Source organism: Stackebrandtia soli (assembly GCF_965137155.1).
Taxonomy (GTDB): Bacteria; Actinomycetota; Actinomycetes; order Mycobacteriales; family Micromonosporaceae; genus Stackebrandtia; species Stackebrandtia soli.
In genome coordinates this window covers 1-57671 of sequence record NZ_CBCRZX010000010.1, presented here as the reverse complement: position 1 = coordinate 57671, position 57671 = coordinate 1, and the positions used below count along the sequence as shown (strand labels likewise).

The window sequence follows — 57671 nt, the reverse complement described above, 5'->3', positions numbered from 1 at the left end:
GTGAGCCCCTTCGTGTTCGTGGTGAGTGCGGTGCGGCTGGTGTGCGTGGTGTTCGTGGTGAGTGCCGCGATCACGGCGACGTCGTCGCGGGCGTCCGTCCGGGGTCTCCGCCGGACCGAAACCAGGGAAGCGGGGCATCCCTTCGGGCGGCCACGGGCTGGGAAATGCGAATGTCATGGGTGCTCCTTGACTGTCGATTGACTATCTCGATAGGTAACGATATATCGCTAACTTACGAATGGCAACCTCAGGGAACGATATGGGCGAGCGAAACCGGCGTTTTCCCTATTCGGGGCAGGGTGAAGCCCATGAGGATCAGCGCGGGAAGGAGATCCGCGTCATGGCGCGGCGAGGCGAGGCACGTTCAGGAGGTGCCTGAGGTGAAGGAGGATGCCCGGGGGCGGGCGTTAACCGAGACAACCGGCCGGGGACGAGTCGCCGACGGGGATCTTCTTCCCGACGGCCTTGGTGAGGGCCTGGATCAACTGGCCCGACTCCTCGTACTCGGCCGGAACGCGAACTTCGACCGCCAGCGAACGATCCACGGTCGTCCACACCGTCTCCGTCTCGCCTTCCTCGGCGTACCAACATGTCGGCGGCATCGGGAACACCGTCGCGTCGGTTTCGATCTCCACCGGATCGACCCCGCACAGCACCGACACCGCCGGATCGCCGTAGGCCGCCGAGACCTCGGCCGTTCCGGCCTCGCCGGAGACGATGCGCTGGTCGAGATCGTTGAGGTCCGCCGGGAGCGTCGCGATCAGCGCGCGGCAGATCACCGAATCCTTTTCGGACAGATCGGGGATCTCCAGGGTGACGGGCTCGGTCGACGATGGCTGTGGAGCCGTCTCCTCGGCCGGCGCCATGCCGCCGATGATCCAGAACGCGCCGAGCGCCGCCAGCAGCGTCACCGGAACGGCGACCGCCGTCGCGATCCGGGCGGCCTTGCGTCGATCGGCGTCGACGGTGGCGTCGGGGTCCTTCCGGGTCGCGTCCGTGGACTTCTCGGCCACCCTGCTGCTCCTTTGAACCGTTACAGGCGCACCACCGAGCACGTCAAGGTCCTGGTGATGCCATCGACCTGCTGCACTTTACTGACCACCATCTTGCCGAGCTCATCGACCGTGTCTGCGGCGGTCAGGACCACAACGTCGTACGGCCCGGTGACCGCGTCGACGTTGACGACCCCCTCGATCTCCAGGATCGCGTTGGCCACGTCGCGGGCCTTTCCGACCTCGGTTTGAATCAGGATGAACGCCTGAACCATTGGTGGAACTCCTTCGGTTACGGCTATCTGAGAGTGCTCTTATCTAATCAATGACCGGGCTGCGGTGGAACCGCGAGCGGTGATTTGGCTGCGCGCCGTACATGTCGGCGATGCCTCCGCCGCACCCGCCGACGCGTGCGGGAGACTGTGCGGCGTGGAAACCCAGCGAAACGAACTCGCCGCCACGGGGGAGTTCGGCCTCATCGACGCGATCGTCGACCGCATGCCCGCCGGTCCACACAGTCTGCTTGGGCCGGGCGATGACGCGGCCGTCGTCGCCGTGCCGGACGGTCGTGTCGTCGCGTGCACGGACGTGCTCGTCGACGGCCGACACTTCCGTCGCGACTGGTCGTCAGCGGAGGACGTCGGACACCGAGCGGCCGCCGCCAACCTCGCCGACGTCGCCGCGATGGGTGCCCGACCGACGGCACTGCTGCTCGGCCTGTGCGTCCCCCCGGACCTGCCGGTCTCGTGGGTCGAGGAGCTGGCCGACGGCATAGCCGCCGAGGCGGCCGTCGCGGGCGCGGGTGTCGTCGGCGGCGACACGGTGTCGGCCCCGTCCCTCACGATCGCCATCACGGCGCTGGGAGATCTCGGCGGACGCCCGCCTGTCACGCGCTCGGGGGCACGCCCAGGGGATCTGCTGGCCGTCAACGGTCGTCTCGGGTGGGCGGCCGCCGGACAGACGATCCTGTCGAGGGGATTCCGCTCGCCCGGCGCGCTCGTGGCCGCGCACAGACGCCCCGAGGTCGACTATGGGGCGGGCTTCCATGCCGCGCGGGCGGGCGCGACGGCGATGATCGACGTCTCCGATGGTCTACTCGCTGACCTCGGCCATGTCGCCGCGGCGTCCAAGGTGTCGATCGACGTCGATTCCTCGGCGGTGGAGGTGACGGACCAACTGCGCGACACGGCGCACGCACTCGGAGTCGACCCGCTCGCGTGGGTGCTGACCGGCGGAGACGATCACGCGCTCGTCGCGACCTTCCCTCCGGGATCGCCGCCGGGTGCCGGTTGGCGGCTCATCGGGCGCGTCGGCGACGGGATCGATGTCACAGTGGATGGTGAGGACTACGAAGGTGCGACGGGATGGGATCATTTCCGGTCGTGAGAGCTCGACCGCTCGGTGAGAGCCGAGCGGTCGTCGGGACGTCACTCGGGGCACGCAAAAAGCCGCCGGGTGTTCAAACCCGGCGGCATCACGTTCAGCGCGTCAGACGCGGGAGACCTTTCCGGCCTTCAAGCAGGACGTGCACACCTTGACCTTCTTGAGGTTGTCACCGGAACCGGTGGCCGCGCGCACGTTCTGCAGGTTCGGGTTCCACCGACGGTTGGTCTTCTTCTTGGACCACGGAACGTTGTGGCCGAAACCTGGGCCCTTGCCGCAGAGGTCGCATTTGCGGGACATAGTGCTCGCACTCCTGAAACGAATGATCTTGAGTTGTCACACCTGGTCAGTAGACAACCGGGCAAGCGTACCGGATGGCTCAGCCCCCGCCGATGACGGGTGCCGCCACCACGGCTTTCGCGTTCGAGGCGATGGCCGAGACGGCAAGCGGCGTCCGGATTCCCCGTGTCGGGAACGCCTGTCGGATCGGCAAAGTGGACGACATCCGCCCGGTCGCGGGGCCCGCTCGTATGACATGTGTCGATGTTTGGCCGTATTCTGCTCTTCACCCCACCCGCAGTGAAAGTGAAGCCATGACCAATCCGCCGTCGCCTTCCGCCCCCGAGGGTTGGAGCCCGCAACCGCCTCCCGACCCGACCGCCGCACCGTCTCCGTCGCAGGCTCTGCCTTCGCCGATGCCGCAACAGCAACCGTCCGAGGTCTCCGGCCCGCCGTCGGCGCCACCCGGCACGCCCACGGTCATGCCGCAGCCGGTCGATCCCGCCCTGGCCTGGCAGGCGTCTCCCCCGGTGTCGGGGCAACCGTTCGCGGTGTACCCGCCCGGTGCGTCGGTGCCGAGCACGCCCGAAGCCCCCAAGCAGTCCTCCCCGGTGCTGTGGATGTTCGGCATCGGTGGCGTCGTCCTGCTCCTCGTTCTCGCCCTCGGCCTCGTGCTGTGGCTGACGAACGACAAGCCCTCCGCCCCGCTCGCCGATGAGTCGGCGAGTCCGACGACGGAGCAGACGGAGCAGGAACCCGAGTCGGGCACGCCGTTGATCACGGACGTCGCGACCGGTTTGAGCTACCCGCAGCTTCCCGCCCCCTGGTCGGTCAGCCCCAACGCGGGATCGCACGGATTCCTCTCGGCGGCGGGCCAGCAGTTCCTGACGGAGGAGGCGTGGGCCGCGGTGTGCATCGTCGGGGAGCTGGATGCGGCGGACCTCGGCTACGAGGGGCCGGACTCCATGCAGCCGGTGTTGGAGAAGCTCGCCGAGCTGACCGACGACAACAACTACGGGACCCAGGACGGCGGCCCGCTCGAAGGGCTGAAGCGCGAGGGCGAACCGACCTTGACGGAAGTGACGATCGGCGATCATCAGGGCCTGCGGATCGATTACCGCCTCACCTGGACCGACGACGCGATCGGGGACAAGGGCGAGACGCTCATCATCGGGGTCGTCGACCTCGGCGATGGTCGCCTGGCCGGGTTCCTGGCGAGCATTCCCGACTTCGGCGCGGACCAGACCGAAGCGGTCACGCAAGCCTTGGAACAGCTTCAGTTCGTGTGATCTCATCGACGGTTCGGCGGGGCGGGACCGGCTCGGTCAGCCCCGCCGAATGATCATCCATTGGGGATTAGAGGGTCGGTCGTTATCGTTTCGTGCGTAGACGTCCCTATCCGGTGCGGGTACCTTGAAGGCTGTCCCGCGACACTGTGCGCCGCTCCCGTCGACCGTCCGGCACCCGTTCGACGTCTCGGCGTCGGTGCCCTCGCGCATTCCTCTCATCTGTATTGAGAAGATGGGGCAGTTTTGCGACCACTGTTGACACCCCATGAGAGTTGACCGATGACCTATCCGCCGCAGCAGCCCGAAAACGGCTGGTCCGACAACCAGCAGCAGCCGCAGCAGCCGGTCGATCCGTTCGCGCAGGGCGCGCCCGGACACCAGGCAGAACCGGTCGATCCCTTCGGGCAACCCCCGCAGCAGTACGCTCCACAGCAGCAGTACGGCGAGCAGCCGGCCCTGCCCCAACAACCGCAGTACGGGCAGGAACAGCACCAGCAGCAGTACGATCAGGGACAGTACGGCCAGCAGCAGTACGACCAAGGCCAGTACGGGCAGCACCCGCCCGCGCAGCAGCAGTACGGGCACGAGCAACAGCATGGCCAACAGCACCCGTACAGCGGTCAGCAGTATCACGAGGAACCCCCGACCGACCAGACACAGGCATACGTCGCGGACCCGCAGCAACACCAGCAGCACCAGCACGCGCAGCAACACCAGCAGCCGCAGCAACACCAGCAGCACGAATGGCAGCAGGCCGAGCACACCCAGGTCATCGGCGGCGGTGAGCACACCCAGATGATCAATCCCAATGGTGAGCACACCCAGGTCATCGGGCAGCACGGCGGCGCCCAGTACGGGCCGCAGTACGGCCCCGGAACCAACCCGCCCGTTCAGCCGCAAACGGCGCCCGTGTCGGCGAGCCCGTCCTCCGGCCAACAGTTCGTTCCCCCCGTGTCGGCGAGTCCCGCGTCCAGCCAGCCGTACAGCACGCCCGTGTCGGCGAGCCCGGCCTCAGGCGGGGGCTTCGGCCACCAGTACCAGTCGACTCCGCCGGGAGTGCCCGCGTCGCCGTTCGCGCCCGTTTCGGCGGCCCCGGCGAGCGCCGCTCCGGCATCGGCTCAGCCGTGGTCGCACCCGTCCGTCCCGCAGTTCACGCCGAAGAAGCGCCGCGGCCTGCCGTCGTGGGTGTACGTCGTCGGCGTCGTCGTCATCGTGGCCGCGCTGGCGGTGGGCGCGATCTTCTACTTCGGAGTCGGTAACAACGACACCCCGGTCGCCGATCCTCCGGCGTCGAAGGAACCGGAGAACGCGGCGGTTCTGCTCATCGAGGAGGGTTCCGGCCTCGGTTACCTGACGATGGCCGACCCGTGGGCGGATCTCGGCGAGTACAAGGACCTCAGCGAGATCGCGGGCTTCACGAGCTACGTCGGTCAGTACACGCTCACCGAGACCGGGTGGATGTCGCTGTTCGCCGTCGGGACGATGGACGCGAAGGCCTTGGACTACGAGACCGGAGCGATCCGCCAAGCCGTCTTCAAGTTCGCCGAACTGTCCGAGGCACAAACGGTGAAGCTGCTGGAGGAGACCGGCCGCGACGAGAACATCTCCGGCTACGGCCGTGACGTCGAACCGGTGTACACCCAGTTGCGCGTCGACGGTCGGAACGCCGGCTTCATCCAGTACCACGTCGCGTGGGAGGACAGCACCAACAACGAGACCGGCACGACCGTGACCCTCGGTCTCATCGACATCGGCGACGGCAAACTCGCCGGGTTCCTCATCGACGTTCCCGACACGGCGGCCGCGGCGCTCGCCGAGTCGACGGAGCAGGCGATGAACACGCTCCAGTTCAGCTAGTGGCCAGGCTCGCCCGTTTCGACGGGCGAGCCGCTCTGGCTTCGACGGCCCCGCTCCGCCACCCGGTGGAACGGGGCCGTGTCACGTCCGCCGCCGGACTGTGTGGTTTGCGCCGGTCACCGTGGGGCATTTAAGCTTCGCAACTGTGGATGAGGTGACCGTGATCGACGAACCCCCGCCCTCCGAACCGGTGGCGTTGACCGCCGTCGTGGTCCGGCGGTGGTACGAGACGGCCCTCGCGGCGTTCGAGGAGCACCGCAAGACGATCAACGCGCTCAACGTCTATCCGGTCCCGGACGGGGACACGGGGACCAATCTCGTCGGCACCATGCGCGCGGCTCTTGAGGCGGTGGCGGGTCCCGACGCGACCCTGCCGGACGTCACGTACTCCGCCGCGCGGGGCGCTTTGCTGGCCGCGCGCGGGAACTCCGGTGTCATCCTCGCCCAGCTGTTGCGCGGTTTCGCCGACGCCTGGGGTGTAGACACTGTGGATGGTCCTCGCTTCGCCGTTGGTTTGCGCCGTGCCGCGGAATCGGCTGCGGACGCCGTCGCCGAACCGGCGCCGGGCACGATCCTGACGATCGCCGCCGCCGCCGCGGACGCCGCCGACGCCGCGCGCGCGGCCCCTCTGCCCGTTCTCGTGCGTTCCGTCGCGAGTTCGGCGGCGGAGGCACTGGCTCGGACCACCGATCAGCTACCGGCGCTGGCCCGCGCCGGAGTGGTCGACGCGGGAGGTTTCGGCCTGGCGTTGATGCTCGACGCGCTCACCGAAGTGGTTGTCGGCAAGCCGACGGGTGCCGCGATCCGTGTCGTCGAGTCCGGTTCCCGGACGGCACGGATGCGCGTGGCCGCCGAGGTTCCGCGCGAGAGCGGTTCGACCGACTTCGCCTACGAGGTCCAGTATCTGGTCGACGCGACCGTCGACGCCGCCGAGCGGCTGCGCTGCGTTCTGTCGGGGTTGGGGGATTCGCTCGTCGTCGTGGGCGCGGCCGATGGCGACGAGGACGGCCTGCGGCCCTGGAACATCCACGTCCATGTCAACGACGTCGGAGCCGCCGTGGAGGCGGGTATCGAGGCTGGACGACTGCACCGGTTGTCGGTCACCCGGTTCGCAGACGGTCCCGCGTCCGATCTGGACCGACCGGCGTCACTCGCGGCCGAGCCGTTCGCGGTCGAGGTCAATCGGGGAGTGGTGGTCGTGCTCGACGCTCCCGCTCTGCGCGGCCTCGTGGAGGCCGAGGGCGCCCGTGTCGTGGTGGCCTCCGCAGAACTCGACGTCGACGCGATCGAGGCCGCGATCCGGGGAACCGGTCACACCGATGTCGTCGTGGTGACCCGATCCTGGGCGATCGAATCGACGGAGCGCGCGGCGGCCGCCGCGCGAGCGGACGGTTTTCGCGTCGCGGTCGTTCCGACTCGATCCCCCGTGCAGGCGTTGGCGGCATTGGCCGTTCGACAACCGGAGCGACGGTTCGACGACGATGTGATCGCGATGGCGGAGGCCGCCGGATCGTGTCGACACGCCGACGTGAGCGTCGCGGTCCGGGAGGGGTTGACGAGCGTGGGGCGTTGTCGACCCGGCGATTTCCTCGCCCATGCGGACGGGGATGTCGTACTGCTCGGGCACAATCGCGATGAGGTCGTCACCGGTGTCGTCGACCGCCTGTGCGCGGCGGGGGCGGAGCTGGTGACAGTCATCGCCGGGGCGACGCTGCCAAAGTCCAGTGTGGACTACGTGGCCGCGCATCTGGCGCGGGCCTGGCCGCTGGTGGAGGTGCAGATCTTCGACGGCGGTCAACGGGAACCGCTGGTGTGGATCGGAGCCGAATGAAAGCCACTATGGACACGAAGCTGCGCGACGTCCTGGGGGGCAAGACCGCCGCTGCGCTCGGTGACTACCTGGAGCTCTTCACCGTCGGAGACCTCCTGCACTACTACCCGTTCCGCTACGCCGAGCGGGGCGACCGCGCAGACCTGAACGCCCTGGAGATCGGCGAGCACGCCACCATCCTCGCGCGCGTCCGTTCGGTGACGACGCGGCCGATGCGAAATCGGCGGGGCACCATTTTGGACGTCCTGGTATCCGATGAGGACGGCAACACGCTGTCCTTGACCTTCTTCAACCAGCCGTGGCAGGCCCGCCAGCTGAAGTCCGGCCGCTGGGGCCTGTTCGCGGGGAAGGTCACCGAGTTCCGGGGGAAGCGACAGCTCAACAGCCCCGAGTTCCGGATGCTGGCCGATGCCGAGAGCGAGGACGAGGCCGCCGACCTGATCGAGGAGTTCGCGGGCGCGCTCATCCCGGTTTACCGAGCGGCGGGCAAGGTTCCGACGTGGACGATCGCCAAATGCGTGGCGATCACCCTCGACCGACTCGCCGAACCGCCGGACCCGCTGCCGGGCCGCCTGCGCGACGAGCAGTCCCTCATGGACCTGGGTGCCGCGCTGCGCGCGATTCACCGTCCCGAGTCGACCGGTCACCTCCACGCGGCGCGCAAACGTCTCAAGTGGCAGGAGGCGTTCTACCTCCAGACGACGCTGGTGCAGCGCAAACGGGCCGCGGCCGACACTCCCGGCACACCCCGTCCCGGCCGCGACGACGGTCTCCTCAGCGCGTTCGACGCGGCGCTGCCGTTCACGTTGACGGCCGGCCAGAGCTCCGTCGGCGCCGAGCTGGCCGCGGATCTCGCCGCGCCACATCCGATGCACCGGTTGCTGCAGGGCGACGTCGGCAGCGGCAAGACCATGGTGTCGCTGCGCGCGATGCTCCAAGTCGTCGACTCGGGCGGGCAGGCCGTGCTGCTCGCTCCGACGGAGGTGCTCGCGGCTCAGCACCACCGCACCATGATCGAACAGCTGGGGGAGTTGGCGCGCGGTGGTGAACTCGGGGCGCCCGAGCACGCGACCCGGGTCGCACTCGTGACCGGTTCCCTTCCGGCCGCCGCGAAACGGGCCGCGCTCGCGTCGCTGGCGGACGGTTCCGCGGGCATCGTGATCGGAACGCACGCCCTGCTCTACGACGGCGTCGACTTCGCGGACCTGGGTCTCGTCGTCATCGACGAACAGCACCGTTTCGGTGTAGAACAGCGGGACGCCCTGCGCGCCAAGGCCGAGCGCCCTCCGCACGTGCTAGTGATGACGGCGACACCGATTCCCCGCACCGTCGCGATGACGGTGTACGGCGATCTGGAGACGAGCCGTCTCACCGAGCTTCCGCAGGGCCGCACCCCGATCACGACCCACGTGGTCCCCGGCGGCGACGAGCGGTGGATAGCGCGGGCGTGGCAGCGGGCACGAGAGGAGGTCGCCGCGGGCCACCAGGTGTACGTCGTCTGCCCCCGTATCGGGGACGAGGACGGCGCCGACGGCGGCGCGGAGGACCGTCGACCGCCGCTGGCCGTCGCGGACGTCACCCCCGGTTTGACGAACGGTCCCCTGTCGGGGCTGTCGGTCGCGCCCCTGCACGGCCGGATGAGCGCCGACGACAAGGACGCCACGATGCGTGCCTTCGCGGCCGGTGCCACGGACGTCCTCGTCGCGACGACGGTGATCGAGGTCGGCGTCAATGTGCCGAACGCCACGATGATGGTCATCCTCGACGCCGACCGCTTCGGCGTCTCGCAACTGCATCAGCTGCGCGGCCGGGTCGGCCGAGGCAGTGCGCCCGGTCTGTGCCTGCTGGTGAGCGAGTCCGGCCCGGGCAGCCCGGCGGCCGAGCGCCTCGCGGCCGTGGCGTCGACGACGGACGGTTTCGCGTTGGCGGAGCTCGACCTGGAGCAGCGTCGCGAGGGCGATGTCCTGGGAGCCGCCCAGTCCGGCGCCCGGTCGCATGTGCGATTGTTGTCGCTGCTGCGCGACGCCGATCTGATCGGCGAGGCCCGAGCCGAGGCCGGCGCGCTCATCGCGGCCGACCCGGGCCTGGACCGGCATCCGCTGTTGGCGGAGGCGGTCGCGAGCCTCGTGTCGGACGAACGCGCTGAGTACCTGGAGAAGAGTTGACCCGCATCATCGCCGGAATCCATCGTGGACGGCGAATCGAGACGCCCCCGGGAGATCGGACCCGACCGACGTCGGATCGTGTGCGCGAGTCCCTGTTCGGCTCGTTGCAGGCGATGGTGGATCTCGACGGCGCGGCGGTCCTCGACCTGTACGCGGGTTCGGGGGCGGTCGGACTGGAGGCGGCGTCGCGCGGGGCGTCGCCGGTGGTGTTGATCGAGTCACATGCCAAGACGGTGGGGCTCCTCCGCCGCAACATCGCGACCCTCGGACTCGGCGCCCGGGTCAGCGTGACGGCCGGCGCGATTCCACAGGTGCTGCGGCAGCGACCACCGCGACGGTTCGACGTCGTCTTCGCCGATCCACCGTATGCCCTGGACAACGCCGCTCTCGCGACGACCTTGTCAACCCTTGTGGAGTTCGACTGGCTCGCCGAGGAGGCTGACGTCATCGTCGAACGCGCCACCCGTGGGGGAGCACCCGACTGGCCGGAAGGCATCGAGGGATTGCGCAGTCGCCGGTACGGGGAATCGACTCTTTGGTACGGTCGCGGCTTGTGGACTCAACGCTGAGCCCGGATGGGCCGATCACACTACCCCCCGCCGCCCGTCGTGCCGTTTGTCCCGGGTCGTTCGACCCGGTCACCAACGGGCACGTGGACATCATCGCTCGTGCGGCCCGCATCTATGACGAAGTGTTCGTCGCGGTGTTCGTCAACCCGTCGAAGGCGGGCCTGTTCTCACTGGACGAACGCATGGAGATGCTCGCGGAGGTGACTCCGCAGTGGCCGAACGTCTCCGTCACGTCCTTCCAGGGCCTCGTCGTCGACTTCTGCAAGAGCAACAACGTCGGCGTCATCGTCAAGGGCGTCCGCGCCGTCTCCGACTTCGACTACGAACTTCAGATGGCGCAGATGAACTACGGACTGGCCGGCGTGGAGACCCTTTTCATGCCGACGAACCCCGTTCACTCGTTCCTCTCGTCGAGCCTCGTGAAGGACGTCGCCAAGTGGGGCGGCGATATCACCGGTCACGTGCCCGAACCGGTGGCCGAAAGACTCGTGGCGCGCCTGCGCGAGTCGTGAGGCCGTCCCTACTATTGAACGATGGTGGGACGATCTACGAGTCCCCCGGAGGAATGGAGTAATCGGGTGGGGCCGTTGGACCGCATTGAGGACATGGTCGCCTACGTCGAGGCCGCCAAGGCGATACCGATGTCGCGCAACTGCAAGGTCGACCGGGCCGAGATGATCGGCATGCTGGAGGAACTGCGCGCGGAGCTTCCGAGCGAACTGCGCAAGGCCGACGCGATGCTCGCCGAGCGAGACAAGATCATCGACGCCGGCGAGCGGGAGGCGCAGCGCATCATCGCCGAGGCCGAGTCGGAGCACGCGCGGCTCGTGTCGAGCCATGAGGTGACCGTGTCGGCTGATCACGAGGCGAACCGGATCATCACCGAGGCCCGCAACGAGGCGCAGCGCCTGCGCGACGAGGTCGACGAGTACGTCGACACGACGCTGGCGAACTTCGAGCAGTTCCTGCAGCGCGCCTTGTCGGGGGTCGAACGCGGCCGCGACAAGATGCACGCGCTCCGCGAGATCGGTTCGTTCGCTCCCGCTCGCGAGGAAGAGGACAAGCCCCTCCCCGCCATCTGATGGTCGGGCAGGTCACACGGTGAAAGTCGGCGCCGTGGCCGACGCTTTCGCGGCGGCACCCACGTCGACGCGGCGAGGCCTGTTCGGGTAGTCTCTGACGTCGGCCTATAAGGGCCGAGTACGCGAAGTGATACGGATGAAAACGACACCTCCATTGGACCCCAAGGCGCCCCTGGTCGCCGATACGCGCACCATGTCGCGGGCACCAGGCACCACCAAGGAGTGGTCGGCCGACATCGACGTCACCGACAAACTCGGCTTGGACATGATCGCCATCCCGGCGGGCTCGCAGCTATCGGTGCGGGCGCGTCTGACCTCGGTCTCCGAGGGCATTCTCGTCACCGGCACGGTCTCCGCGCCGGTCGAGGGCGAATGCGCTCGGTGTTTGACCGCGATGGAGGACGCCATCGAGGTCGAGGTGTCGGAGCTGTACGCGTTCGAGGACAGCACGACCGCCGAGACGACCGAGGCCGACGAGGTGATGCGGGTTCAGGGCGACTTGCTCGACCTGGAACCGTTGGTGCGGGACGGTTTGGTGTTCGCGATGCCGACCACCCCGCTGTGCCGACCGGACTGTCGTGGATTGTGCGCGCAGTGTGGTGAACGCCTGGACGATCTGCCCGCCGACCACGGTCATGAGATCATCGATCCGCGCTGGGCGGCGTTGAAGAAGTTTGTGTAAGTAAGACGAGGCCGACGAGGCCGCCCCAGATGGGTGGCCAATCCAGTCGGCCCTGAACTGTTCGGAGTGAAAACGTGGCCGTTCCCAAGCGCCGTATGTCGCGCAGCAACACCCGCAGCCGCCGTGCCAACTGGAAGGCGACGCCGGTGACCGTCTCGGCCTGCCCGCAGTGCCGCTCGCCGAAGCTGCCGCACGCCGCCTGTGGCGTTTGCGGTACGTACAAGGGCCGTCAGATCCTCGACGTCTGAGTTCGTCGGCCGGTTTCGTCATGGCTAACGACCGACGTGCGGCGGAGGACCTGCCCGCCATGAACGACAGCGTCGCGCATTTCGACGCGGCGATCGGTGTGGAGCTAGACGCGGATCTTCTGCGTCTAGCCCTGACCCACCGTTCATTCGCCTATGAACGTGGTGGGCTGCCCACCAACGAGCGTCTCGAATTCCTTGGCGACTCGGTGCTGGGCCTGGTCGTCACGTCGACGCTGTATCGCAGCTACCCGGATCTTCCGGAAGGCCAGCTCGCCCGCCTGCGGGCCAGCGTGGTCAACATGCGCGCGCTCGCCGGCGTCGCCCGTGGTCTCGGTTCCGGCGGTGTCGGCCCGCACTTGCTGCTGGGCAAGGGCGAGGAGACGTCGGGGGGCCGCGACAAGAACAGCATCCTCGCGGATTCGGTGGAGGCGCTGTTGGGCGCGGTGTACCTCCAGGAGGGCATCGACACGGCGTCCCGGGTGGTGCACCAGTTGTTCGATCCGTTGCTGGACGTCGCGGCGCGCCGTGGTGCCGGCCTGGATTGGAAGACGAGCCTTCAGGAGCTGACGTCCGGAGCGGGCCTCGGTGTTCCGGACTACCGGATCTCCGAGAAGGGCCCGGACCACGCGAAGCGATTCACCGCGTGGGCGGTCGTCGCCGGTGAGGAGTTCGGCGAAGGCGTGGGCGGCAGCAAGAAGGAAGCCGAGCAGATCGCCGCTGAGGCGGCGTGGCGCCAGATCAGCGACCGGATCGAAGCGAAGAAACAGAAGTGACGTCCCACCGGCCCCGTTTCGGGGCCGGTGTGGTTTTGACGGCGGTGTCCTCACCGCCGTTTTTGTTGCGCTGGAACGAATCCGGGCATGATGCCCAATTCGGTGGGACCACGCCTTGATCGTTTCGATGCGAAAACGACATTCCAGGCTTAACACGAAATTCACACATGTCTAAGTATGGTGATCATTCCGGATGGTCGACGCCTTCTCCGCTGGTCGAATCGCATTGGTCGAGGTCAGCGGCCGCCGGCCCCGAGCGACCCTCGGGGTGATGTCCTCGATTTAGGAGCTTTCGTGCCTGACATGTCGATTTCCCGACGGGGGCTGATGCGTGGCGGCATCGTCGTCTCGGCCGCAGCCGCCGGTGCCACCGTTATCGGCACCACCACCGCCGCCCTGGCCGCGGCTCCGGAACCGTCCCTTCACAGCACCGCTCAGTGGGGCGCGCGCCCGCCGTCGGAGCCGCTGACCACCGTTCCGAACCGCCCCTCCTACATCGTCGTGCACCACACCGCGACGTCCAACGACGTGGCCAACACCCAGGCCCAGGCGTACACCCTGGCGCGCAACGTTCAGAGCTGGCACATGAGCCAGGGCTGGGGCGACTCCGGTCAGCAGTTCACCATCAGTCGTGGTGGGTACATCATGGAGGGACGCCACGGCAGCATCTCGAAGCTGCGCGGTGGGACGACCTTCATCCGAGGCATTCACGCGGGCGCGCCTGCCAACGGCGAGTCCATCGGGATCGAGAACGAGGGCCTGTACACAGGCGTTCAGCCGCCGGGCGCCCTGTACGACTCGCTGCTGAACCTGTGCGCGCACCTGTGTTCGCAGTACGGGATCGCGGCCTCGAAGATATTCGGGCACCGCGACTTCATGGCGACGCAGTGCCCCGGCGACAAGCTCTACGCGATGCTACCGCAGTTGCGCGCCGACGTCGCCGAGAAGCTCGGCCAGCAGCCGCCCCCGCCCACCTGGCCGACAGTGAAGAAGGGTGCCAGCGGCGAGCGCGTCCGGTCCATCCAGTACCTGCTCCGCCAGGCCGGCGACACCACCGCCGTGGACGGGGCCTTCGGTCCCGGCACCGAAACGGACGTCCGCGAGTTCCAGACGGCCAAGGGGCTCACCGTCGACGGCGTGGTCGGCCCGCAGACGTGGGCGCGCCTGGTCGTCGTCTCGAAGCAGGGCGCCTCGGGTGAAGCCGTCAAGGCGATCCAGCGGCAGCTCAACAACAACCATGGCATCAGCACCACGGTCGACGGCGCGTTCGGTCCCGGGACCACGACGAGTGTTCGGACCTTCCAGACTCGACGGTCGCTCGTCGTCGACGGTGTGGTCGGCCCGATAACGTGGCAGGCTCTCGTCGGATAGCGTTCGCCGTCACGATGGCCGCGTCGCTCCAAACAGGAGCGACGCGGCCATCGTTCGTCTCAGGTCCGGGGCCGCCGCTGGCGGCGCGGACACCCAACTGTCGGCCGGCGAGAGATCGACTACTTCGGATGTTCAATCTCGATGTGGTGGTCGACCACGTATGAGGTCGACCACCATCACGATCAGGCTCGTGATCACCCCCGCGCCGAGCGAAACAAGGGTCGGCAAAATCATGATCCACTCGGGTAGGGGCAGATCCATGGGCCCGTCGAGTCTCCTGAACCACATGAATGTGAGGACGTAGAAGCCGACCGCTACTGCAAAGAACGCGCCGAAAACGTATAGGCCGCGCTTGATAGCGACACGAAGGCGTGAGGTCGCACCGCCGCTCAGCGAACTGTTTCCAGCCTTCGGAACGCCAGCTCGTCTCACCATGCCTTCAGCCTAGTTACCTGCGCGCGTCCGTCGAGGCGCTGGACGCGGTGATCGACGCGAGCCCCGCAGCTTCGCACTCCTAGCCCACGGACTTGACTCTCACACCGGCGTGAGGCTCTAGCGTCAGAGGCATGAGCAAGAGAATCGCCTACTACGCGTACGGCACCCCTGAAGTCCTGCGCATCGAGGACGAGCGGGTCGGGGAACCAGGGCCCGGCCAGCACACCCCGACGACGAGCTCGAACAGACCGTGGCGATCGCCGCATGGGGCGCGCTCACCGCCCGCATCGGCGAGACGTTCCCGCTCGACCGGACGGCCGACGCGCTCTGGCTCAGCATGACCGAGCACCCTGTCGGGAAGATCCTGCTGCGGCCGTGAGAGCCCTGATGGCTACAAGGAGCGCTTGCGCTGGCAGCGCGGACACCCGAACGACGACCTGTTCATGAACTGTTCCCTCACGATCGCCGTGCCGCAACGCGAGCACGCCTGCCCCTCCCGCCCGTACGCGGCCAGTGAACGATCGAAGTAGCCGGACTCGCCGTTGACGTTGACGTACAAGGCGTCGAAGGACGTCCCGCCCGCTCGCAGCGCGTCGTCGAAGACGTCTCGAACGTGTCCGATGAGTTCCAACGCCCGCTTCATCGTCAACCGCCGCGTCGGGCGACTCCAATGTAGGCGGGATCGCCACAGCGCCTCGTCGGCGTAGATGTTGCCGACCCCCGAGATCAGGGTCTGGTCCAAGAGCGCCCGTTTCACCTCCGTGTCGCGTGCGCGCATCGCCTTCGCGGCCGTCGTCGCGTCGAACTTCGCGTCGTACGGGTCCAGTCCGATGTGCGCGATCTCGGCGGGCAACTCGGCGCCCTTCGGGCTGATGAGCATCTCGCCGAAGGTGCGCTGGTCGACGAACCGCAGCTCGTGGCCCTGTCCGCGCAGCCTCAACCGAATGCGGAGATGCTTCTCGTCGGGGGCGTCCGCCGGTTGGACGAGCAGCTGGCCCGACATGCCGAGGTGGCAGATCAGCGCGTCCTCGGAATCCAATGGCAGCCACAGGTACTTGCCACGCCGGCTCGCGCCGGTCACGGTGACGCCGGACAGCGCGGCGGCGAAATGATCGGGACCGGGAAGATGACGCCGGATGGCGCGGGGGTGAAGCACCTCGACCGCGTCGATGACGCGATCGGTCACCCAATCGGCGACACCGCGCCGGACCGTCTCGACCTCGGGGAGCTCAGGCATGCGTCGACGGTACTGCGCCGCCGAAGCGACAGCGCCGGGCCGTCACCCGCTCAGGCGCGTCCGAACATCTGTGTCCAGTACAACGTGCCATCGCCCGCCTCCGCGACACCGAGCCCGACCGCGCGGGCGTCACAGTTGAGGATGTTCGCGCGGTGGCCGGGCGAGTTCATCCACCCCTCGACGACGGCGGCCGCGGTCGGATAACCGGCGGCGATGTTCTCGCTCATGGCGTCGTCGTATCCGGCGGCCGAAGCGCGGTCGGTGAACGTCCGGCCGTCCTGAGAGGTGTGATCGAAGTAGTCGTTAGTCGCCATATCGGACGAATGTCCGGTCGCAGCCGTCGCGAGTTCCTCGTTCGCCTTCACCGCAGGGCATCCGGCGGCCTCGCGCTCGGCGTTGGTGAGATCGACGACCTCCGCCGCCAGAGCCGCGTGGGGGTCATCCGGTTCCGGTTGCGGTTCGGGGTCGTCCGACTCGTCGGTGTCGTCGGAATCACCGTCGTCAGGAGACGGCTCGGCGGACTGTGTGACGAGACCCGCATCGTCGGCCTCCGAGGTCGCGGCGATCAACTGATCGCCGCCAGCGGGACCATCGTCCTCACCGGCGAAGGTGGCAAGCGCCGCACCGGTTCCGACGCCTATGACGGCGCCCGCTCCGAGCGCGATCGCGAGCATGAAACGGAGCCCGGGCGCGGCACGGTGCCCGCCGACACCGCGGCGACGTGTCGCACGCGCTTCGCCAGTCTCACGAGTCAATTGATGCCCTTGCATGTCTATGGAAGAATAGCCGTAGCTATCCGCCTCGGCGTTTCTCGGTGTTAGGCTCGAAGAGAAGTTGAGCACATTGCCGCCACTCACGTGGGATTTCACCGGGTAGCCGCACTCCGCGGCCGAATTCTGTGGAATGCTTGACGACGCGAGGCAGGAAAGCGGAGGATGAACGATGTCGCACTAAGGGGCATCGGAATCTGCCGAGCAACATAGCCCAGGGTCATTACCCGGTGAGGCGAATACACACAAACTACATGCGAAGCCACGAAGGAACGCCTCCAGCGTTTCCTGAAGCTACGCGCTCGCAAGGAGAAACCATGGCGAAGGCCCTATTCGGCCACGTTGGGCAGACACCGGATCGCCGGATGCTCGATGAGGTCACCAAACTGCGTGCCAGGGTACGAAGCCTCGAATTCGAGGTCACCCGGCTGCGAGCCGACAACGATCGTCTCAACGCCGAGCAGGCTGCGTCCGAGGAGTTCAACCGGCTATCCGAGCCGGCGCTGACCTGAGTATCCGACATCGCTAAACCGCGCGCCGACCGAATGTCGGCGCGCATTGTTGTGTCCCGCCTTTCATGTCCCCGCATCACATCCGAGTGGTACGGCGGCATCGAGCGGGTGATCCCGGGCGTCGGCGGGTCGGCGCAAAGCCGGTTTTCCCACGTCGCGCGGTAGTCTGCTGCTGACCTCTTTCGACCCACTGGTCACGACTACGGGGAGCACGTGTGCATCTGAAAAGCCTGACGCTGAAGGGCTTCAAGTCCTTCGCCTCGGCGACCACGCTGCGTTTCGAACCGGGCATCACCTGTGTGGTGGGGCCGAACGGTTCAGGAAAGTCCAACGTGGTGGACGCGATCGCGTGGGTCCTCGGTGAACAGGGTGCCAAGGCACTGCGTGGCGGGAAGATGGAGGACGTCATCTTCGCGGGCACCACGGGTCGCGCTCCGCTGGGTCGCGCCGAGGTCACGCTCACGATCGACAACGCCGACGGCGCGCTCCCCATCGACTACTCCGAAGTGTCGATCACCCGTCGCATGTTCCGGTCCGGAGAGGGCGAGTACGAGATCAACGGCGACCGCTGTCGTTTGCTGGACGTCCAGGAACTGTTGTCGGACTCCGGTATCGGCCGTGAGATGCACGTACTCGTCGGTCAGGGCAAGCTCGACTCCTATCTGCACGCTCGTCCCGAGGATCGCCGCGCGTTCATCGAGGAGGCCGCGGGGGTTCTCAAACACCGCAAGCGCAAGGAGAAGGCGCTGCGCAAACTGGACGCGATGGAGGGCAACCTCACGCGTCTCAACGACCTGACCGGTGAACTGCGTCGTCAACTGAAGCCCCTCGGTCGACAGGCCGATCTCGCCCGCCGCGCCGCCGGGATCCAGGCGGACCTGCGCGACGCGCGGTTGCGCCTGCTCGCCGACGATCTGGCCCAGCTCCGGCACACCCTGCAGCGCGAACTCGCCGACGAGAACGCGATCCGCACCCGCCGTGAGCAGACCGAAGCCGAACACCAGAGCGTCGAAGCGCAGCTGGCCACATTGGAAGAGGAACTGGCCGCCGACGCGCCCGCGTTGTCGCGAGCGCAGGAGACCTGGTACCGCCTCTCCGCCCTCCAGGAGCGCCTGCGCTCCACCGGACAGCTGGCCGCCGAACGCGCCCGATACCTCGGCGAAGAGTCCGAAGAGGAACGGTCGGGGCGCGATCCCGAACAGCTCGAGGCCGAGGCGATCCGCGTTCGCGAGCAGGAGACCGAACTGCGCGAGGCGCTCGCCGCCGACGCCGAGCGGCTCGCGGTCGCCGTGGAACACCGTCAGGAGACCGAGCAGGCTCTGAGCGAAGCCGAGTCCGAGCTCGTGGCAGCCGTCCGGGCCGTCGCGGCCCGTCGTGAAGGGCTCGCGAAACTCACCGGCGAGGTCACCGCACTGCGCACCCGATCGCAGGCCGCCGCCGACGAGATCGCCCGGATCGGCACCGCTCTCACCGAGGCGAACGACCGCGCCGAGGCGGCTCAGGAGGCGCTCGCCGTCGCTCAGGCCGACGACGACGAAGCCGGTGCCGGTGATGCCGAACTCGACGCGCGTGTCGACGCCGCCCGCGCCGTCCTCGCCGCCGCGAAGGCTCGCGTCGGCGAGCTCGTCGCCGCCGAACGGGCCGCGCACACCGAAGCGACACAGTGGAAGGCCCGCGAGGAGGCCCTCTCGATCGGCCTGCGCCGCAAGGACGGCGCGGGAGCGCTCCTGGCGAGAGCGGATCAGATCCCAGGTTTGCTGGGCAGCGTAGCTGCGGTGTTGACCGTGGAGCCCGGCTTCGAGGCCGCGCTCGCGGCGGCGCTCGGGCGCCTCGCGGACGCCGTCGCCGTATCCGATGTCGATGACGCGGCGGCGGCGCTGCGACTGCTCAAATCCGACGACGCCGGCCAGGCGAGCCTGCTGATCGCGACGGGAGACGTCGCCGACGTCGTCGACGTCGCGGGGTTGCCGCCCGGCGCGAGGGTCGCCGTCGACCTCGTCAAAGCGCCGGGAGACCTCGGCAACAGTCTCTCTCGGGTCCTCGCCGGGGTTGTCGTGGTCGACGACCTTCCCGCCGCGCGCTCGCTGCTCGCGTCCCGTCCACAATTGACGGCCGTGACGAGGGAGGGGGACGTGCTCGGAGCGGCGTGGGCCAGTGGTGGCTCGGCGTCCCAACAGAGTTACCTCGAAGTGCAGGCCGCTGTTGACGAGGCGCGGGATCGCCGTGCGGAGACGGTCGCCCGCGTCGAAGCCCTTCAGGAGCAACTGGAGGCCGCGCGGGATGAGGAGACCGGTCGCGCCACCGAACTGTCGGCCCTGGAATCGACCCGCAAGGACGCCGAACGGCAACGCAACACCGCCGCCCGTCGACTCGCCGAACTCGGTGCCGCCGCTCGCTCCGCCATCGCGGAGGTCGCGAGGCACCGCCAGGCGTCGGAGAAGGCCGAAGGAGCGAGGGACCGCGACCTCGCGGGGCTCGCGGAACTGGAGGAACGGCTTCGGCTCGCCGAGGCCGCGCCGGTCGATGACGAGCCGTCGACCACCGAACGCGACACGCTGTCGATGGCGTTGCAGCAGGCCAGGCAGAACGAGATGGAGACCCGGCTGGCGGTTCGCACCGCCGAGGAACGCGTCTCGGCGTTGTCCGGCCGGGCCGAGGCCCTCATGCGTCAGGCCGCGAGCGAGCGTCAGGCCCGCCAGCGTGCCGCGCTGCGCAAAGCCGCTCGCAGACGGGGCGCGGCGATCGCGCAGGCGGTCGCCGCCGGGGTGGAGACGACCCTCGCCGCGATCGCCGATTCGTTGACGCTTGCCGCCGTCGAACGGGATGAGGCACAGCAGGCGAAGAACGCGCGCGAAGCCGCCGTCACACACGTGCGCAAACGGGTCCGCGAACTCGCGTCCGAACTGGAGCGACTGACGAGCGCGGTGCACCGCGACGAGGTGGCGCGAGCGGAACAGCGCCTTCGGATCGAGCAGTTGGAGGCGCGGGCCGCCGAGGAGTTCGGCATCGACGTCGACACCTTGATCGCCGAGTACGGTCCCGACCAGCCGGTGCCCCCGACCGCGGTGGAACTGGCGCAGGCCGAGGCCGACGGCGAGCCCGATCCGTCGCCGAGTCCGTTCGACCGGGCCGCGCAGGAGAAGCGCGCCGCGCGGGGCGAGCGCGAGCTGAAACTGCTCGGCAAGGTCAATCCCTTGGCGCTGGAGGAGTTCGCGGCGTTGGAGGAGCGGTACAAGTTCCTCGCCGAACAGCTCGACGATCTACAACAGACCCGCAAGGACCTGATGACGGTCGTCAAGGACGTCGATGACCGCATCCTCAAGGTGTTCACCGACGCCTACTACGACACGGCGATCGAGTTCGAGAAGGTCTTCTCGATCGTGTTCCCGGGAGGCGAGGGCCGTCTCGTCCTGACGAACCCCGACGACATGCTCACCACCGGCATCGAGGTCGAGGCCCGCCCGCCGGGCAAGAAGGTCAAGCGTCTGTCCCTGTTGTCCGGTGGCGAGCGCTCACTCACGGCGTTGGCGCTGCTGTGCGCGATCTTCAAGGCGCGTCCGAGCCCGTTCTACCTGATGGACGAGGTGGAGGCCGCGCTCGACGACGTGAACCTCGGGCGCCTGTTGACCCTGTTGAAGGAGCTTCGGGACACGTCGCAGCTGCTCGTCATCACGCACCAGAAGCGCACCATGGAGATCGCCGACGCCCTGTACGGCGTGACGATGCGTACCGGTGTCACTCAGGTGATCAGCCAGCGGCTCGGGGAGCGCGAGGAGTAGACCGCCTGCGCTCGGAGCCGGACGCTCGGGTGCTCGACCGACGTCGGCTCGTCGCGGGTCCACGCTGACCGCTCATGCCCGCTCGGGCCACGTCGCCGATGAGGCGGCGGCACTGATCAGTACAGTGGGTGACCGCGATCGTCGCGGCGAGAAAGGGACATAAGGCATGGATCTGTGGTGGGTTTGGCTGCTCATCGGGCTGGCGGTCATCATCGCCGCCGCGGTGACGATCGTCGTGGTCAAGCGGGGTGCCGCACCTCCCGAGGTGACACCCCCGCCCGTCGAGGAGCCTTCGGCTCCGCCGCGTCCGCCCGCCGTGACGACTCCGGCCGAACCCGAGGCGGTCACCCCGGAGGCGCCGACCGTCGAGCCGGAACCGGCGGTCGAGGTTCCGGAGCCGACGGCCGGTCGCCTGGTGCGGTTGCGGACCCGGTTGTCGCGGTCGCAGAACGCCATCGGGCGCGGTCTGCTGACGTTGCTGTCGCGGGATCGGCTGGACGAGGACGCGTGGGAGGAGATCGAGGACACGCTGCTGTCCGCCGACGTCGGTCTCGAGGCGACCGGTCAGATCGTCGACCGCCTGCGGGAGCGCACCAAGGTCTTGGGCACCCGCACCCCCACCGAACTGCGCGCGCTGCTCGCGGAGGAACTGACGGCGGCACTGACCGTCGATTCCAGCCGTGAACTGGCCACCTCGGCGTCCCCCGACCGCCCGACGGTCATCCTCGTCGTGGGCGTCAACGGCGCCGGGAAGACGACGACCTGCGGCAAGATCGCGCGTGTGCTCGTCGCCGACGGCCGTCCGGTGCTCCTGGGCGCGGCCGATACGTTCCGTGCCGCCGCGGCCGATCAGTTGGAGACGTGGGCGGGCCGGGTCGGGTCGTCGGTCGTTCGCGGTCCGGAGGGAGCGGACCCCGCCAGCGTCGCCTTCGACGCCGTCAAGCAGGGCATCGAACAGGGTGTGGACACCGTCCTCGTCGACACGGCCGGGCGGTTGCAGAACAAGTCCGGTCTGATGGACGAACTCGGCAAGGTCAAGCGCGTCATCGAGAAGCACGGCCCGGTCGATGAGACACTGCTCGTCCTCGACGCCACGACGGGTCAGAACGGTCTCGAGCAGGCGCGGGTGTTCACCGAGGTCGTGCAGGTGTCCGGCGTCGTTCTGACTAAATTGGACGGTACGGCCAAGGGTGGCATCGTGATCGCGGTCCAACGACGGTTGAACGTGCCGGTTAAGCTCATCGGACTGGGCGAAGGCCCAGACGACCTCGCGCCATTTGACGTGGCACAGTTTGTCGACGCGTTGCTGGACGATGGTGACGCGACCTCCCCCGATACTGTGCGGCGACAGTCAGTGGCCTAGATACCTGGCAGGTTGGCGGTGACGGATCAAGAGGTTCCGCTGCATGGCGGAAACACGAGCACTGTGGTGCGGTTGGGCGACACGGTGCGTCGCAACACCGGACCGTGGACTCCGGCGGTGCACGCGTTGCTGCGGCACCTGGAAGCCGCGGGTTTCACCGGGTCGCCACGTGCGCTCGGCGTCGATGAGCAGGGCCGTGAGGTCCTGTCATACCTGGAGGGCGAATGCGGAAAGTATCCACTGGCTCCCCATTGGACGACCGATGAGGCGTTGAACACCGTCGCGACCATGCTGCGGATGTACCACGATTCGCAGTACGGTTTTCGGACGCCGCCCGGCGCGGTTTGGCGGTCGTTCGGGCCGCCGCCGCCGGACACCGAGGTGGTGTGTCACCACGACGCCGCCCCGCACAACGTCATCTGGCGTCCGGACGGAACACTCGCGCTCATCGATTTCGATTTGGCCTCACCGGGTGCCCGGATCTACGACGTCGCCTACGCGGCGTGGACCTGGGTGCCGCTGTTCTCGGATCGTGATTCGTACACGCTCGGCTGGAAGCACCCTGATCGGCCGCGTCGACTTCGATTGTTCGCCGACGCCTACGGTCTGTCGCCGAGGGATCGGGCGCGTTTCATCCGGGTGATCCGCAAGCGCATCGTCGACCACGTCGAGGGCATTCGCCGGATGGCCGCACAGGGCGATCCCGCCTTCGTCCGCATCGTCCGTAAGGGGCATCTGCGGAGACCGATGCGGGATCTCAAGATCCTCGATCACGAACGGTACATTTTGGACCACGCGTTGACGGATCCGAACGTTCGAATGTGACGGCTCAGCCGCTAGTCGGTTGAGGCGGGTTCCGGTGACGGAACTCGTCGCCTCCGGCGCGACCGGGGCACGATGTGGCTTCTGTCCCATCGGGCACTGTTCTTCGGGAGGTGTTCGGGGAGTGTCGAACGCGGTCGGTGGCGTCTCGGTTCCCGTTCTCGCCCGCGGCTGCGGTTGATCTCGTCCGACGACCGCCGGGTTCGATCTCCGACCTGCCGTCGTCCCCACGATCGGGCGAGACGAAGTCCAGCACCTCAGTGTCGCGGCGACCGAGCTGATACGACACGCCACGAACGAAACCTCGGCCCGAACCGCTCTCAGCCGGTGAACGCCGACCGGACGCCCAGCCCGATCAGGAGGAGTCCACCCGTGCGGCGAATGACGGTCGTGGTGGATCGCAGCCGTTGCGAGCGCTTCGTCGATCGGACGACGAACGCCCACAACGACAGCCACGGCAACAGCATGACGATGTGGATGGTGGCGAGGGTGAACGCCGCGACCGTCACCGAGTCGCCCGGACGCAGGAACTGCACCGGCAGCGTCAGATAGACCAGTGCCGCCTTCGGGTTGACGATGTTGCCGACGAACGCCTGCGCCAGGGCCCGCCCGGGCGTCCCGTCCGTCCGATCGGTGCTCGGCGCCTTCGCTCCCGTGACGAGCAGGTGCACGCCGAGTCCGACGAGGTACGCCGCGCCGACGACCTTGACGACCGTCAGGGCGGTAGCCGACGCCATGACGAGCGCGGACAGCCCGAGCGCGGCGAACGACGCGTGCAGGTACAGGCCGACGCTGGTACCGAGCATGACGGACGCGATGTCGCGCCACCCGCCCGTCGCCGCGTGCTGTGCGACGAGGATCGCGCTCGTCCCAGGGGCGAGGACGATGGGGATCAACGCCACGGTCAATCCCACGACGAGTTGCCACGACATGACGAGTCCTCTGTGTCTGGTGTATGTGGTCGACGCGGCGATCGCCCCCGCGCGGACGTGCCACGATACTCCGCGGTGAGCCGAAGGGAGGCAGATCCGGACGGTCCGTGGCGGACGGCGCAACGGACGGCGTGGTCTCGTTGCGCGAGTGGAGAACGCGCCCCCGGTCACCAGGTGGGGCGGACCCGACCGGGCGGGACGACCCGCGCGAGATCGTCTCTCATGCGGCGCACGGCGTCGGGTCCGAGCGTCTCCGTCCAACCCGAGATGACCTCGGTGGCGGCGATGTCCGCGGCCCGGGTCGCCGACTCGCCGCGAGGGGTCAACGTGACGACGCGCGACCGGGCGTCGCTCGGGTTCGGGACCTTGACGACGTATCCCTTGGCGACGAGCTCGTCGACGAGTTGACTGGCGGCCTGCTTCGTCACTCCGAGATGCGTCGCGATCTGTCCGATCGTCGCTCCCGCCCCGGCGACGCGGGTGAACACGAACCCGTGTGTGGGGCGGATGTCCGGGAAGACGTGCGACATGCGCGCGTCGATCTCGGCGACGAGGGAGTTCGCGGCGGACAGGACCAACGCGACGAGGGACAGGCCGACAGTGCTCATCGCGTCATTGTCACATCGGCGGGCGGCCGCGCGGCCCGCCGATGCGGAATGTCCATTTCAGACGAAGAGCTGGCGGCGATCTCGCGCCGTCGGCGTAGACGGCTCCTGATCGGTCTCGTCGTCCCCGGTGTCGGGGCTGGGCGTCGGCTCGGTCGGGTCGACGCCGCCGTCGCCGCAGTCGTTCAGATCGTCGACGAGCAGGACGACGATCGTGACCATCGAGCCTTCGTCGACCACCGTCTCGGCTTCGGGGGACTGGTCGTGCACAGGGCATTCCAGCTCCCCGTATCCCGACCACGTCACCGTCACACCGAAGCCCAACGGCACCAGCTCATTGCGGGCGTCCCGACGCTCCATGCCGAGCACGTTCGGTACCGGAACCTGGTCCGGTGGTTTCGGGCTCGGTTTCACCGTCGGCTTGGCGGACGGTTTGGGGGTCGAGGACGGCGACTGCGTCATCGGTAGCGACGACGGCGACGAGGACGGGTCCTTCGGCGAAGCCGAGGCGGAATCGTCCGAGACGCTCGCGTCGACACCATTGGCGGCGTTGACATGACCGTTGTCAGCGCCGGTGGGCGCGAAGTCCCAGGGCCAGAACGCCACACCCGCGGCGATGACACCGAGCGCGATCGCGGCGACCGCCACTAGGAGCAGCCCGCTGAGGGAGCGGATCTCGGCGGGCGGTTCCGTCTCCTCGTCTCGGGTGTTCTTCGTGCCGTTCGTCTTGGTGGGCACCGGTTTCCGGGGGACCGCCACCATGACCGGTTCGATCGGGTCGGCGGCGGTCGTGGCGGTCTTCGTGGGGGTCTTCGCCGGGTTCGAGGCGCTGGACGTCAGCAGCGAGCCGAGTACCGCGCTCGCGTAATCGATCTGGACGCATTCGGCGGCGAGCAACTCCGCGTTCGCGAACCGCTTCGTCGGCTCCGGGTCGAGGGTGCGGGTCAGCAGTTCCACGACGGCGCTCGACGTCCCGTCGGGCAGCAGCGCGAGCCGCGCGCCGTCGGGACCGGGGGACTGACCGGTCAGACATTCGTAGGCGATCGCCCCGAGCGAGTACACGTCGCTCGCGGGCGTCAACGGCATCGACTGCCGTTGTTCGGGGGACTGGTAGGCGAGTGGGCCCACGGCGCCCGCGACGGTGCCGAAGTCGACGACGACGACCGTGTCGTCGTCCCCGACGAGGATGTTCTGCGGCTTGAGATTGCCGTGGACGACGCCCGCGTCGTGCGCGGCGTTGACCGCCTGGGCGGCGGCGGCGATGATCGGCAGGACTCGATGGGCGTCGAGCGGTCGCCGCGCGACCATCGCGGACAGTGGGCGAGCGGCGAGGTACTCGGTGACGATGTAGCTGATCGACGTTCCGTCGGGCAGCGTTTCCTCGTTGCTGTCGAACAGTTGGCAGATACCGGGGTGTTGCAGGGGCGACGCCGCCAGCGCGTTGTTGCGGAAGAGGCGGCGCAGCGCGGGCTCGGAGCCGAGAAGCTCCTGCAGCACCTTGACGGTGACCTCGCGCTCCAGCAATTCGTCGAACGCTCGCCACACGACGCCGGTGGGGCCGGAACCGATGAGGTGGTCGAGCCGGTATCTATTGCCCACAATGGTGCCGGGCTTCATTGTTCTCCTGGAGGGGCATGGGCTTCGGACGGGAGTGTGGCAACAGTGTGCCCTATGGGGTTCGTATCTCACCAGGCGGTTCACGCGCATTTAACAGAAATAGACACAGCGGAAACGAGTGAGTGCGGAAGGTGAAACAGGGCCCCGTCAGGCTGACTGCTACCGGGACGCGACGGCGTCCATCGGGTGTTCCGCCCCGCACGTCGGCGCCGCAACGCGGCCGCGCCGAATCGGCGGGTCGCTCTCGCACATTACAAAGGAGGCGGCATGTCCGTCGACACTGGAAACACCGCGTGGGTGTTGGTATCGGCCGCGATGGTCATGTTGATGACGCCCGGCCTGGCGTTGTTCTACGGTGGACTGACGCGGGTCACGAGCGTCGTCAACATGATGATGAAGAGTCTCGCAGCGCTCGCCATCGTCAGTGTCCTATGGGTACTGTACGGCTACAGCCTCGCTTTCGACGCGGGCAACGCGGTTCTCGGCGGCTTCTCCGAACTCGGTCTGCGTGGGTTGCTCGACACGGTCAACGACGCCGGGCTGCCGGATCTCGCCTTCGTGGGCTTCCAGCTCATGTTCGCCATCATCACGGTCGCCCTCATCTCGGGGGCGGTCGCCGACCGGATGCGCTTCGCCGCGTGGGTCGTGTTCACGATCGTCTGGACGTCCATCGTGTACTTTCCGGTCGCGCACTGGGTGTGGGGAGGCGGTTTCCTCGGGGCGGACGGGCTCGGCGCTCTCGACTTCGCGGGCGGCACCGCCGTCCACATCAACGCGGGTGCCGCCGCTCTGGCGCTCGTCCTCGTGCTCGGCAAGCGTCTTGGTTGGCCGGGGAAGCTCAGCGCGGCGCCGCACAACGTTCCGCTCGTGCTGCTCGGGACCGGTCTGCTGTGGTTCGGCTGGTTCGGCTTCAACGCCGGGTCCGAGCTGGCCGCCGACGGAATCGCCGCCGTCTCGCTCATCAACACCCAGGTCGCGACCGCGGCGGCGATCATCGGGTGGCTCGTCGTTGAGCGGTTGCGCGGCACCAAGCCGTCCGTTCTCGGGGCGTGTTCGGGCGCTGTGGCCGGTCTCGTCGCGATCACCCCGGCCTGTGCCTTCGTCGAACCGTTGGGGGCGTTGGCACTCGGGGTCGTCGCCGGCGCGGTCTGCCCGTTGGCGGTGGCGTTGAAGCACCGGCTCGGTTACGACGACTCGCTCGACGTCGTCGGCATTCACCTCGTCGCCGGCGTCATCGGTTCGCTGCTCATCGGCGTGCTGGCGGTGCCGACGCTCGCCGACGAGGCGGGTCTGGCGTACGGCGGAGGCTTCGGGCTGCTCGGCGTGCAGGCCGTCGCGGTCGCCGTCGTCGGCGGCTATTCGTTCCTGGTAGCCGGTGTCATCGCGATCGCCCTGAAGTACACGGTCGGTCTGCGGGTCGCTCCGGAGGTGGAGCGCGTGGGCATCGACTCGACGGAGCACGCGGAGAGCGCCTACGTCTTGGCGCCCGACACTGCCGAGGCGTTCACCGATGACGCGGGGTCGCGGGACCGCGACGAGGAACTGACCCTGACCGGCGGCTGACGGCTTCACTCGCGGCGAAAGCGCGGGGCGCGGACGGACTTCGGGTGTGGGCAAGGCACCCGCCGTACGGGCCCCGCGCGGCCGCGCGTGCGGCGCGTCGGCGCCGTCTCGCGGTGCGGTCACTTGTGGCAGTTAAGCTCAGTAGGTGCCCCGCGCGGGTTGACCTGTCATTTGCTTGCTGAAGGATGATCCATTCGTGTTTGATTCGCTGTCAGAGCGCCTTTCCGGAATCTTCGACGCGCTGCGAGGCAAAGGCCGCCTGACGGATGCGGACATCGACGCCACCGCCCGGCAGATCCGGTTGGCCCTGCTTGAGGCCGACGTCGCGCTGCCGGTGGTGAAGACGTTCATCGGCAACATCAAGGAGCGCTGCCGGGGCATCGAGGTCTCGAAAGCGCTCAACCCGGCCCAGCAGGTCATCAAGATCGTCAACGAGGAACTGATCGCGATCCTCGGCGGTGAGTCGCGGCGCCTCCAGTTCGCGAAGAACCCGCCGACGGTGATCATGCTCGCCGGTCTTCAGGGCGCCGGTAAGACGACGCTCGCGGGCAAGCTGGCGTTGTGGCTGAAGAGCCAGAAGCACGAGCCGCTGCTCGTCGCCGCCGACTTGCAGCGTCCGAACGCCGTGCAGCAGTTGCAGGTTCTCGGTCAACGCGCCGGTGTCGAGGTGTACGCGCCCGAGCCGGGCAGCGGAGTGGGCGACCCGGTGCAGGTGGCGCGCGACTCGATCGCGCACGCGAAGCGGCACGCTCGCGACATCGTGATCATCGACACCGCCGGTCGTCTCGGCATCGACCAGGAGATGATGGCGCAGGCCGCGGCGATCCGCGACGCGACGAACCCAGACGAGATCCTCTTCGTCATCGACGCGATGATCGGTCAGGACGCGGTGACGACGGCCGAGTCGTTCCGCGACGGCGTCGGCGTGACCGGTGTCGTTCTGTCCAAACTCGATGGTGACGCTCGCGGTGGTGCCGCGTTGTCGGTCCGTCAGGTGACGGGACAGCCGATCCTGTTCGCGTCCGTCGGCGAGAAGCTCGAGGACTTCGACGTCTTCCACCCCGACCGGATGGCCTCGCGCATCCTCGGCATGGGTGACGTGCTGACGCTCATCGAACAGGCCGAGCAGGTCTTCGAGGAGGACCAGAAGCAACGGATGACGGACAAGCTGCTCGGCGGCGAGTCCTTCACCCTGGAAGACTTCCTGGAGCAGCTGCAGGCCATCCGAAAGATGGGCCCGATCGCGAACCTGCTCGGCATGATGCCCGGCATGAGCCAGATGAAGGACCAGATCGCGCAGGTCGACGACAAGCAGCTCGACCAGGTCGCCGCGATCATCCGTTCGATGACGCCGCAGGAGCGCTCCGACCCGAAGATCATCAAGGGTTCTCGACGTATCCGTATCGCCAACGGCTCCGGAACGACCGTCAACGACGTCAATCAACTGCTGACCCGGTTCACCGATGCGCAGAAGATGATGAAGCAGATGGGCGGCATGATGGGGCTGCCCGGCGGGCGCCGCAAGGCCACGAAGTCGCCGAACATCAAGCGCAAGAACAAGAAGGGCAAGGTCGTCACGCGTAAGGCGCGCGGCGGCGGCGGAGGCGGCGGCATGCCGGGCGGGTTCCCCGGTGGGATGCCGGGTGGAATGCCCGGTCAGCTCCCGCCCGGGTTCGACCCGTCGTCCGTCGGTGGCGACTTCAACGTGCCCGATGTGGACTTCTCGACTCTGCCGGGCGCGAAGCCGAAGAAGGGCAACAAGAAGCGAAAGAAGTAGGTGCCCATGGCCGCGACCGCGTGGCACGCTCGGGTCGTCTGGCTTCCCGACGACAGTGTTCGCGACGTCTATGTCGTCGGCGATCGCCTGACGTTCGACCGGGTGCCGGGTGCCGTCACGATCGCCGAGAAGGGCTACGCCCTGCCGGGGCTCGTCGACGCGCACTGCCACATCGGCATCAAGCGCGGCACGCATCCCGTCGAGGGCCTCGACGAGGCCCGGGCGCTGGCGCTGGTCGACCGTGACGCGGGCGTGCTCGCGATTCGCGACGCCGGTTCCCCTTTCCCATACCCGGAGCTCGACGACGACCCCGAACTGCCGCGGCTCGCTCGCGCGGGTCGACACCTGGCGAGCCCACGGCGCTATCTGCGGGGCATCGCCATCGAGTGCACCGCGGAGGAGCTGCCCGCCAGGGCCGCCGAACAGGCCGCCGCCGGGAACGGCTGGGTGAAACTCGTCGGCGACTGGATCGACCGGGGGACGGGGGACCTCGGCCCCTCCTTCGACGCCGACGTGCTCGCGGCGGCGATCCGGGCCGCGCACGCGGCGGGTGCCCGGGTCGCCGTGCACACCTTCAGCGAGGAGGCGGTCGAGGCCGTCGTCCGTGCGGGCGTCGACTCGGTCGAGCACGGCACGGGCCTGTCGACGGATCTGATCGACCTGATGGCCGCCAACGGCACCGCGCTGGTCCCGACGATGATCAACATCGCGACCTTCGACGACATCGCCGCGCACGCCGACGCGAAGTTCCCCGTCTACGCCGACCACATGCGACGGTTGAAGGCGGGCTTCCCGGAGGTCGTTCGATACGCGTACGAGGCGGGCGTGCCCATCTACGCCGGCACCGACGCCGGGGGCGGCATCGATCACGGCCTCGCCGCCGAGGAGATGCTGCTCCTGCGCGACCAGGTCGGAATGTCCACGATGGATGTTCTCGGCGCCGCGAGTTGGGGCGCCCGGGACTGGCTCGGTTTCGGCGGTGGGCTGGGTGATCTCGTCGTCTACGCCGAGGACCCGCGTGCCGACCTCACGGCTGTTCGTCGACCGGAGCGGATCGTCCTGCGCGGACGTCTCGTCCGCTGACGCCACACCTGTCGTCCTTGCGCCACATCCCCTGTCCGCGAATGCTTCGGTAGCACAATACACCTCATAGGATGGAAATCCATCGGAGCGTTCGACAAGGGAGAGACAACGTGAAACGCACTTTGATCGCGGTGGCCGCCATCGCATTGGGGGCGGCGGTCGCGAGCCCGGCCGTCGCGGCCCACTCGGCGCCCACCGGGACCACCCCCGCCATTGAGACCGCGATGGACGAGGTGGCGTTCTTCGAGGGCGACTGGAAACTCGTCCCGTCGGAACCGCACTCGTACACCGTGATGACCTTCGACGCGAACGGCAACGTCATCGTCGAACCGAACATGGTCACCCGCGCCTGGGCGGGGAACGTCAGCGAACTGCCCAACGGTCACTACCTCATCGAGCTGTACAGCGTGGACGATGAGATGGACTACTGGGCGATCGAACTCACTCCGACCGGCGACCCGAACCTGATGCTCGCCTCGCACGCCGGCGACCCCAACGCCACCCTGGAACGCATCAACTGATTCGAACGGAGTCATCGGTTTTCGTTCGCGCCCACCGGCATCGTGGTGGGCAAGGACACCATGGCCGACGCTACCGGCGCGCGTCGAATCGCGGCACCGTAGAAGGTTGAGCCTCCGCCCGGCCCCGATACCCCGGGGCGGGGCGGGCGGCCGCCCACCACCGGACCACGAACGAGGCCGCACCATGACCAGCACGCACGTCGAGGCACCCGCGCCGTCGACGCCCGCCGAAACGCCGAAAGCCGCCATCGGCTTCGCGCTCTTGGCGACCGCCCAACTGCTGCTGATCCTGGCGATCTCGATCGTCGTCGTACCGATCACCACCCTCGCCGCCGAAGCCTCCTACACGCGCTCCGACATCGCGCTCGTCGCCTCGGGCTACGGACTCGTGTTCAGCGGCCTTCTCCTCTTTGGCAGCCGGATCGGCGACGCCTTCGGCCGCCGTCGGATTCTCCTCATCGGACTCACGGTCTTCGCCGTGGCCTCCCTCATCGGCGCCGCGGCCCCCGGATACCCCGCGATGGTCCTGTCACGGCTCATCCAAGGCGCCGGTGCGGCACTCGCCGCCCCCGCCGCGCTCGGCCTCGTCACCACCATCTATCCCCGGCCCGATCGCCGCTCCCGCGCCCTCGCCATCTTCGGCGTCATGGGAAGCGTGGGAGGCATCGGCGGAATCCTCGCCTCCGGCGTCATCGCCACATGGTTGAGCTGGCGGTTCGCGTTCATCGTCCCCGCGATCATCGCCACCGTCATCGTCGTGCTCGGCCGCCGCTACCTGCCGGCGCCACCACCCGCGCAACGCGGCCCGCTCGACGGAGTCGGCGCGTTCCTCGCCACCTTCGGCCTCCTCGGTCTCGGATACGCCCTCATGCGAGCCCCCGAGGCCCCGCTCGCCTCCGCCGAAGTCCTCGTCCCCGCGCTCGGCGGCGCCGCGCTCCTCACCGCCTTCGTCGCGGTCCAGGCCCGCGTCCGGCACCCCCTGCTTCCCCTGGACTTCCTGCGTTCCCGGCGTCGCCTCACGGCGTGGACGGCGCTCCTCGTCATCACCGCGACGAACGCCGTCTCCACGTTCCTGCTGACGTTGTACTTCCAGCAGGTTCGCGGATACGCGCCCGGAGAGGTCGCCGTGACCTTCCTGCCGTTCGCGCTCATCATGACGACGAGTTTCTTCTCCGGCCGACTCATCGCCCGACACGGTCCCGGCAGGGTCGCGGCTCTCGGACTGTTGACCGCGGCCGTCGGAGTCGGCCTCACCGCGACGATTCGCGCCGACGGGTCGACGCTGCCGTTGGTACTGCTGGGAATGAGCGTGCTGCCGTTCGGCGTCGGCCTGACCTTCTCCGGGGCGACCGTCACCGCCATGTCAGATGTTCCCGACCGCCAGACCGGCCTGGCCGGGGGCATCGTCAACACCGCGATCGAGATCGGTGGCGCCGGAGGCACCGCGACCGCGACCGCCATCGTCGGCGTCCTCGTCGGCGTGTTCAGCGCGGGTGGGGCCGCGCCCCTCGACGCGACCGCCAGTGCCTATGGTGGGGCGCTCGCGCTCGTCGCCGTGCTCTTGGTGGTCGTCGCAGTCATGTGCGCGCGAGTACTGCCGGACCGCAAGACTCCGACCGAATAGGACGAACAATGTCGCTGACCGCCGCCGACGTCGGCCTGACCATCGGCAAGCTACCGTCCGGACCGCACAACGCGATCACCGACGTCACCGGTATCGCGGTCGGTCATCGCACGATCCATCGACCCCCGACAATCCACACCGGAGTCACGGCGATCGTGCCACGGGACATCGGGCCGGACGCACCGATCCGAGCGAACCTGTTCGCGGGCAACGGATTCGGAAAACTCATCGGCGCGACACAACTCGCGGAGCTCGGCCAGCTCGAATCGCCGATCCTGCTCACCGCCACCATGTCGGCGTTCCGCGCGGCCGACGCGCTCGTCGGCTGGCTACTCGACGACCCCCGCTTCGCCGACGTCACGACGTTCAACCCCGTCGTCGGCGAATGCAATGACGGCTACCTCTCCCACATCCGCGCTCGGCCCGTTCGCGAGGTCGATGTCCGTGCCGCGCTCGCCGCCGCCACCGACGGCCCGGTCGCCCAGGGCAACGTCGGCGCCGGAACCGGGACCGGCGCGCTCGGCTTCAAGGCCGGTATCGGCAGCGCCTCCCGCGTCATCGACGTCGAGGGGCGGTCGCACGTCGTGGGCGGGCTCGTCCAGGCCAACTTCGGTGGGCTGCTGCGGATCGGCGGCACCACGATCGCGGCGCCGCCTCCGACACCGCCGGACGACGGCTCGTGCATGATCGTGATCGCGACCGACGCTCCCGTTGACGCCCGCCAGCTCGGACGGATCGCCCGCCGCGCGGTGTTCGGTCTCGGACGAGTCGGGGCGTCGTACTCCCACGGCAGTGGTGACTACGCCATCGCGTTGACGACCTCCACGGAGCAGCCGCTGCCCGATCACCGGCTCGACCCGGTGTTCGCGGCGACGCTCGACGTGGTCGAGGAGATGGTGCTGAACGCGCTGTTGGCCGCCACCACGGTGACGGGAGTCGCGGGTCGCCGTCTCACAGCGCTGACCGACACTCCTCAATGGGCAGAATTCCTGGCCGACCGGGGCGACTGTCGGCGCTGATTGTGGGCCGGCACACCCTTCACGGCCGCGGGGAATGCCGCGCGTCCGTCCCTGGTTCGTTCGCTGCGGAACCGTCGAGACACCCGGAGGAACGCGAACCATGACCGCCCTGTTCGAATCACTCTCGCTGCGTGATGTCACGGTTCGCAATCGGATCTGGCTCGCGCCGATGTGCCAGTACAGCGTGTTCGCAGCCGACGGGCTTCCCACGTCGTGGCACCTCGCGCATCTCGGCGCGCGAGCCACCGGCGGCTTCGGGCTCGTGATGGCCGAAGCGACCGCCGTCGTTCCCGAGGGTCGGATCAGCCCACACGACACCGGTCTGTGGTCCGACGCGCACGTCGACGCGTGGCGACCGATCACCGGCTTCCTGCGCGAGTACGGCGCCACTTCGGCGATCCAGTTGGCTCACGCGGGGCGTAAGGCGTCAACGTCCTCACCGTTCGCGCCGGAGCGCGGTGGGCTGTTGCCCGCCGCCGGACCCGGCTGGGACGTCGTCGGGCCGAGTCCGATCGCCTTCGACGGGCTCGCCCGCCCCCACGAGTTGACCGTCGAGGAGATATCGGCGGTCGTGCGGTCCTTCGCCGACGCGGCGGTTCGAGCGGATCACGCCGGGTTCGACGTCGTCGAACTCCACGCCGCGCACGGATACCTGCTGCACGAGTTCCTGTCGCCGCTGTCCAACGTCCGCACCGACGCCTACGGCGGAAGTCTCGAGAACCGGATGCGCATCGTGCTGGAGACCGCCGCCGCCGTCCGAGAGGCGTGGCCGGCAGGCAAACCGCTGTTCGTCCGACTGTCCGCGACCGATTGGGTGGAAGGCGGTTGGGACGTCGACGGAACCGTCGCCTTGTCGGCTCGACTCCGCGAACTCGGGGTCGATCTGATCGACGTCTCTTCTGGAGGGTCGGTCCCCAACGCGGTCATTCCCGTCGGCCCCGGCTACCAGGTTCCGTTCGCGCGAAGCGTTCGCGATGAGGCGAAGGTCGCCACCGGCGCAGTCGGCCTCATCACCGAACCCCGGCAGGCGGAGGCGATTCTCGCCGCCGGGGACGCCGACGCCGTGTTGCTCGGGCGGGTCGCGTTGCGCGAACCGGGATGGCCCCAGCGCGCCGCCGCCGAGCTCGGTGTTCCCCGCGAGGCCGCCCCGTACCCGCCGCAATACCAACGCGGAGCGTGGCCCTCGGGCGGCTAGATCCATTGTGGTGTCCAGCGTGGCGTCGGTGATATTCCGTTTTGGGGCCGGTGATCACGCGATAGACTCGCCGTGCCGAAAAGCGGGCGACCGCGAGCGGTTGACCTGCGCGATTACGAGATTCGAGAATTGACATAGCTGTGGCACGCGTACTTACGCCTCAAAACGAGGACTTCCCCCGCTGGTATCAGGACCTGGTCGCCAAGGCCGAGCTCGCCGACAACGGGCCGGTCAAGGGACAGCAGGTGATCCGACCGACGGGGTACGCCATCTGGGAGCGGATGGTGGACGAGATCGATGACCGGATCAAGGAGACCGGGACTGAGAACGCGTCCTTCCCGCTGCTCGTGCCGCAGAGCTACCTTCAGCGCGAGGCGCAGCACGTCGAAGGCTTCGCACCCGAGTGCTGGACCGTCACCCACGCCGGTGGCAAGGAACTCGACGAACCCGTCGTCATCCGTCCCACGTCGGAGACCGTCATCGGCGAGTACATGGCCAAGTGGGTGCAGTCCTATCGGGACCTTCCGCTGCTGCTCAACCAGTGGGCCAACGTCATGCGCTACGAGATGCGCACGCGCCTCTTCCTGCGCACCTCTGAGTTCCTCTGGCAGGAGGGACACACGGCCCACGCGACCTATGAGGACGCGCACGCCTTCACGCTTCGCATCCTGCACGAGGTCTACGCCGACTTCATGCGCGACGTCCTTGCCGTCCCAGTCCTCGCCGGGTTGAAGACCGCCGACGAGCGCTTCGCCGGCGCCCTCAACACCTTCACGTGCGAGGCGATGATGCGCGACGGCAAGGCGCTCCAGATGGGCACCTCGCACGAGCTCGGCCAGAACTTCGCGACCGCCTTCGACATCCGGTACCTCGGATCCGACGGCAAGGAACACCTCTCGTGGACCACGTCCTGGGGCGTGTCGACCCGTCTCGTCGGCGGGCTCATCATGGCGCACGGTGACGACAACGGTCTTCGCCTGCCGCCGCGTCTCGCGCCCGTTCAGGCGTACCTGATGACCGTCAAGGACGGAGAAGGTGTCGCCGAGACCGCTGCGAAGCTGCGCGACGAGCTCAAGGCGGTCGGTGTGCGGGTCAAGCACGACGACCGCGTCGACATCCCCTTCGGGCGACGTGCCGTGGACGCCGAGCTGAAGGGTCACCCGATCCGGATCGAACTCGGCCCGCGCGACCTCGCCGCAGGTAAGGCCACCATCGTGCGGCGGGTCGACGGTTCGAAGACCCCGGTGCCGTTGGAATCCGTCGTCACCGCCGTCGTCGACGCGCTCGCCGCGGACCAGGCCGCCCTCTACGACGAGGCGCTGCGTTTCCGGGAGGAGCGCACCGTCGACGTTTCCGATGTGGGCGAGGCGGTCGAGGCCGCCGCGACCGGTTTCGCGCGCATCCCGTGGGACAAGTGCGGCGTCGAGGGAGAGGCCACGGCCGCTCAGAGCGGCGTCACCGTCCGATGCCTCCAGCGTGCGGACGGAACCGTTCCCGACAACGAGGAGCCGGGTCTCGTCGCGACCCTCGCGCGCGCCTACTGAACGATGGGGCGGTCTTCGCTCGCGCCCGACGCGGCGGCGGAGACCGCCCACCTTTGTGGTGGGCTCGCGCGCCGACGAAAACATATTCCGCATGTGTGGCGGGTGTCGCGCGCTGGCCGCCACCGATCCGGCCGTCGGGGTCGGTTAGCATTGGTGGCTGGTAACGCCCCCGTGTCAACGGCGCCCTCTCAACGACGCGGCGCGGGGATGACGTCCTCGGCTCGGCCAATGTCATAACCCCACGTGGTGTGGGCCGCGCACTCAACGAAACAAGCCAACAGGAGCTTAACGAAAGTGGCAGTAAAGATTCGTCTTCTGCGGATGGGCAAGATCCGCCACCCGCAGTACCGCATCGTCGTCGCCGACTCGCGCACCAAGCGTGACGGTCGCGCGATCGAGTTCGTGGGGTTGTACCACCCCAAGGAGGAGCCCTCGCGCATCGAGGTCAAGTCCGACCGGGTGCAGTACTGGCTCAGCGTCGGCGCGCAGCCGTCGGACCCGGTGAGGGCCATCCTGTCGAAGACGGGTGACTGGCAGAAGTTCAAGGGCCTTCCCGCCCCGGAGCCGCTGAAGGTCGCCGAGGTCAAGGCCGACAAGAACGCCGTGTACGAGGCCGAAGCCAAGGCCGCCGGCGCCGAGGTCGAGGCCAAGAAGGCCGACACGCCGAAGAAGAAGAGCAAGAAGACCGAAGCCAAGTCCGAAGCCGACGCCCCCACGGAGGCGTCTGCCGAGGCCAAGACCGAGGAGTCTTAACGTGTTGCGGCCCGCACTGGAACATCTCGTCAAAGGCATCGTGTCCCACCCCGACGATGTGCGTGTCCGCATGATGAACGAACGGCGCGGAAAGCGACTTGAGGTCCGGGTTCACCCCGAAGACCTCGGCACCGTGATCGGCCGTGGAGGCCGCACCGTCAAGGCCCTGCGCCAGGTGATCGGCTCCATCGGTGGTCGTGGCATCCGCGTGGAAGTCCTCGACGGCTAGTGTTGCTCGTCGTTGGCCGCCTGACGCGGCCGCACGGTGTTCGCGGTGACCTCATCTGCGAGGTCAGAACCGACGAACCCGAGAAGCGCTTCACCTCCGGGTCGGTGTTCGTCACCGACCCGGAGGCCGCGGGGCCACTCACGGTGGCCGCCGCTCGCTGGTACCAGGGCAAGATGCTGCTGACGATCGACGGCGTCTCCGACCGGAACGGTGCCGAAGACCTACGCGGTGTTCTGTTGTGCGTCGACAGCGCCGACGTCGACACTCCCACCGACCCGGACGAGTTCGCCGATCATCAACTCGTCGGTCTGTCCGTCGTCGATGTGGAAGGCGAGACGATCGGAGTGGTCGCCCGCGTCGACCACTCACCCGCGCACGACATGCTCATCGTCGATCGCCCGGGTGCCGGTCAGGCGTTGATCCCGTTCATCCGTCAGATGGTCCCGACCGTGGACGTTGACGGTGGCCGCATCGTCGTCGATCCGCCGCAGGGCCTGTTGGACCTGTAGTCCCATGCGAATCGATGTCATCACGGTCTTCCCGGAGTACCTTGCGCCGTTGGAGCTGTCGCTCATCGGCCGCGCCCGCGAACGCGGGCTCCTCGACGTTCGCGCCCATGACCTTCGACAGTGGACACATGATGTCCATCGGACGGTCGACGACGCCCCCTGTGGCGGCGGCGCCGGTATGGTCATGCGCCCCGAGCCCTGGGGCGAGGCGCTCGACGCCCTGCTCGACTCGGGCGAGGGTGCTCCTCGGCTGCTCGTGCCGAGCCCGGCCGGTCGGGTGTTCAGCCAGGACATGGCGGCCGAACTGGCCGCCGAGCCCTGGCTCGCGTTCGCGTGCGGGCGGTACGAGGGGATCGACCAGCGTGTCATCGAAGACGCGGCCGAGCGCATGCCCGTCACGGAGGTCTCCCTCGGTGACTACGTGCTGTTCGGTGGTGAGGTCGCGGCCTTGACGATCGTCGAGGCCGTCACCCGACTCATCCCCGGAGTCCTCGGCAACCGGGACTCGCTGTTGGAGGAGTCGCACAACGACGGCCTGCTCGAAGCGCCCAGCTACACGCGGCCCGCGAACTGGCGTGGCCGTGACGTGCCGGAGGTGCTCATGTCGGGACATCACGCGAGGATCGCGCGCTGGCGCCGCGACCAGTCGCTGTTGCGTACCGCACAATCGCGCCCCGACCTGCTCGACCGCGCGCCCGCCGATGCGTTCGACCGCAAGGATCGTGCCGTTTTGGAGGGGGCCGGGTTCCGTCCACCCGGACCACCTGTGGCAGAGTAGTGAGGTTGCCGCGCGCGGCTATGCCGTCATGACGCGCCAGACCATCGAGATCGACCCGCTGCGCACCAGCACGTGCGCGCCTAAGCTTGCGAGGAACTTACCGCCATGAACACGCTGGACGCTTTGGATGCCGTTTCCGTACGGGCGGACATCCCCGATTTCCGGGCCGGCGACACCGTCAAGGTGAACGTGCGGGTTGTCGAAGGCAGCCGGTCGCGTATCCAGGTCTTCCAGGGCGTGGTGATTCGCCGTCAGGGTTCCGGCCTGCGCGAGACGTTCACCGTCCGCAAGGTCAGCTCCGGTTACGGTATCGAGCGCACCTTCCCGATCAACAGCCCCGTGATCGACCGCATCGAGGTCGTCACTCGCGGCCAGGTTCGTCGGGCCAAGCTGTACTACCTGCGCGAGCTGCGCGGCAAGGCCGCCAAGATCAAGGAGCGTCGCGACTAGTCGCACGCCACCTCACGAACGCTTCGAGAGTCCGCGAGCGCGGCCCATGGGCTGCCCGCGGACTCCGTTGTGTTCGCTCTCGATTCGACGTGACCGCGCCGAGTTGCGGTCGTTCTCGGCGAGCCCTTAGGCTCGAACGATGAGCGACCCCCGACCCGCGTCCCCCGAAGGCCCACGGGTCCGGCGCACGCGTTCGGGGATCACGCGTCTCCGGCAGGTCCGGTCCCACCGTCGTCGGCACCTGCCGCTGTGGGTTGAACTGCCACTCCTGCTGCTCGTCGCGTTCTGCGCCGCCGTGCTGCTGCGGACCTTCGTCGTCCAGTCGTTCGACATCCCGTCGGGTTCGATGGAGAACACCCTGCGGGTGGGGGATCGGGTCATCGTCAACAAACTCGTCTACTCGATGCGGGAGCCGCAGCGGGGCGAGGTGGCGGTGTTCCGTGGGACGGAACGGTGGGCGTCCGAGATGACGATCGAACCCAGCACCGGCCTGCTGACCGATATCGGGCGGGTTCTCGGCGACCTCGTTGGGATCGCCGCCCCGAACGAGAAGGACCTCATCAAACGCGTCATAGCCGTCGGTGGGGACACGGTGGAGTGCTGCGACGAGGAGGGCCGGGTGACCGTGAACGGGGTCGCGCTCGACGAGTCCGACTACGTCTACGACGACGCGCCGCTGGAGGCCGATCCGACGGCGAACGACTGCCGTGCGCGCCGTTTCGGCCCGGTCCAGGTCCCGATGGGGCAGGTCTTCGTCATGGGAGACCACCGAGGGAACTCGAAGGACTCCCGGTGCCAGGGCTTCGTTCCGATCGCGAACTTCATCGGACGCGCCGTCTACGTCGCGTGGCCGCAGGATCATTGGACGTCGCTGCCGATCCCACCGGTGTTCGACACGATCCCCGACCCCGTCTCGGCGTTCGGCCCCGCTCCACCTGACCCGACGGCGGTGGCGATCGCGCCCGTCGTCGCCTGGTTCCTGCGCGACCGACGTGACCATTTTTTCACTGTGGGGGCGCGGTAGCCGGCCGCGACGTAGGCTCCATTTGTGACGGACGATGAGCGGGGTGTGGGGACGTCTGAGGAGCTGCCGGCCGACGCCGAGGCGGTGGTCGAGCCGCGACGTCGGACGTTGTGGCGCGAGCTGCCGATCCTCATCGCGGTGGCCCTGCTCGTGGCGATTCTGGTGCGCACCTTCGTGTTCCAGTCGTTCTGGATTCCGTCGGGATCGATGGAGAACACACTCCAGCGAGGCGATCGGGTCCTCGTGAACAAGCTCGTCTACGACTTCCGGGACCCGGAGCGGGGCGAGGTCATCGTGTTCAAGTCTCCGATGGAGTGGCGCAGCGACCCGGCGGACGAGGACTTCATCAAGCGCGTCATCGCGATCGGCGGTGACACCGTCTCCTACGACGCCGACGACGAGCGGCTGTCCGTCAACGGTGTGGAGGTCGACGAGACGCCGTTCCTGTACACGGATCCGGTGACGGGGGAACATGACACGCCGAGCAAGGACAACTACGAGTTCACGGTGACGGTCCCGCCTGGGCGCCTGTGGGTCATGGGAGACCACCGCTGGGCGTCGGGGGACTCGCGAGAGAACTACATCCGCAGCGGCAGCGATGTCGAGGCCGCGACGATTTCGGTGGAATCGGTTGTGGGGAACGCGTTCTTGCTGATGTGGCCGTTGCCTCGGTGGGATTGGATGGACGCTCCCGAACCGTTCGAGGACGTGCCGAACCCCAACGCGACGGACGCGTCACGACCACGTTGACGACGGCCTGCCATTCGGCCGGGGTTGCGGCGACGCGTAAGCTCCAAGCGTGATCAACGACGACGAAAAGGTGTCGGTCGAGCAGCCCGATGACGCCGACGACACCGCGGAACAGTCGGACGCGGAAGACTCTCCGAAGAAGAAGAGCGGTTCCTTTTGGAAGGAACTGCCGATTCTGTTGGCCATCGCCGTGGTTGTGGCCTTGGTGGTGCGCACGTTCGTGATGCAGTCGTTTTGGATTCCGTCGGGATCCATGGAGAACACGCTCCAGCTGGACGACTACGTGTTGGCGAACAAGCTCGTCTACGACTTCCGCGACCCCGAGCGGGGCGAGGTCGTCGTGTTCGAGGCGCCGACGAGCTGGCGTAGCAACCCCGCCGAGGAAGACTTCATCAAGCGGATCATCGCCGTCGGCGGTGACACCGTCTCGTACGACGCGTCGACCCAGCGCATCTCGGTCAACGGACACGAGCTGGACGAGTCGGCCTACCTGTACACCGACCCGATGACCGGGATCCAGCAGTCGCCGAGCAAGGACGACTTCGAGTTCACGGTGACCATTCCCGAGGGCCGGCTATGGGTCATGGGGGACCACCGGTGGGCGTCGGGCGACTCGCGCGAACGGTACCTGCGGTCCGGGGGCGACATCGAGGCGGCGACGATCTCCGTGGACGCCATCGTCGGCAAGGCCTTCGTGCTCGTGTGGCCGATCGATCGCTGGGACTGGTTGACGATCCCCGACACCTTTGACGGTGTCGGCGAACCGGCTTAAGACCAGTCATGAACGCGGTGGAACATCGTCGGGCCAGTCGAGTGCTGCTACTCGATGAGAGTGATCGCATCCTGTTGTTTCGAGGCTGTGATCCGCGGAAGCCCGAGGAAAAGTACTGGTTCAGCGTCGGCGGGGGTGTGAACCCCGGAGAGACGGACGCCGATGCGGCCGTGCGCGAGTTGCGGGAGGAGACGGGCCTCGTCGCGACGGTCGAGGACCTGGTGGGTCCGGTCTTCACCGAGGTCAGCGAGTTCGACTTCGACGGGCGTCATCTCCGTCAGGAGAATGTCTACTTCGTGTTTCGGGTGAACGATCCGGTGATCGAGACCAGCGGCTTCGAGGCATACGAGGTCGACACGATGGATCGACACACGTGGTGGTCGCTGTCCGAGCTTCGTGCGACCTCCGAGGTGTTCTACCCCCGCGTTCTCGTGTCGTTGTTGAGCGAGATCGTGTGTCGACCGCACTGAGTCCGCCGCCGCAGCGCCGCCCGCGCCGTGAGCTGGACATGTATGACTTGGAGGCCGTGCTTCGCAAGACCGGTTTCACATACGTGGCCGGGTGCGACGAGGCCGGACGGGGAGCGTGCGCGGGCCCACTGGTGGTGGCCGCCGCGATCCTGCCACCCGGGAAGGCCGGTCGCATCGAGGGGCTCACCGACTCGAAGCTGTTGAACCCCGTCGTGCGCGAGGCGATCTTCGAGGAGGTCGTGTCGACCGCGGTGGCGCACGCGGTCGTGGTCATCCCGGCCGTCGAGGTGGACACGCGAGGTGTCGGATTCTGCAACCTCTCGGGGATGCGGCGGGCCGCGGCGCTCCTCGACCCGGCACCGGATTACGTGTTGACGGACGGCTTCGCGGTCCGGGGGCTGCCCGCGCCGGGTCTGGGCGTCATCAAGGGCGACCAGGTGTCGGCCGCCGTGGCCGCCGCGAGCGTTCTGGCGAAGGTCACCAGGGACAGGATCATGACGGAGATGCACGAACGTTTCCCCGAGTACGGTTTCGCTGAGCACAAGGGCTACAGCACTCCGATGCACCAGGAGGCGTTGACACGACACGGTCCGTGCCGGGAGCATCGACAGTCGTACGCGAACGTGTTGGCGGCTGATCGTGAGCGTGGTCCCGGCGTGGNCAGTGCCCTTGAAGCACTGGCCGGGGCGCATGATGGATAGCAGGTTCAGTGGAGGCGGAGGAGACGAGTGAGCGCTGAAGATCTCGAAAAGTATGAGACCGAGATGGAGTTGCAGCTCTACCGGGAGTACCGCGACATTGTGCGCCAGTTTTCCTATGTGGTGGAGACCGAGCGACGTTTCTATCTCACCAACCATGTGGATATGAATGTTCGAAACACCGAGGGTGAGACGTTCTTCGAAGTCGAGATGCGTGACGCCTGGGTGTGGGACATGTACCGACCTGCCCGGTTCGTCAAGCACGTCCGCGTCATGACGTTCAAGGACGTCAACATCGAGGAACTGGACAAGCCCGACATCGAATTGCCGACGGAGGGCGGGTTCGGAAGCTGATGGGTGTTCCATCGCGTCATTCCGCCGCGCCGCGCTGATCAGCGCGGCGCGCGTGCGTTTCGGGCCGTGCCGCGATCGTGAAGCCCTCGTCCGTCCCGACTACGAAGCCTCGCCGAGCCAGACCTTCAAGGGCCTTCGCGGCTTCACTCGGCCTGACACCCGCCTGCGCGGCGATCATCGCGATGGAACCCGCCTCAGCGGCAGGTACCGCGTCGAGGACACGGGCCTCGACGGGCCGGAGGGTGTCGTGCGGTCGAGTCGCCCCGATGAGCGGCGGCGCGAGATCGGTCCCAAGCCGCCCGAGGTCCTCGACGATCTCGGCTGCCCTGGTCACGATCCTCGCTCCGCCGGGGGAACGCGCGAGTTGGTGCACGCCGACGGATACGCGTGAGTTGATCGGGCCGGGGACCACCATGACCGGTCGTTCCAGTTCGCTCGCTCGGCGGGCGGTGTGCCGGGCGCCGCTGCGCAACGCCGCCTCGACGACCACGACGCCCTGCCCGAGAGCAGCGATGACCCTGTTACGAACGAGGAAACGATGCCGCTGCGGCGCGGAGCCGGGTGGCCATTCGCTGACGACGAGACCGTTGACGCTGATCTCGTCGAACAGCGAACTGTGCCCGGCCGGGTATGCGCGGTCGATGCCGCACGCGAGGACGGCGATCGTCGGCCCGCCTCCCGCCAGGGCGCCTCGGTGCGCCGCCGCGTCGATGCCGAAAGCCCCTCCCGACACGACCGTCCACCCGGATTGGGCCAGGTCGTAGCCGAACTCGGTGGCGACATGATGGCCGTATGGCGAGCATTCTCGGGCACCGACGATCGAGACACTGCGCCTGGTGAGCTCCGCTATGGACGCCTCTCCCCGCACCCACAGGCACAGCGGGGGAGCGGTCAGGAGGTCCGCTTCGTCGTACAACTCCGCCAGATCGGCGACCTCGACGGGCCACTGCGGGTCATGTGGAGTGAGGACCCGGGCGCCGCAGGCCTCGGCACGTCGTAGCGCATCGTCGACGAGAGTCTCGACCGGGCGGTCGGCCAACCGGGCCCTCGCGAAACGCCGCGCTCGCGCGGTGTGTTCGTCCTCCGAGTCGAGGATGCGTCGCAGTAGATCCTCACCGCCGTCGCTTTCGACCAGGTCCGCGATGTCGCGGTCGCCGGGCTCCGTGATGAGCGAGAGGGCGATTCTGGCGGTGACTTCGGATGGTCGCATGGAAGCCGCGACCGTGCTCGAAGCGGTGTCGCTGAAGGGCGCGGCGCCCGTCGCGTGCAGCTGATCGATGGACATGGTTTCTCCTCGGTGTGGATGGTGAGTGGTCAGCGATGACCGAGGCGCAGCCCCGTCGCCTCGGCGACATCGCTTGAATCGGGACGGGTTCGCCCCGCCAGATCGGCGAGGGTCCAGGCGAGCCGCAGCACGGAGTCGTAGCCGCGCCCGGTCAACTGCCCCGTGTCGAGCAGCCGATCCGCCGGTGCGGTCGCCTTGGGGGACAGTCGAAACGCCTCGGATCTCAACAACGGGCCCGGTGCTCGAGCGTTCGTGAAGTCCGCCGTACCGGCTTGTTGCCAGCGCTCCCGCGCGGCCTCGCGGGCGGACGCGACCCGTTCGGCGATCGCCGCCGAAGGCTCAGCCGAACCGGCTATGAGCAGACCCGCCCTGGCGACGGGCGGCATGTCGACACGAATGTCCACTCTGTCTAGTAGTGGCCCCGAGAGTCGATCCAGGTAGCGCCGTCGTACCGACGTCGAGCAGCGGCACGCCAAGGCTGCCATGGCCGCGCACGGGCAGGGGTTCGCGGCGAGGACCAATTGGACCTTCGCCGGGAATCGGCAGCTCGCCTGACTTCGGGACACGAGGATCTCGCCGGATTCGAGTGGTTGGCGCAGCGCGTCGAGGACGGGCCGCTTGAACTCGGGCGCCTCATCCAAGAACAACACTCCATTGTGAGCCAATGAGGCGGCGCCCGGACGCAGCGGTGCGCTGCCGCCGCCGATCATCGCGGGCATCGTCGTCGAGTGATGTGGAGCGGACAACGGCGCGCTGCGCAACAGGCGCGGTCGCGACTCCGGCAGCAGGCCCGCCACCGAGTACAGCGACGTCGTCTCGAGCGCCTCCACATCGCTCAACGGCGGCAGGAGCGACGGCAGCCGTTCGGCGAGCATCGTCTTGCCACTGCCGGGAGGCCCCAGCAGAAAGACGTGGTGTCCGCCGGCCGCCGCGACCTCGATCGCTCGACGGGGTCGTTCCTGCCCCGCGACATCGCGCATGTCGGGCAGGGGAGGTGCCGCCACCTCGATCGGTGCGACCTCGCTGACGAGCCCACCTCCGCCGCGCAGGTACTCGACGAGACTCGCCAGATCGGACACACCGCGCACGGCGACATCCGGGACGAGCGAAGCCTCGTTCAGGTCGTCGACCGACACGATGGCGCGGGTCGCCCCCGATCGGCGCGCGGCCAGCAGACACGGCAGAACGCCTCGGACACTGCGCACCTTCCCGTCGAGGCCGAGCTCCCCGAGAAAGACCGTGCCCGTGTCGAAGGCGGGCGGGACCAGTCCGGCGGCGGCCAGCAGACTCACCGCGATCGCCAGGTCGCATCCCGTTCCGCTCTTCGGCAGTGCGGCGGGCAGGAGGTTCACGACGGTGTGGTCGTCGGGGAACGACAGATCCGAGTTCTCCACCGCCGAGCGCACCCGCACCCGTGCCTGCGCGAGCGCGGCGTCCGGCAGACCCGTGATGATGAGGCAGGACGGTCCGGATCCGATATGGACCTCGACGGTCACGGGGTGGCCCTCCACACCGACCAGGCACACGCTCGTGGCGCGGCTGTACGGCATTACAACGCTCCCTTCCGGTGCCGAATGGCGGCGAAGCGTTCATCGCGAGACAGCCAAACGCACACGACGTCGAACCGACGCGCTCCCGACCTGGGTCGGCGTTCCCGCTGCCAGAGCTTCGCCAGCCGTTTCAGCCGATTCGCCTTGTCCGTCGTCACGGCGCTGAGCGGCCCTCCGAATCGGACGCTCCGTCGGGTCTTGACCTCGCAGAAGACGACGCAGGAGGCGTCGGCCGCGACGATGTCGAGTTCTCCGGCGCGGCATCGCCAGTTCCGGTCGAGCACGCGCATGACGTCGCGACGCAGGTGATCGGCGGCGAGCCTTTCGCCGAGCGCCCCGATGCGCTGATGGTCGGAACGTGTCACTGGTCCTCCTCAATGGTTGGTGTGGGTCGTTGACGAACGACGGTCTCGCTCGTTCGGGTGCACAATGGGTGGATGGCTGATGAGACGCCGGTGGAGTTCGTCACGGCATTGGCGGATTTCGCCCGTCATCTACGTGACGAGCGGCGCCGCTCGCCGCACACCGTGCGCGCCTACTTGTCTGATGTGGAATCACTTCTCGTTCACGCGCATGACGTGGGTGCGAGCACGCTTGTCGAGCTCGACATGGCCACCGCGCGCGGGTGGCTGGCCGCTCGCCGTGACGGAGGGGATTCGCGGGCGAGTCTGGCGCGTCGAGCCGCCGCCGTCCGCACCTTCACCGCGTGGGCGACGAAACATCGAGGTTTGGAGGTCGACCCTGCGGCACGCCTGCGAGCCCCCGCCGTCCGCCGAAACCCGCCCCAGGTCCTGCGCGTCGATCAGACCGAAGCACTCGTGACCGCCCCGGACGTCGACTCGACGCCTACCGGTCTGCGAGACCGACTCGTGCTCGAGTTGTTGTACGCCACGGGAATTCGCGTTAGCGAGCTATGTGGGCTTGATGTCGACGCCGTCGACCGGGCTCGCCGGGTGGTTCGGGTCATCGGCAAGGGGGACCGGGAACGTGTCGTGCCGTTCGGGGAACCCGCCGCGCGTGCGGTGGACGTGTACGTCGCTCGGGCCCGCCCCGCCCTCGCCAACGCGCGTTCCGGTGCGGCGCTTTTTCTCGGCGCTCGCGGCGGGCGCATTCATCCCTCGACGGTGCGGCGCGTCGTGAATCGGTGGAGCGCGGCGGCGGCTGTGCCTTCCCTCACACCCCATGGTCTCCGGCATGCGGCTGCCACACACTTGCTTGACGGCGGTGCCGATCTGCGGAGTGTGCAGGAGCTTCTCGGTCACGCCTCGATCGGCACCACCCAGATCTACACACACGTCAGCGCCGAACGGTTGCGCGGCGCATATCGCCAGGCGCATCCGAGGGCATGAGACGTCACAGCGCGAAAGGGCATTGCCATGACCGTTTCCCTTCCGGCCACCAACTTCCCCGGCGCCCGTGAATGGTTCAGCCTCGACCGCGGTCTTGCCTTCCTCAATCACGGTTCCATGGGCGCGGTCCCTCTGCCGGTGCAGCGGGCGCACCGCCGACTGCTCGATGAGGACGAACTCGACCCCCGCACGTTCCACCACGCCGCCACCGATCGCCTCCGGCTCACCCGCGAGGCCGTGTGCCCACTGATCAAGGCGCCTGTCGAGCGCACGACCTTCGTTCCCAACACCACTACGGGCGTTGCGGTCGTGTTCAACTCGTTCGACTGGCGGCCCGGCGACGAGATCCTCTCCACCAACCATCGATACCCATCGATCGCATTCAACATCGCGGGCACGGCGCGTCGACATGGCCTCGTCGACACGGTCGTCACGCTCCCCCTGACCCCCACAGACGAGGAGGTCGTCGAGACCGTCCTGGCCGGGGTTACCGAGCGGACCAGGCTCGTCGTCATCGACGAGATCACCTCGGCGACGGCTCGCCTGTTCCCCGTCGCCGCTCTCGCGGCGCGGTTGCGTCGGCACGGCGTTCCGCTGCTCGTCGACGCCGCGCACGTTCCCGGCCACCTTCCGGTCGACGTCGAGGCGCACGGTGCCGACTTCTGGGTCGGAAACCTCCACAAGTGGGCCTTCGCCCCGCGCGGCACCGCCGTCATGGCGGTGTCGGCGGAGTGGGCCGACCGCGTGCGCCCCCTCCAGCACTCGTACGGCGACGCCGACGGCTTTCCCTCTAACATCGAGTTCCATGGCACCGCCAGTTATTGCGGATGGATCGCCGCCGCCGATGGCGCCCGGTTCCTCGAAGAACTCGGCCCGGACGAGGTCAGGACGCACAACGCCGGACTCGCCCACTGGGGACAGCGGCAGATCGCGGAGGCGCTCGGTGTCACCGTCGAGGACCCGGGGGAGAGTCCGCTGGCCATGCGTCTCCTCCCGCTGCCGGGCGAGGTCGTCTCGAGTCAGGACGAGGCCGACGCGCTCTGGCGGACGCTCAGAACAGAACTGAGGACCGAGGTGTCCGTCATCCACTGGGAAGGACAGGGCCTGCTGAGGATCGCCGCGCAGGTCTACAACCGGCCCGCCGAGTATCAGCGGCTCGCCGAGGGACTGCGCGAGCTCGTACGTCGCTGACGACACGGGGAGCAATCGCACGCGCGCCGCTCCGAGGAGCCCGAGCGGATCCCGATGGCGCCCGTCGACTCGAAGCCCCCAATGCAGGCACGGTCGTGAACAACCTGGATGCCCTGGTTGAAGCGCGCCGATTGCTTGGCCCGCGTCGACCCGCTGCCCCTTCTCCACGCTGGCGACGACCGGTTCGTAGGTGGTGCGGCCGATTCCCGGGTGGTCGACGCTGACGACGGGACGGCCCGCCACCGAACCGGCGAACGCGACCGTGCCGACGCCGGCCGCGGTCACGCTCTGACCGTCGGTTCCCGCGAGATCCACGCCCCGGTGCCCCGGGCCGTACCGACCGTGCGCCTCCTCGAATCCGCGCAATAGCGAGGACGGTTGCAGGGGCGAGCGGAACCGCGTGTCCGGCCGAGTCGTGGTGGCGCCTCGCGGGGGCGGATCGGCGATGACGGTGCCGGCGGCGGAGACCGCGATCGCCGTCGCCATCGCGATCATGAGTAGGGGCGTACGGGCGTTCCTGGTAGTCATGACTCGACTGTGCGGGCTGGCGATCGTCGTGTCCATCCAGCGATTCGAAGGCTGTGGATAACCCTCGTAATGTGGAAAACCCACAAAGGACTAATCGATGGTCGCTACTGGATCAACATCCGCCTCACCATCCGTGAGTGATGGGATGCCTGGTAGCGAGCGTGACGCCCGGACCCTGGTGTTTCTGTCGACGACCACCCTCCGGCCAATCGTCGTCTTCGATGTTCCCGTACCGTGCCCTGCGTGGCAGATCGACCAAACTATCCCGACAGCACCGGCTCTCACTGGGTCGGCAGTCCAGGCGGTCGTCGCGCTGATTCGGCCGACCGTCCGCAGTTTCTCGACCGAACCGAACCACTGGAGGCGGGAGACATCCCGGATCCAGGTGCCGTCCCACCGCGTGCCGAGCGCGGTGCCGGCACGGATCGGTATGCGACCGAGGCCATTCCCTCGGTCCCGCCACGCCAGCGTTCCGAGTCTGGCGTGCCACCGCAGCGCGCCGAACCCGTCGCGACGCAATGGAATCTGGAGCGTGAGGCACCCGTGAGTGGTGGCGACATGTCGTACATGGATCCCGAATTGGCCGCAGCGGCCGGCATGGACGCCGGTCGCCCTGGTGGGGAGATCCCCGGCCGACAGTCGTTGTCGCAGCACGGTGCCCCTCGGCACGCTCCGCAGCACCAGCCGCAGACGCTCATGGACGAGCCGACGCAGCTGCACAACCCCGTGGCACCCGTGTCAAGTCCCCACATGGCACCGGTGTCGAGTCCTCATATGGCGCCAGTGTCGAGTCCTCATATGGCACCGGCGTCGTCCCATCCGTCCGATCCGAGCCGGTATCAGTCCGACCAGGGCAAGAACCGACGTGGCTACCCCGAGCAGGTCTCCGATGGTGTGTATCGCCGTAGTCGTCCTGGCCTCGGTGCGCTCGTCGCCATCGTCGCGATCGGTTTGGCGGTCCTGATCGGCTACATGCTCATGCAGCAGATCGCCGAAGAAGGCCCCGTGTCTCCGTCGGCCGTGTTGGCGGGCGGTTTCGCGCTCGCCGGCCTTCCGCTGACGGCGTGGGGCATCGCCCCACTGCTCGGCACCGGATCCAACAGCGGACCGGAGGACTTCAGCGCCGTGTTGCGCGCGCCGTACGTGTACCTCGTGACAGGGCTCGTCCTGTTGCTCGCGGCGGGCATGGCAGCGGCCTAACGGGTCGAACGATTCCTCTGATGACGAGGCGNCGGGACCGATCACTGGTCCCGGCGCCTCTCTGTTTCACGGGGCCGACTCCCGCGCGAACGGGACGGAACCTGCGCGTACACTGAATCGCTGGCGGTCGCGCCCTATGCGACCGACTATCGCGTGTTCGCCATTCACGAACGAATTCCTCGTCTCGTGCGTCGACCTTCCCGGTCCGGGATCTCTCCGGCCTGACACCGGTCGGCGTAGGCCAACACCAGGCGTTGACGCGGCTGTCACAGGTCGCGCGACGGATAACCAGGGAGCGCGTCTCGACCGATGGGTCGTGCGCGCGCGTGCAGAAAGGAAACCAGGCAGTGCCTGCTGTAAGCATGCGCCAGCTTCTCGAAAGCGGCGTCCACTTCGGTCATCAGACCCGTCGGTGGAACCCGAAGATGAAGCGGTTCATTCTGACCGAGCGCAATGGTATTTACATCATTGACCTGCGGCAGACCCTCGACTACGCCGAGAAGGCCTACGACTTCATCAAGAACACCGTCGCCGACGGTGGGACGATCATGTTCGTCGGCACCAAGAAGCAGGCCCAAGAGGCCATCGCCGAGCAGGCGCAGCGGGTTGGCATGCCATATGTCAACTACCGTTGGCTCGGCGGCATGCTCACCAACTTCCAAACGATCTTCAAGCGCCTCCAGCGCCTCAAGGAGCTTGAGCTCCTCGAGCAGTCCGGTAACGCCAAGGAAGGCCGCACCAAGAAGGAACTGCTCCAGCTGATGCGCGAGAAGGACAAGCTCGCCCGCACTCTGGGTGGTCTGCGCGACATGACGAAGCTGCCCGCAGCGATCTGGGTCGTCGACACCAAGAAGGAGCACATCGCTGTCGACGAGGCTCGCAAGCTGGGCATCCCGGTCGTCGCGGTCCTCGACACGAACTGTGACCCGGACGAGGTCGACTACCCGGTTCCCGGCAACGACGACGCCATTCGCTCCGCCGCGCTGCTGACGCGCGTTGTCGCGGACGGTGTCGCGGACGGTCTCATCGCCCGCGCCGGTTCGGCCTCCGGCGACGACAAGCCGTCGTCCGGCAAGAAGGACGAGCCGCTGCCGGAGTGGGAGCGCGAGCTGCTGGAGAGCTCGGGCGAAGAGAAGCCCGCCGAGGTTTCCGCCGAAGCTCCGGCGGAGACGCCGGCCGAGGCCAAGCCAGCCGACGCCTGATTCGTTCCCGGGGTGGGCGGTTCCGACCGCCCACCTCGGTGTCCAAAACGTCATCATCCGAGTGGAAGAGAAGAATGGCCACAATTACCGCTGCTGACATCAAGCGGCTCCGGGAGCTGACCGGCGCCGGAATGATGGATGTCAAGAAGGCCCTCACCGAGGCCGACGGGGACTTCGACGCTGCCGTCGAGGCGCTGCGCATCAAGGGCGCCAAGGACGTTGGCAAGCGCGCCGGTCGCACCGCCGCGAACGGGCTCGTCGCCCAGTCCGGGCAAGCTCTGTTGGAGCTCAACTGCGAGACCGACTTCGTCGCGAAGAACGGCGCCTTCATCGAGCTCGCTCAGGCGCTCGTGGAGCACGCTGACGCCGTTCGCCCAGCCGACTTGCCCGCGCTGCTCGCCAGCGACATCAAGGGCCAGACGGTCGCCGACCTCGTCGCGTCCGAATCCGCCAAGATCGGCGAGAAGCTCGTCCTCAACCGCTTCGCGGTCCTCGAGGGCGACGTCGCCATCTACATGCACCGCAAGTCGCAGGACCTGCCGCCGCAGGTCGGCGTCATGGTCTCCTACGCCGGTGACGCCGAGGTCGCTCGCAGCATCGGCATGCAGATCGCCGCCATGCGCCCGCGTTACCTGACGCAGGACGAGGTGCCCGCCGACGTCATCGAGAGCGAGCGTCGCGTCGCCGAGCAGACCGCGCGCGAAGACGGCAAGCCCGAGCAGGCGATCACCAAGATCGTCGAGGGCAAGGTCAACGCGTACTACAAGGACTTCGTCCTGCTGAACCAGGCTTCGGTCTCCGACAACAAGAAGACCGTCGCCAAGCTGCTGGAGGAAGGCAAGACCACGGTCACCGCCTTCGCCCGCTTCGAGGTCGGCCAGGAGTAGCCGCACAATCGATGAGGGGGCCAACGGATTGGTGCATCGCCGACCGGTGGCCCTCTCGTTGCATGTCCAGCGTTGTCGAGACCTATCGAGGAGTACAGGATGAGTGAGAACCTTCGTTTCCGCCGTGTGGTGCTGAAGCTGTCCGGTGAGGTGTTCGGTGGCGGCAGTATCGGTGTCGACCCGGACGTCGTCGCGGGAATCGCCGCGCAGATCGCCGAAGCCATCCGCTCCGGAGTACAGATCGCCGTCGTCATCGGTGGCGGGAACTTCTTCCGTGGCGCCGAACTGCAGAAGCGCGGAATGGAACGCAGCCGCGCCGACTACATGGGCATGCTCGGAACCGTCATGAACTGTCTCGCGCTACAGGACTTCCTCGAGAAGGAAGGTGTCGACACCCGCGTGCAGACCGCGATCACGATGGCGCAGGTCGCCGAGGCCTACATCCCGCGCCGCGCGATGCGTCACCTGGAGAAGGGTCGCGTCGTCATCTTCGGCGCCGGCGCCGGCATGCCGTACTTCTCCACCGACACGGTCTCCGCGCAGCGCGCGCTCGAGATCAAGGCGGACGCGGTGCTGATGAGCAAGAACGGCGTCGACGCGGTGTACACCGCCGACCCGCGCACCAACCCGGACGCTGTACGCCTGGAGACCGTCACCTTCGAGGAGGCGCTGCAACGACGCCTCCAGATCGTCGACCAGGCCGCGTTCAGCCTGTGCCAGGAGAACAAGCTTCCGATGCTCGTGTTCGGAGCCGAGGACACCGATTCGATCCGGCGTGCCCTGTCCGGCGAGAAGATCGGCACCTGGATCACGTCCGCGGCGTGAGGCCGTGGGGGCCGTCACCGGTTTCCGGCCCGCGTGACACGATGACAGCGACGACGGACTAGACCGCGACAAGTAGGCCGGCCAGCCGGGCCGCAGCAGAAAAGTGAGACTTCTACAGTGATCGAAGACACGCTCTTTGAGGCCGAAGAAAAGATGGAAGGGTCTATCGAGCACACGAAGGAGGAGTTCGCGGCCATCCGTACCGGCCGGGCCTCCGCCGCGATGTTCTCGAAGATCATGATCGACTACTACGGTGCCCCGACCGCGCTGCCGCAGATGGCGTCCATCGGCGTTCCCGAACCTCGCATGGTCATCATCAAGCCGTACGACGCGTCTCAGACCGCCGCCATCGAGCGCGCCATCCGTGACTCGGACCTGGGCGTCAACCCCAACAACGAGGGCAACATGCTCCGCCTGGTCGTTCCGCAGATGACGGAGGAACGTCGTCGCGAGATGATCAAGATCGCCCGCCAGAAGGGCGAAGAGGGCAAGGTCGCTGTCCGGAACATTCGCCGGAAGGCGAAGGACGAGTTGGATCGTCTCGTGCGGGACGGTGAGGTCGGCGAGGACGACGGCCACCGCGCCGAGAAGGAACTCGACGAACTGACGCAGCGCCACGTCAAGGTCATTGACGAGCTGGTGGCGCACAAGGAAACCGAGCTGCTCGAAATCTGATGGGCCGCCACGACACCCCACCGCCCGGGCCGTTCGATCAACGGCCCGAGTTCGACCGACGCCCCCCGCGCTCGATGCCGCCCGCTCGAGTCGAACCCGTCCCGCCGTCCGACGTCGACCGCCGGGGCCGACCTCATCCGTCTGATGTGGATCATTCCGGCGAGCCCCCCGCGTGGGGCGGCCCGCCGCCGCCCGCCAACAAGGCGGGGCGAAACCTGCCGATGGCGATCGGCGTGGGCCTCGGCCTGGGCGCGCTCGTCCTGGCGTCGTTGCTCGTGTACCGCGAGGTGTTCATCCTCGTCATCGCTGCGGCGATCGCCGTTGGGACGTGGGAGTTGTCGGCGGCCATGCGCTCCCGCGACATCGGCGTCCCGACGATTCCACTGATCGCCTGCGGTTGGGGAATGATCGCGCTGACCTGGTACGGCGGCGCGACGTTGCTCGTCGTCGGGATGGGCGTCACGGTCGCGGTCCTGTTCGTGTGGCGACTCGCCGATGGCGCGACCGGATACCACACCGATGTCCCGGCCTCGGTGTTGGTGGCGACTTATGTGCCGTTCCTTGGTGGCTTTGCGATCCTGTTGTTGGCGAGCGACGATGGACACTTGCGGGTCATCGCCACCTTGGCGGTGGTCGTGCTGAGCGACACCGGTGGCTACGCCGCCGGCGTCGTGGCCGGGCGGCATCCGATGGCGCCGAAGATCAGTCCGAAGAAGTCCTGGGAGGGGATGGCGGGCTCTCTGGTGGCGTGCGCCGTCGGGGGCGCGTTGTTGCTGTACTTCATGTTCGGGGTCGCGTGGTGGCTGGGAGCCCTGTACGGGCTCACCCTCGCCATCGCGGCGACGATGGGCGACTTGACCGAGTCGCTGATCAAGCGGGACCTCGGAGTGAAGGACATGAGCAAGCTCGTCCCGGGGCACGGGGGTCTGATGGATCGACTGGACTCGATCTTGTTGGCCCTGCCGGTGTCCTTCGCCTGGCTGTCCTTTGTGGCTCCGGTGGTCGCGTAACCGCGTCCCCTTCGAGCCTTCGACCCCGTCGCTGTACGCCCACGACCTGGCACGCGCGGCGACGTGACATGACATGCAAGACTTGTGGAGCCATGAGTACGCCAGTATTGAACCTTTCCCCCGTGCGGGCCCCGCGCCGCATGCCGCCGAAGCATCTCGCGGACATGACGATGCAACAGCGGCGTGAGGCGGTGGCCGAGCTCGGTGAACCGGCGTTTCGTGCCGCGCAGGTCTCCCACCACTACTTCGGCCGTCACATCACCGATCCCGAGCAGATGACCGACCTTCCCGCGTCGACGCGGGAAGCGATCACGGGGGCACTACTGCCGCCCTTGCTGACGTCCGTTCGCGCCGACACGTGCGATGACGGCGCGACGCGCAAGACCGTGTGGCGACTCCATGATGGTTCCCTTGTGGAAAGTGTTCTCATGGGTTACCCGGGGCGTGCCACGGTGTGCGTTTCCTCACAGGCCGGCTGTGGCATGGCCTGTCCGTTCTGCGCGACGGGTCAGGCGGGCCTGACGCGTAACATGTCGACCGCCGAGATCGTTGAACAAGTCGTACGCGCCGCTCATCAGAGCGAGCAGTCCGGCCTTGGTCGGCTGTCCCATGTCGTGTTCATGGGTATGGGGGAGCCGCTGGCGAACTACGCACGTGTCGTCGACGCGGTCAGGCGGTTGATCACTCCCGCTCCCGACGGTCTGGGCTTGTCGGCGCGGCATATCACTGTGTCAACGGTTGGTCTTGTTCCGGCCATTCGGAGGTTGACGGACGAGGAGATGTCGGTGACGCTGGCAGTATCGCTGCACGCTCCTGACGATGAGTTGCGCGATGAACTCGTTCCGATCAACAACCGATGGAAGGTCGCCGAAGTGTTGGATGCCGCGTGGGATTATGCCAAGCGGACCGGGCGACGCGTTTCCATCGAGTACGCGATGATTCGCGACGTCAATGACCAACCGTGGCGGGCGGATCTGTTGGGCCGTCTCTTGAAGGGCAAGCTCGCGCACGTTAATCTCATCCCCCTCAATCCCACACCGGGGAGTCGTTGGGACGCCAGCCCCAAGCCCGTCGAACGCGAGTTCGTGCGGCGGCTACGCGAGGCGGGCGTCTCGACGACGGTTCGGGACACGCGTGGCAGGGAAATCGATGGCGCCTGCGGCCAGCTCGCCGCCGCCGAGCGGACGGGCCAGCCGGGTGGGACGAAAAAGACACCCCATACCGATAGGGGCGAATCGCGGAAGGTGGCTTCGTAGTGGCGAGTCAGGGTGACCGGTTTCGGCGACGGGCGCTGAGCCGTGGGTACAAGGTCGATGAGGTGGACGCCTTCCTCGATCGGGTGGAAGCGACCCTCTCCGGCGAGCCGATGGGCACGCCGGTGCCTTCCCAGGAAGTCGACGACGTCGTCTTCCGAGTGCGTTTCGGAGGCTACGACGAGTGGCAGGTCGACGTCTACCTGGACCGTGTCGCCCGGCAGCTGGGCGAATTGGAGGAACGCGGCGTTCTCGGTCGTGTTCCGTCACCGGACTTCGTAGCCGGCCGTCCGCCTCGCGATGACGATGACCTTCCTCCGCGTGACCATGACATCCCCGGTCGCCGTGAGGCACCATCTGGCCGTGAGATGTCGCCGCCTCCCATGGGCCGTGACGGTGGGCCGCCTCCGATGGGTCGCGGCGAGATGCCGCCCCCGATGGGCCGTGACGGTGGACCGCCCCCGATGGGCCGTGAGATGTCCCCGCCCATGGGCCGTGAGATGTCGCCGCCTCCGATGGGTCGTGGCGAGATGTCGCCCCCGATGATGGGCCGCGACGGCCCGCCGATGGGCCGCGATGGAACCGCGCCGATGGCTCGTCCGATGTCCCCGGCCCGTGATCTTCCGCCGATGCGCGACGAACCGTCGACGCCTCCGCCCCCGTCACGCCGTCCGGAACCGCCCCAGCAACGGGGCCGCCCCGACCGAGATCGATCGGTCGATGACGACGGCGAGAGCTTCGCGCACCTGCGTGACGACGGCGAGGGCTTCGCGCACCTGCGCGGTGGCGGCGGTGGCGACGACTACGACGACCCGTTCTCCGACCACCGTCGCGGCCGTGGCACCCCGCCGCGCGGATTCGACCGGTTCGAGGCCGAGCAGGGTGGTCACGCCGATGACCGTTTCGGGCCGCCTCCNGCGGACCGCCGCTTCGGTCCCGACTCCGACCAGCCGCCTCGTCCCCCGATGCGGGAGCCGATGGGCCCCCCGCNCGGCCGCCCGGTCTCGGGC

The 57671-nt window shown here is 67.8% G+C and carries 56 protein-coding genes and 4 pseudogenes; 47 read left to right on the top strand and 13 right to left on the bottom strand.

Going from position 1 to position 57671, the window contains the following annotated elements:
* Positions 1-407: 407 nt before the first annotated feature.
* Together ACM9NP_RS08705 and ACM9NP_RS08700 are read right to left on the bottom strand one after the other, a co-directional pair.
* Positions 408-1013 (bottom strand): DUF3515 family protein, encoded by a 606-nt coding sequence (locus ACM9NP_RS08705; RefSeq protein WP_415646106.1) that lies wholly within the window; start codon positions 1011-1013, stop codon positions 408-410.
* Positions 1014-1033: 20 nt separating this feature from the next.
* Positions 1034-1267 carry an Lrp/AsnC ligand binding domain-containing protein gene (locus ACM9NP_RS08700; RefSeq protein ID WP_415646105.1) on the bottom strand — a complete coding sequence of 78 codons (234 nt, stop codon included), beginning with the start codon at positions 1265-1267 and terminating at the stop codon, positions 1034-1036.
* A 154-nt stretch (positions 1268-1421) separates the two neighbouring features.
* Between ACM9NP_RS08700 and ACM9NP_RS08695 the strand changes: the two genes are divergently transcribed.
* Complete coding sequence (locus tag ACM9NP_RS08695; protein WP_415646104.1) at positions 1422-2378, top strand: thiamine-phosphate kinase; 957 nt, start codon at positions 1422-1424, stop codon at positions 2376-2378.
* 102 nt (positions 2379-2480) lie between these two features.
* On the opposite strand, the gene rpmB is transcribed toward ACM9NP_RS08695, so the two are convergent.
* Positions 2481-2675, bottom strand: coding sequence for a 50S ribosomal protein L28 (gene rpmB / locus ACM9NP_RS08690; protein WP_415646103.1), 195 nt, complete (start codon positions 2673-2675; stop codon positions 2481-2483).
* Positions 2676-2968: 293 nt separating this feature from the next.
* Between rpmB and ACM9NP_RS08685 the strand changes: the two genes are divergently transcribed.
* From ACM9NP_RS08685 to ACM9NP_RS08635, 11 genes are all read left to right on the top strand, one after another.
* Entirely contained in the window at positions 2969-3943 is a 975-nt protein-coding gene (locus ACM9NP_RS08685; protein WP_415646102.1) for a hypothetical protein, read from the top strand.
* 279 nt (positions 3944-4222) lie between these two features.
* Complete coding sequence (locus ACM9NP_RS08680; RefSeq protein WP_415646101.1) at positions 4223-5800, top strand: hypothetical protein; 1578 nt, start codon at positions 4223-4225, stop codon at positions 5798-5800.
* Positions 5801-5954: 154 nt separating this feature from the next.
* Positions 5955-7631, top strand: a complete 1677-nt coding sequence (locus tag ACM9NP_RS08675; protein ID WP_415646178.1) for a DAK2 domain-containing protein — start codon at positions 5955-5957, stop codon at positions 7629-7631.
* Positions 7628-9796, top strand: a complete 2169-nt coding sequence (gene recG, locus ACM9NP_RS08670; protein WP_415646100.1) for an ATP-dependent DNA helicase RecG — start codon at positions 7628-7630, stop codon at positions 9794-9796. Before ACM9NP_RS08675 ends, recG begins: the two co-directional genes overlap by 4 nt.
* Positions 9793-10365: a 16S rRNA (guanine(966)-N(2))-methyltransferase RsmD gene (gene rsmD, locus ACM9NP_RS08665; protein WP_415646099.1), complete on the top strand. Its 573-nt coding sequence runs from the start codon at positions 9793-9795 to the stop codon at positions 10363-10365. The genes recG and rsmD overlap by 4 nt, the downstream gene beginning before the upstream one ends.
* A 14-nt stretch (positions 10366-10379) precedes the next feature.
* Positions 10380-10877, top strand: coding sequence for a pantetheine-phosphate adenylyltransferase (gene coaD, locus ACM9NP_RS08660; RefSeq protein ID WP_415646177.1), 498 nt, complete (start codon positions 10380-10382; stop codon positions 10875-10877).
* A 66-nt stretch (positions 10878-10943) separates the two neighbouring features.
* A complete protein-coding gene (locus tag ACM9NP_RS08655; protein WP_415646176.1) occupies positions 10944-11447 on the top strand; it encodes an SPFH domain-containing protein in 504 nt (167 codons plus the stop codon).
* A 136-nt stretch (positions 11448-11583) separates the two neighbouring features.
* Positions 11584-12129 (top strand): YceD family protein, encoded by a 546-nt coding sequence (locus tag ACM9NP_RS08650; RefSeq protein ID WP_415646098.1) that lies wholly within the window; start codon positions 11584-11586, stop codon positions 12127-12129.
* A gap of 74 nt (positions 12130-12203) precedes the next feature.
* Positions 12204-12377 carry a 50S ribosomal protein L32 gene (rpmF, locus tag ACM9NP_RS08645; RefSeq protein WP_415646097.1) on the top strand — a complete coding sequence of 58 codons (174 nt, stop codon included), beginning with the start codon at positions 12204-12206 and terminating at the stop codon, positions 12375-12377.
* A 20-nt stretch (positions 12378-12397) separates the two neighbouring features.
* Entirely contained in the window at positions 12398-13150 is a 753-nt protein-coding gene (rnc, locus tag ACM9NP_RS08640; RefSeq protein ID WP_415646096.1) for a ribonuclease III, read from the top strand.
* 303 nt (positions 13151-13453) lie between these two features.
* The gene (locus tag ACM9NP_RS08635; protein ID WP_415646175.1) at positions 13454-14521 is read left to right on the top strand and encodes a peptidoglycan recognition protein family protein; all 1068 of its coding nucleotides are present in this window, start codon (positions 13454-13456) and stop codon (positions 14519-14521) included.
* Between the two features lie 132 nt (positions 14522-14653).
* On the opposite strand, the gene ACM9NP_RS08630 is transcribed toward ACM9NP_RS08635, so the two are convergent.
* A complete protein-coding gene (locus ACM9NP_RS08630) occupies positions 14654-14956 on the bottom strand; it encodes a hypothetical protein (protein WP_415646095.1) in 303 nt (100 codons plus the stop codon).
* 223 nt (positions 14957-15179) lie between these two features.
* Here ACM9NP_RS08630 and ACM9NP_RS08625 point away from each other — a divergent pair.
* A pseudogene (locus tag ACM9NP_RS08625) lies at positions 15180-15335 on the top strand (zinc-binding dehydrogenase); the annotation flags it as partial.
* Between the two features lie 12 nt (positions 15336-15347).
* On the opposite strand, the gene mutM reads toward ACM9NP_RS08625, so the two are convergent.
* Complete coding sequence (mutM, locus tag ACM9NP_RS08620) at positions 15348-16193, bottom strand: bifunctional DNA-formamidopyrimidine glycosylase/DNA-(apurinic or apyrimidinic site) lyase (protein ID WP_415646094.1); 846 nt, start codon at positions 16191-16193, stop codon at positions 15348-15350.
* Positions 16194-16243: 50 nt separating this feature from the next.
* Positions 16244-16948, bottom strand: coding sequence for a CAP domain-containing protein (locus ACM9NP_RS08615; protein WP_415646093.1), 705 nt, complete (start codon positions 16946-16948; stop codon positions 16244-16246).
* Between the two features lie 332 nt (positions 16949-17280).
* On the opposite strand from ACM9NP_RS08615, the gene ACM9NP_RS08610 reads away from it, so the two are divergent.
* The 4 genes from ACM9NP_RS08610 (at position 17281) to ACM9NP_RS08595 (ending at position 23442) form a co-directional block, all read left to right on the top strand.
* Positions 17281-17475 carry a hypothetical protein gene (locus tag ACM9NP_RS08610; RefSeq protein WP_415646092.1) on the top strand — a complete coding sequence of 65 codons (195 nt, stop codon included), beginning with the start codon at positions 17281-17283 and terminating at the stop codon, positions 17473-17475.
* A gap of 215 nt (positions 17476-17690) precedes the next feature.
* Positions 17691-21254 (top strand): chromosome segregation protein SMC, encoded by a 3564-nt coding sequence (gene smc, locus ACM9NP_RS08605; RefSeq protein ID WP_415646091.1) that lies wholly within the window; start codon positions 17691-17693, stop codon positions 21252-21254.
* A gap of 166 nt (positions 21255-21420) precedes the next feature.
* Complete coding sequence (gene ftsY, locus ACM9NP_RS08600) at positions 21421-22617, top strand: signal recognition particle-docking protein FtsY (protein WP_415646090.1); 1197 nt, start codon at positions 21421-21423, stop codon at positions 22615-22617.
* Positions 22618-23442: a phosphotransferase gene (locus tag ACM9NP_RS08595; RefSeq protein WP_415646174.1), complete on the top strand. Its 825-nt coding sequence runs from the start codon at positions 22618-22620 to the stop codon at positions 23440-23442. It abuts the gene before it with no gap.
* A gap of 317 nt (positions 23443-23759) precedes the next feature.
* Here the strand turns inward: ACM9NP_RS08595 and ACM9NP_RS08590 are convergent, their stop codons facing one another.
* From ACM9NP_RS08590 to ACM9NP_RS08580, 3 genes are all read right to left on the bottom strand, one after another.
* Positions 23760-24371, bottom strand: coding sequence for a LysE family translocator (locus tag ACM9NP_RS08590; protein WP_415646089.1), 612 nt, complete (start codon positions 24369-24371; stop codon positions 23760-23762).
* 167 nt (positions 24372-24538) lie between these two features.
* The gene (locus tag ACM9NP_RS08585) at positions 24539-24979 is read right to left on the bottom strand and encodes a MarR family winged helix-turn-helix transcriptional regulator (protein WP_415646088.1); all 441 of its coding nucleotides are present in this window, start codon (positions 24977-24979) and stop codon (positions 24539-24541) included.
* Positions 24980-25036: 57 nt separating this feature from the next.
* Positions 25037-26593: a serine/threonine protein kinase gene (locus ACM9NP_RS08580; protein WP_415646087.1), complete on the bottom strand. Its 1557-nt coding sequence runs from the start codon at positions 26591-26593 to the stop codon at positions 25037-25039.
* Between the two features lie 267 nt (positions 26594-26860).
* Between ACM9NP_RS08580 and ACM9NP_RS08575 the strand changes: the two genes are divergently transcribed.
* The 19 genes and pseudogenes from ACM9NP_RS08575 to ACM9NP_RS08485 all read left to right on the top strand — a co-directional run bounded on the left by ACM9NP_RS08575 (position 26861) and on the right by ACM9NP_RS08485 (position 43706).
* Positions 26861-28156 (top strand): ammonium transporter, encoded by a 1296-nt coding sequence (locus ACM9NP_RS08575; RefSeq protein ID WP_415646086.1) that lies wholly within the window; start codon positions 26861-26863, stop codon positions 28154-28156.
* 196 nt (positions 28157-28352) lie between these two features.
* Entirely contained in the window at positions 28353-29933 is a 1581-nt protein-coding gene (gene ffh / locus ACM9NP_RS08570; protein WP_415646085.1) for a signal recognition particle protein, read from the top strand.
* A 6-nt stretch (positions 29934-29939) separates the two neighbouring features.
* A complete protein-coding gene (locus ACM9NP_RS08565; protein WP_415646084.1) occupies positions 29940-31016 on the top strand; it encodes an amidohydrolase family protein in 1077 nt (358 codons plus the stop codon).
* Between the two features lie 110 nt (positions 31017-31126).
* Positions 31127-31537 (top strand): hypothetical protein, encoded by a 411-nt coding sequence (locus tag ACM9NP_RS08560; protein ID WP_415646083.1) that lies wholly within the window; start codon positions 31127-31129, stop codon positions 31535-31537.
* A gap of 184 nt (positions 31538-31721) precedes the next feature.
* A complete protein-coding gene (locus tag ACM9NP_RS08555) occupies positions 31722-33161 on the top strand; it encodes an MFS transporter (protein WP_415646082.1) in 1440 nt (479 codons plus the stop codon).
* Between the two features lie 8 nt (positions 33162-33169).
* Positions 33170-34180 carry a P1 family peptidase gene (locus ACM9NP_RS08550; RefSeq protein WP_415646081.1) on the top strand — a complete coding sequence of 337 codons (1011 nt, stop codon included), beginning with the start codon at positions 33170-33172 and terminating at the stop codon, positions 34178-34180.
* A 100-nt stretch (positions 34181-34280) separates the two neighbouring features.
* The gene (locus tag ACM9NP_RS08545; RefSeq protein ID WP_415646080.1) at positions 34281-35375 is read left to right on the top strand and encodes an NADH:flavin oxidoreductase/NADH oxidase; all 1095 of its coding nucleotides are present in this window, start codon (positions 34281-34283) and stop codon (positions 35373-35375) included.
* Between the two features lie 140 nt (positions 35376-35515).
* Positions 35516-36919, top strand: coding sequence for a proline--tRNA ligase (gene proS / locus ACM9NP_RS08540; protein WP_415646079.1), 1404 nt, complete (start codon positions 35516-35518; stop codon positions 36917-36919).
* Positions 36920-37213: 294 nt separating this feature from the next.
* Complete coding sequence (rpsP, locus tag ACM9NP_RS08535; RefSeq protein WP_415646078.1) at positions 37214-37672, top strand: 30S ribosomal protein S16; 459 nt, start codon at positions 37214-37216, stop codon at positions 37670-37672.
* Entirely contained in the window at positions 37644-37901 is a 258-nt protein-coding gene (locus ACM9NP_RS08530; RefSeq protein WP_415646173.1) for an RNA-binding protein, read from the top strand. The genes rpsP and ACM9NP_RS08530 overlap by 29 nt, the downstream gene beginning before the upstream one ends.
* Positions 37902-37903: 2 nt before the next feature.
* Positions 37904-38410 (top strand): ribosome maturation factor RimM, encoded by a 507-nt coding sequence (gene rimM / locus ACM9NP_RS08525; RefSeq protein WP_415646172.1) that lies wholly within the window; start codon positions 37904-37906, stop codon positions 38408-38410.
* A gap of 4 nt (positions 38411-38414) precedes the next feature.
* A complete protein-coding gene (trmD, locus tag ACM9NP_RS08520) occupies positions 38415-39188 on the top strand; it encodes a tRNA (guanosine(37)-N1)-methyltransferase TrmD (protein WP_415646077.1) in 774 nt (257 codons plus the stop codon).
* A gap of 105 nt (positions 39189-39293) precedes the next feature.
* Positions 39294-39638: a 50S ribosomal protein L19 gene (gene rplS / locus ACM9NP_RS08515; protein ID WP_415646076.1), complete on the top strand. Its 345-nt coding sequence runs from the start codon at positions 39294-39296 to the stop codon at positions 39636-39638.
* Between the two features lie 139 nt (positions 39639-39777).
* Positions 39778-40662 (top strand): signal peptidase I, encoded by an 885-nt coding sequence (lepB, locus tag ACM9NP_RS08510; RefSeq protein WP_415646075.1) that lies wholly within the window; start codon positions 39778-39780, stop codon positions 40660-40662.
* A gap of 84 nt (positions 40663-40746) precedes the next feature.
* Positions 40747-41412 (top strand): signal peptidase I, encoded by a 666-nt coding sequence (gene lepB / locus ACM9NP_RS08505; protein ID WP_415646171.1) that lies wholly within the window; start codon positions 40747-40749, stop codon positions 41410-41412.
* 70 nt (positions 41413-41482) lie between these two features.
* The gene (lepB, locus tag ACM9NP_RS08500) at positions 41483-42184 is read left to right on the top strand and encodes a signal peptidase I (protein ID WP_415646170.1); all 702 of its coding nucleotides are present in this window, start codon (positions 41483-41485) and stop codon (positions 42182-42184) included.
* An 8-nt stretch (positions 42185-42192) separates the two neighbouring features.
* On the top strand, positions 42193-42654 hold the full coding sequence (locus ACM9NP_RS08495; RefSeq protein WP_415646074.1) for an NUDIX hydrolase: 462 nt from the start codon (positions 42193-42195) through the stop codon (positions 42652-42654).
* Positions 42651-43314 (top strand): annotated as a pseudogene (locus tag ACM9NP_RS08490) (ribonuclease HII); the annotation flags it as partial. The gene ACM9NP_RS08495 and the pseudogene ACM9NP_RS08490, both read left to right, overlap by 4 nt.
* A 68-nt stretch (positions 43315-43382) precedes the next feature.
* A complete protein-coding gene (locus ACM9NP_RS08485; RefSeq protein WP_415646073.1) occupies positions 43383-43706 on the top strand; it encodes a DUF2469 domain-containing protein in 324 nt (107 codons plus the stop codon).
* 16 nt (positions 43707-43722) lie between these two features.
* Here ACM9NP_RS08485 and dprA read toward each other — a convergent pair whose 3' ends face one another.
* Genes dprA through ACM9NP_RS08470 form a run of 3 tightly spaced genes read right to left on the bottom strand, consistent with a single transcriptional unit; the run spans position 43723 to position 46906 of the window.
* Positions 43723-44991, bottom strand: coding sequence for a DNA-processing protein DprA (dprA, locus tag ACM9NP_RS08480; RefSeq protein ID WP_415646072.1), 1269 nt, complete (start codon positions 44989-44991; stop codon positions 43723-43725).
* A 29-nt stretch (positions 44992-45020) separates the two neighbouring features.
* The gene (locus ACM9NP_RS08475; protein ID WP_415646071.1) at positions 45021-46541 is read right to left on the bottom strand and encodes a YifB family Mg chelatase-like AAA ATPase; all 1521 of its coding nucleotides are present in this window, start codon (positions 46539-46541) and stop codon (positions 45021-45023) included.
* Positions 46541-46906 carry a YraN family protein gene (locus ACM9NP_RS08470; RefSeq protein WP_415646070.1) on the bottom strand — a complete coding sequence of 122 codons (366 nt, stop codon included), beginning with the start codon at positions 46904-46906 and terminating at the stop codon, positions 46541-46543. The genes ACM9NP_RS08475 and ACM9NP_RS08470 overlap by 1 nt, the downstream gene beginning before the upstream one ends.
* A 72-nt stretch (positions 46907-46978) precedes the next feature.
* On the opposite strand from ACM9NP_RS08470, the gene ACM9NP_RS08465 reads away from it, so the two are divergent.
* On the top strand, positions 46979-47890 hold the full coding sequence (locus tag ACM9NP_RS08465) for a tyrosine recombinase XerC (RefSeq protein WP_415646069.1): 912 nt from the start codon (positions 46979-46981) through the stop codon (positions 47888-47890).
* Between the two features lie 27 nt (positions 47891-47917).
* Positions 47918-49081 (top strand): aminotransferase class V-fold PLP-dependent enzyme, encoded by a 1164-nt coding sequence (locus ACM9NP_RS08460; protein WP_415646068.1) that lies wholly within the window; start codon positions 47918-47920, stop codon positions 49079-49081.
* Between the two features lie 57 nt (positions 49082-49138).
* Here ACM9NP_RS08460 and ACM9NP_RS08455 read toward each other — a convergent pair.
* Positions 49139-49567: pseudogene (locus tag ACM9NP_RS08455) on the bottom strand (peptidoglycan DD-metalloendopeptidase family protein); the annotation flags it as partial.
* Here ACM9NP_RS08455 and ACM9NP_RS08450 point away from each other — a divergent pair.
* From ACM9NP_RS08450 to ACM9NP_RS08410, 9 genes and pseudogenes are all read left to right on the top strand, one after another.
* Positions 49527-49670 carry a hypothetical protein gene (locus ACM9NP_RS08450; RefSeq protein ID WP_415646067.1) on the top strand — a complete coding sequence of 48 codons (144 nt, stop codon included), beginning with the start codon at positions 49527-49529 and terminating at the stop codon, positions 49668-49670. The pseudogene ACM9NP_RS08455 and the gene ACM9NP_RS08450 overlap by 41 nt on opposite strands.
* 182 nt (positions 49671-49852) lie before the next feature.
* Positions 49853-50809, top strand: coding sequence for a hypothetical protein (locus ACM9NP_RS08445; protein ID WP_415646066.1), 957 nt, complete (start codon positions 49853-49855; stop codon positions 50807-50809).
* Between the two features lie 347 nt (positions 50810-51156).
* Entirely contained in the window at positions 51157-52011 is an 855-nt protein-coding gene (gene rpsB / locus ACM9NP_RS08440) for a 30S ribosomal protein S2 (protein ID WP_415646065.1), read from the top strand.
* A 74-nt stretch (positions 52012-52085) separates the two neighbouring features.
* A complete protein-coding gene (tsf, locus tag ACM9NP_RS08435) occupies positions 52086-52898 on the top strand; it encodes a translation elongation factor Ts (RefSeq protein WP_415646064.1) in 813 nt (270 codons plus the stop codon).
* A 99-nt stretch (positions 52899-52997) separates the two neighbouring features.
* A complete protein-coding gene (gene pyrH, locus ACM9NP_RS08430) occupies positions 52998-53723 on the top strand; it encodes a UMP kinase (protein ID WP_415646063.1) in 726 nt (241 codons plus the stop codon).
* Positions 53724-53840: 117 nt separating this feature from the next.
* Complete coding sequence (gene frr, locus ACM9NP_RS08425) at positions 53841-54398, top strand: ribosome recycling factor (protein WP_415646062.1); 558 nt, start codon at positions 53841-53843, stop codon at positions 54396-54398.
* Between the two features lie 146 nt (positions 54399-54544).
* Positions 54545-55408, top strand: a complete 864-nt coding sequence (locus ACM9NP_RS08420; RefSeq protein ID WP_415646061.1) for a phosphatidate cytidylyltransferase — start codon at positions 54545-54547, stop codon at positions 55406-55408.
* 92 nt (positions 55409-55500) lie between these two features.
* On the top strand, positions 55501-56664 hold the full coding sequence (gene rlmN, locus ACM9NP_RS08415) for a dual-specificity RNA methyltransferase RlmN (protein WP_415646060.1): 1164 nt from the start codon (positions 55501-55503) through the stop codon (positions 56662-56664).
* Positions 56664-57577 (top strand): annotated as a pseudogene (locus ACM9NP_RS08410) (DivIVA domain-containing protein); the annotation flags it as partial. The gene rlmN and the pseudogene ACM9NP_RS08410, both read left to right, overlap by 1 nt.
* Positions 57578-57671: the final 94 nt, after the last annotated feature.

Excerpts from the sequence above, each read along its gene's own strand:
- mutM (WP_415646094.1), bottom strand. The coding sequence starts at position 16,193 with ATGCCTGAGCTCCCCGAGGTCGAGACGGTCCGGCGCGGTGTCGCCGAT.
- ftsY (WP_415646090.1), top strand. The coding sequence starts at position 21,421 with ATGGATCTGTGGTGGGTTTGGCTGCTCATCGGGCTGGCGGTCATCATC.
- ACM9NP_RS08650 (WP_415646098.1), top strand. The coding sequence starts at position 11,584 with ATGAAAACGACACCTCCATTGGACCCCAAGGCGCCCCTGGTCGCCGAT.
- ACM9NP_RS08555 (WP_415646082.1), top strand. The coding sequence starts at position 31,722 with ATGACCAGCACGCACGTCGAGGCACCCGCGCCGTCGACGCCCGCCGAA.
- ACM9NP_RS08580 (WP_415646087.1), bottom strand. The coding sequence starts at position 26,593 with ATGAAGCCCGGCACCATTGTGGGCAATAGATACCGGCTCGACCACCTC.
- ACM9NP_RS08635 (WP_415646175.1), top strand. The coding sequence starts at position 13,454 with ATGTCGATTTCCCGACGGGGGCTGATGCGTGGCGGCATCGTCGTCTCG.
- rlmN (WP_415646060.1), top strand. The coding sequence starts at position 55,501 with ATGAGTACGCCAGTATTGAACCTTTCCCCCGTGCGGGCCCCGCGCCGC.
- ACM9NP_RS08585 (WP_415646088.1), bottom strand. The coding sequence starts at position 24,979 with ATGAGCACTGTCGGCCTGTCCCTCGTCGCGTTGGTCCTGTCCGCCGCG.
- ACM9NP_RS08475 (WP_415646071.1), bottom strand. The coding sequence starts at position 46,541 with ATGCCGTACAGCCGCGCCACGAGCGTGTGCCTGGTCGGTGTGGAGGGC.
- rpmB (WP_415646103.1), bottom strand. The coding sequence starts at position 2,675 with ATGTCCCGCAAATGCGACCTCTGCGGCAAGGGCCCAGGTTTCGGCCAC.
- ACM9NP_RS08575 (WP_415646086.1), top strand. The coding sequence starts at position 26,861 with ATGTCCGTCGACACTGGAAACACCGCGTGGGTGTTGGTATCGGCCGCG.
- rnc (WP_415646096.1), top strand. The coding sequence starts at position 12,398 with ATGGCTAACGACCGACGTGCGGCGGAGGACCTGCCCGCCATGAACGAC.
- ACM9NP_RS08495 (WP_415646074.1), top strand. The coding sequence starts at position 42,193 with ATGAACGCGGTGGAACATCGTCGGGCCAGTCGAGTGCTGCTACTCGAT.
- ACM9NP_RS08565 (WP_415646084.1), top strand. The coding sequence starts at position 29,940 with ATGGCCGCGACCGCGTGGCACGCTCGGGTCGTCTGGCTTCCCGACGAC.
- lepB (WP_415646075.1), top strand. The coding sequence starts at position 39,778 with ATGAGCGACCCCCGACCCGCGTCCCCCGAAGGCCCACGGGTCCGGCGC.
- ACM9NP_RS08460 (WP_415646068.1), top strand. The coding sequence starts at position 47,918 with ATGACCGTTTCCCTTCCGGCCACCAACTTCCCCGGCGCCCGTGAATGG.
- ACM9NP_RS08630 (WP_415646095.1), bottom strand. The coding sequence starts at position 14,956 with ATGGTGAGACGAGCTGGCGTTCCGAAGGCTGGAAACAGTTCGCTGAGC.
- ACM9NP_RS08545 (WP_415646080.1), top strand. The coding sequence starts at position 34,281 with ATGACCGCCCTGTTCGAATCACTCTCGCTGCGTGATGTCACGGTTCGC.
- ACM9NP_RS08680 (WP_415646101.1), top strand. The coding sequence starts at position 4,223 with ATGACCTATCCGCCGCAGCAGCCCGAAAACGGCTGGTCCGACAACCAG.
- ACM9NP_RS08590 (WP_415646089.1), bottom strand. The coding sequence starts at position 24,371 with ATGTCGTGGCAACTCGTCGTGGGATTGACCGTGGCGTTGATCCCCATC.
- ACM9NP_RS08700 (WP_415646105.1), bottom strand. The coding sequence starts at position 1,267 with ATGGTTCAGGCGTTCATCCTGATTCAAACCGAGGTCGGAAAGGCCCGC.
- ACM9NP_RS08610 (WP_415646092.1), top strand. The coding sequence starts at position 17,281 with ATGGCGAAGGCCCTATTCGGCCACGTTGGGCAGACACCGGATCGCCGG.
- tsf (WP_415646064.1), top strand. The coding sequence starts at position 52,086 with ATGGCCACAATTACCGCTGCTGACATCAAGCGGCTCCGGGAGCTGACC.
- pyrH (WP_415646063.1), top strand. The coding sequence starts at position 52,998 with ATGAGTGAGAACCTTCGTTTCCGCCGTGTGGTGCTGAAGCTGTCCGGT.
- trmD (WP_415646077.1), top strand. The coding sequence starts at position 38,415 with ATGCGAATCGATGTCATCACGGTCTTCCCGGAGTACCTTGCGCCGTTG.
- rplS (WP_415646076.1), top strand. The coding sequence starts at position 39,294 with ATGAACACGCTGGACGCTTTGGATGCCGTTTCCGTACGGGCGGACATC.
- ACM9NP_RS08685 (WP_415646102.1), top strand. The coding sequence starts at position 2,969 with ATGACCAATCCGCCGTCGCCTTCCGCCCCCGAGGGTTGGAGCCCGCAA.
- recG (WP_415646100.1), top strand. The coding sequence starts at position 7,628 with ATGAAAGCCACTATGGACACGAAGCTGCGCGACGTCCTGGGGGGCAAG.
- ACM9NP_RS08465 (WP_415646069.1), top strand. The coding sequence starts at position 46,979 with ATGGCTGATGAGACGCCGGTGGAGTTCGTCACGGCATTGGCGGATTTC.
- dprA (WP_415646072.1), bottom strand. The coding sequence starts at position 44,991 with ATGTCCATCGATCAGCTGCACGCGACGGGCGCCGCGCCCTTCAGCGAC.
- ACM9NP_RS08550 (WP_415646081.1), top strand. The coding sequence starts at position 33,170 with ATGTCGCTGACCGCCGCCGACGTCGGCCTGACCATCGGCAAGCTACCG.
- ACM9NP_RS08450 (WP_415646067.1), top strand. The coding sequence starts at position 49,527 with ATGACGGTGCCGGCGGCGGAGACCGCGATCGCCGTCGCCATCGCGATC.